General features: G+C 71.9%; 52 protein-coding genes (1 of these 52 cut by a window edge). 31 read left to right on the top strand and 21 right to left on the bottom strand.

Annotated features, from left to right (window positions below; genetic code table 11):
* Positions 1-638, top strand: the 3' end of a protein-coding gene (locus tag FDO65_RS16865; RefSeq protein ID WP_137450890.1) for an adenylosuccinate synthase. Its footprint begins 652 nt before the window's first position; 638 of the gene's 1,290 nt are visible here — the last part of the coding sequence; its start codon lies off the left edge, out of view; its stop codon occupies positions 636-638.
* 6 nt (positions 639-644) lie between these two features.
* On the opposite strand, the gene FDO65_RS23140 is transcribed toward FDO65_RS16865, so the two are convergent.
* From FDO65_RS23140 to FDO65_RS16845, 4 genes are all read right to left on the bottom strand, one after another.
* Positions 645-1,157 (bottom strand): GNAT family N-acetyltransferase, encoded by a 513-nt coding sequence (locus FDO65_RS23140; protein ID WP_166442255.1) that lies wholly within the window; start codon positions 1,155-1,157, stop codon positions 645-647.
* Complete coding sequence (locus FDO65_RS16855; protein ID WP_137450888.1) at positions 1,138-2,523, bottom strand: HNH endonuclease signature motif containing protein; 1,386 nt, start codon at positions 2,521-2,523, stop codon at positions 1,138-1,140. The genes FDO65_RS23140 and FDO65_RS16855 overlap by 20 nt, the downstream gene beginning before the upstream one ends.
* 133 nt (positions 2,524-2,656) lie before the next feature.
* Positions 2,657-3,736, bottom strand: coding sequence for a hypothetical protein (locus FDO65_RS16850; protein WP_137450887.1), 1,080 nt, complete (start codon positions 3,734-3,736; stop codon positions 2,657-2,659).
* Between the two features lie 199 nt (positions 3,737-3,935).
* Positions 3,936-4,712, bottom strand: a complete 777-nt coding sequence (locus tag FDO65_RS16845; protein WP_166442254.1) for a maleylpyruvate isomerase family mycothiol-dependent enzyme — start codon at positions 4,710-4,712, stop codon at positions 3,936-3,938.
* Between the two features lie 183 nt (positions 4,713-4,895).
* Between FDO65_RS16845 and purD the strand changes: the two genes are divergently transcribed.
* The 5 genes from purD to FDO65_RS16820 all read left to right on the top strand — a co-directional run bounded on the left by purD (position 4,896) and on the right by FDO65_RS16820 (position 9,898).
* Positions 4,896-6,161, top strand: coding sequence for a phosphoribosylamine--glycine ligase (gene purD / locus FDO65_RS16840; RefSeq protein WP_137450885.1), 1,266 nt, complete (start codon positions 4,896-4,898; stop codon positions 6,159-6,161).
* Between the two features lie 4 nt (positions 6,162-6,165).
* A complete protein-coding gene (locus FDO65_RS16835; RefSeq protein ID WP_137450884.1) occupies positions 6,166-7,347 on the top strand; it encodes an aminotransferase class I/II-fold pyridoxal phosphate-dependent enzyme in 1,182 nt (393 codons plus the stop codon).
* 215 nt (positions 7,348-7,562) lie between these two features.
* Positions 7,563-7,751, top strand: a complete 189-nt coding sequence (locus tag FDO65_RS16830) for a hypothetical protein (RefSeq protein ID WP_137450883.1) — start codon at positions 7,563-7,565, stop codon at positions 7,749-7,751.
* 20 nt (positions 7,752-7,771) lie between these two features.
* Positions 7,772-8,767, top strand: a complete 996-nt coding sequence (locus tag FDO65_RS16825) for a DNA polymerase domain-containing protein (RefSeq protein ID WP_137450882.1) — start codon at positions 7,772-7,774, stop codon at positions 8,765-8,767.
* Between the two features lie 42 nt (positions 8,768-8,809).
* Positions 8,810-9,898, top strand: a complete 1,089-nt coding sequence (locus tag FDO65_RS16820; RefSeq protein ID WP_137450881.1) for an NAD-dependent epimerase/dehydratase family protein — start codon at positions 8,810-8,812, stop codon at positions 9,896-9,898.
* 116 nt (positions 9,899-10,014) lie between these two features.
* On the opposite strand, the gene FDO65_RS16815 is transcribed toward FDO65_RS16820, so the two are convergent.
* Together FDO65_RS16815 and FDO65_RS16810 are read right to left on the bottom strand one after the other, a co-directional pair.
* A complete protein-coding gene (locus FDO65_RS16815; protein ID WP_137450880.1) occupies positions 10,015-10,767 on the bottom strand; it encodes a fasciclin domain-containing protein in 753 nt (250 codons plus the stop codon).
* A 242-nt stretch (positions 10,768-11,009) separates the two neighbouring features.
* Positions 11,010-12,623 (bottom strand): molybdopterin-dependent oxidoreductase, encoded by a 1,614-nt coding sequence (locus FDO65_RS16810; RefSeq protein ID WP_137450879.1) that lies wholly within the window; start codon positions 12,621-12,623, stop codon positions 11,010-11,012.
* A 303-nt stretch (positions 12,624-12,926) separates the two neighbouring features.
* On the opposite strand from FDO65_RS16810, the gene sigK reads away from it, so the two are divergent.
* The 3 genes from sigK to FDO65_RS16795 all read left to right on the top strand — a co-directional run bounded on the left by sigK (position 12,927) and on the right by FDO65_RS16795 (position 15,756).
* Complete coding sequence (gene sigK, locus FDO65_RS16805; protein ID WP_137450878.1) at positions 12,927-13,574, top strand: ECF RNA polymerase sigma factor SigK; 648 nt, start codon at positions 12,927-12,929, stop codon at positions 13,572-13,574.
* Positions 13,571-14,353, top strand: a complete 783-nt coding sequence (locus tag FDO65_RS16800) for an anti-sigma factor (RefSeq protein ID WP_137450877.1) — start codon at positions 13,571-13,573, stop codon at positions 14,351-14,353. Before sigK ends, FDO65_RS16800 begins: the two co-directional genes overlap by 4 nt.
* Before the next feature lie 107 nt (positions 14,354-14,460).
* Positions 14,461-15,756: a GAF domain-containing protein gene (locus FDO65_RS16795; protein ID WP_205850115.1), complete on the top strand. Its 1,296-nt coding sequence runs from the start codon at positions 14,461-14,463 to the stop codon at positions 15,754-15,756.
* Here the strand turns inward: FDO65_RS16795 and FDO65_RS16790 are convergent.
* The 4 genes from FDO65_RS16790 to treS form a co-directional block, all read right to left on the bottom strand.
* Positions 15,747-16,034 carry a DUF7336 domain-containing protein gene (locus FDO65_RS16790; protein ID WP_137450876.1) on the bottom strand — a complete coding sequence of 96 codons (288 nt, stop codon included), beginning with the start codon at positions 16,032-16,034 and terminating at the stop codon, positions 15,747-15,749. The genes FDO65_RS16795 and FDO65_RS16790 overlap by 10 nt on opposite strands.
* Positions 16,035-16,190: 156 nt before the next feature.
* Positions 16,191-16,394: a cold-shock protein gene (locus FDO65_RS16785; protein WP_137450875.1), complete on the bottom strand. Its 204-nt coding sequence runs from the start codon at positions 16,392-16,394 to the stop codon at positions 16,191-16,193.
* A 234-nt stretch (positions 16,395-16,628) separates the two neighbouring features.
* On the bottom strand, positions 16,629-16,790 hold the full coding sequence (locus tag FDO65_RS22260) for a hypothetical protein (protein ID WP_166442253.1): 162 nt from the start codon (positions 16,788-16,790) through the stop codon (positions 16,629-16,631).
* 125 nt (positions 16,791-16,915) lie between these two features.
* Positions 16,916-19,315, bottom strand: coding sequence for a maltose alpha-D-glucosyltransferase (gene treS / locus FDO65_RS16780; protein ID WP_240757677.1), 2,400 nt, complete (start codon positions 19,313-19,315; stop codon positions 16,916-16,918).
* A 261-nt stretch (positions 19,316-19,576) separates the two neighbouring features.
* Here treS and adh point away from each other — a divergent pair, with 261 nt between their 5' ends.
* Together adh and FDO65_RS16770 are read left to right on the top strand one after the other, a co-directional pair.
* Complete coding sequence (gene adh, locus FDO65_RS16775; protein ID WP_137450874.1) at positions 19,577-21,100, top strand: aldehyde dehydrogenase; 1,524 nt, start codon at positions 19,577-19,579, stop codon at positions 21,098-21,100.
* A gap of 128 nt (positions 21,101-21,228) precedes the next feature.
* Positions 21,229-21,702: a DUF779 domain-containing protein gene (locus FDO65_RS16770; protein WP_137450873.1), complete on the top strand. Its 474-nt coding sequence runs from the start codon at positions 21,229-21,231 to the stop codon at positions 21,700-21,702.
* A 7-nt stretch (positions 21,703-21,709) separates the two neighbouring features.
* Here the strand turns inward: FDO65_RS16770 and FDO65_RS16765 are convergent, their stop codons facing one another.
* Entirely contained in the window at positions 21,710-22,504 is a 795-nt protein-coding gene (locus tag FDO65_RS16765) for an alpha/beta fold hydrolase (protein ID WP_137450872.1), read from the bottom strand.
* A 141-nt stretch (positions 22,505-22,645) separates the two neighbouring features.
* On the opposite strand from FDO65_RS16765, the gene FDO65_RS16760 reads away from it, so the two are divergent.
* The 6 genes from FDO65_RS16760 to FDO65_RS16735 all read left to right on the top strand — a co-directional run bounded on the left by FDO65_RS16760 (position 22,646) and on the right by FDO65_RS16735 (position 27,560).
* Positions 22,646-23,176: a SigE family RNA polymerase sigma factor gene (locus FDO65_RS16760; protein WP_137450871.1), complete on the top strand. Its 531-nt coding sequence runs from the start codon at positions 22,646-22,648 to the stop codon at positions 23,174-23,176.
* Complete coding sequence (locus FDO65_RS22255; RefSeq protein WP_166442252.1) at positions 23,173-24,384, top strand: hypothetical protein; 1,212 nt, start codon at positions 23,173-23,175, stop codon at positions 24,382-24,384. The genes FDO65_RS16760 and FDO65_RS22255 overlap by 4 nt, the downstream gene beginning before the upstream one ends.
* Before the next feature lie 71 nt (positions 24,385-24,455).
* Positions 24,456-25,967 carry an adenylosuccinate lyase gene (gene purB, locus FDO65_RS16750; RefSeq protein WP_137450870.1) on the top strand — a complete coding sequence of 504 codons (1,512 nt, stop codon included), beginning with the start codon at positions 24,456-24,458 and terminating at the stop codon, positions 25,965-25,967.
* A 17-nt stretch (positions 25,968-25,984) separates the two neighbouring features.
* Positions 25,985-26,359, top strand: a complete 375-nt coding sequence (locus FDO65_RS16745) for an ArsR/SmtB family transcription factor (protein ID WP_137450869.1) — start codon at positions 25,985-25,987, stop codon at positions 26,357-26,359.
* Between the two features lie 155 nt (positions 26,360-26,514).
* Positions 26,515-26,886 carry a hypothetical protein gene (locus tag FDO65_RS16740; RefSeq protein WP_137450868.1) on the top strand — a complete coding sequence of 124 codons (372 nt, stop codon included), beginning with the start codon at positions 26,515-26,517 and terminating at the stop codon, positions 26,884-26,886.
* A gap of 35 nt (positions 26,887-26,921) precedes the next feature.
* Complete coding sequence (locus tag FDO65_RS16735; protein ID WP_240757676.1) at positions 26,922-27,560, top strand: DUF6328 family protein; 639 nt, start codon at positions 26,922-26,924, stop codon at positions 27,558-27,560.
* Between the two features lie 15 nt (positions 27,561-27,575).
* Here the strand turns inward: FDO65_RS16735 and FDO65_RS16730 are convergent, their stop codons facing one another.
* Positions 27,576-28,661, bottom strand: coding sequence for an extracellular catalytic domain type 1 short-chain-length polyhydroxyalkanoate depolymerase (locus FDO65_RS16730; protein ID WP_137450867.1), 1,086 nt, complete (start codon positions 28,659-28,661; stop codon positions 27,576-27,578).
* 207 nt (positions 28,662-28,868) lie between these two features.
* Between FDO65_RS16730 and FDO65_RS16725 the strand changes: the two genes are divergently transcribed.
* The gene (locus FDO65_RS16725; protein WP_137450866.1) at positions 28,869-29,762 is read left to right on the top strand and encodes an SAP domain-containing protein; all 894 of its coding nucleotides are present in this window, start codon (positions 28,869-28,871) and stop codon (positions 29,760-29,762) included.
* Positions 29,763-29,853: 91 nt separating this feature from the next.
* Here the strand turns inward: FDO65_RS16725 and FDO65_RS16720 are convergent, their stop codons facing one another.
* A complete protein-coding gene (locus tag FDO65_RS16720) occupies positions 29,854-31,575 on the bottom strand; it encodes a serine/threonine-protein kinase (protein WP_137450865.1) in 1,722 nt (573 codons plus the stop codon).
* A 339-nt stretch (positions 31,576-31,914) separates the two neighbouring features.
* On the opposite strand from FDO65_RS16720, the gene FDO65_RS16715 reads away from it, so the two are divergent.
* The 3 genes from FDO65_RS16715 to FDO65_RS16705 all read left to right on the top strand — a co-directional run bounded on the left by FDO65_RS16715 (position 31,915) and on the right by FDO65_RS16705 (position 35,759).
* On the top strand, positions 31,915-34,008 hold the full coding sequence (locus FDO65_RS16715; RefSeq protein WP_137450864.1) for a M3 family metallopeptidase: 2,094 nt from the start codon (positions 31,915-31,917) through the stop codon (positions 34,006-34,008).
* Entirely contained in the window at positions 34,005-34,904 is a 900-nt protein-coding gene (locus tag FDO65_RS16710; RefSeq protein WP_137450863.1) for a phosphoribosylaminoimidazolesuccinocarboxamide synthase, read from the top strand. Before FDO65_RS16715 ends, FDO65_RS16710 begins: the two co-directional genes overlap by 4 nt.
* A 63-nt stretch (positions 34,905-34,967) precedes the next feature.
* Positions 34,968-35,759 carry a GAF and ANTAR domain-containing protein gene (locus tag FDO65_RS16705; protein WP_137450862.1) on the top strand — a complete coding sequence of 264 codons (792 nt, stop codon included), beginning with the start codon at positions 34,968-34,970 and terminating at the stop codon, positions 35,757-35,759.
* Between the two features lie 22 nt (positions 35,760-35,781).
* Here FDO65_RS16705 and FDO65_RS16700 read toward each other — a convergent pair whose 3' ends face one another.
* Positions 35,782-36,363, bottom strand: a complete 582-nt coding sequence (locus tag FDO65_RS16700) for a DUF1349 domain-containing protein (RefSeq protein WP_137450861.1) — start codon at positions 36,361-36,363, stop codon at positions 35,782-35,784.
* A gap of 224 nt (positions 36,364-36,587) precedes the next feature.
* Here FDO65_RS16700 and FDO65_RS16695 point away from each other — a divergent pair, with 224 nt between their 5' ends.
* Positions 36,588-37,445 (top strand): glycerophosphodiester phosphodiesterase, encoded by an 858-nt coding sequence (locus FDO65_RS16695; RefSeq protein ID WP_166442251.1) that lies wholly within the window; start codon positions 36,588-36,590, stop codon positions 37,443-37,445.
* Positions 37,446-37,453: 8 nt separating this feature from the next.
* On the opposite strand, the gene FDO65_RS16690 is transcribed toward FDO65_RS16695, so the two are convergent.
* From FDO65_RS16690 to FDO65_RS16665, 6 genes are all read right to left on the bottom strand, one after another.
* The gene (locus FDO65_RS16690; RefSeq protein ID WP_137450859.1) at positions 37,454-38,086 is read right to left on the bottom strand and encodes a TetR/AcrR family transcriptional regulator; all 633 of its coding nucleotides are present in this window, start codon (positions 38,084-38,086) and stop codon (positions 37,454-37,456) included.
* Complete coding sequence (locus FDO65_RS16685; RefSeq protein WP_137450858.1) at positions 38,083-38,406, bottom strand: DMT family transporter; 324 nt, start codon at positions 38,404-38,406, stop codon at positions 38,083-38,085. The genes FDO65_RS16690 and FDO65_RS16685 overlap by 4 nt, the downstream gene beginning before the upstream one ends.
* Positions 38,407-38,522: 116 nt before the next feature.
* Positions 38,523-38,975: a methylmalonyl-CoA epimerase gene (gene mce, locus FDO65_RS16680; RefSeq protein WP_137450857.1), complete on the bottom strand. Its 453-nt coding sequence runs from the start codon at positions 38,973-38,975 to the stop codon at positions 38,523-38,525.
* 90 nt (positions 38,976-39,065) lie between these two features.
* The gene (locus tag FDO65_RS16675; protein ID WP_137450856.1) at positions 39,066-40,469 is read right to left on the bottom strand and encodes a YlbE family protein; all 1,404 of its coding nucleotides are present in this window, start codon (positions 40,467-40,469) and stop codon (positions 39,066-39,068) included.
* The gene (locus FDO65_RS16670) at positions 40,466-41,875 is read right to left on the bottom strand and encodes an FdrA family protein (RefSeq protein ID WP_137450855.1); all 1,410 of its coding nucleotides are present in this window, start codon (positions 41,873-41,875) and stop codon (positions 40,466-40,468) included. Before FDO65_RS16670 ends, FDO65_RS16675 begins: the two co-directional genes overlap by 4 nt.
* Positions 41,872-42,534, bottom strand: a complete 663-nt coding sequence (locus FDO65_RS16665) for an oxamate carbamoyltransferase subunit AllH family protein (RefSeq protein WP_166442250.1) — start codon at positions 42,532-42,534, stop codon at positions 41,872-41,874. The genes FDO65_RS16670 and FDO65_RS16665 overlap by 4 nt, the downstream gene beginning before the upstream one ends.
* 86 nt (positions 42,535-42,620) lie before the next feature.
* On the opposite strand from FDO65_RS16665, the gene FDO65_RS16660 reads away from it, so the two are divergent.
* From FDO65_RS16660 to FDO65_RS16620, 9 genes are all read left to right on the top strand, one after another.
* A complete protein-coding gene (locus FDO65_RS16660; protein WP_137450853.1) occupies positions 42,621-43,898 on the top strand; it encodes a PucR family transcriptional regulator in 1,278 nt (425 codons plus the stop codon).
* A gap of 161 nt (positions 43,899-44,059) precedes the next feature.
* Positions 44,060-45,427 carry a uracil-xanthine permease family protein gene (locus FDO65_RS16655; protein ID WP_137450967.1) on the top strand — a complete coding sequence of 456 codons (1,368 nt, stop codon included), beginning with the start codon at positions 44,060-44,062 and terminating at the stop codon, positions 45,425-45,427.
* Positions 45,424-46,263, top strand: a complete 840-nt coding sequence (locus tag FDO65_RS16650; protein WP_137450852.1) for an FAD binding domain-containing protein — start codon at positions 45,424-45,426, stop codon at positions 46,261-46,263. Before FDO65_RS16655 ends, FDO65_RS16650 begins: the two co-directional genes overlap by 4 nt.
* Complete coding sequence (locus FDO65_RS16645) at positions 46,260-46,757, top strand: (2Fe-2S)-binding protein (protein ID WP_137450851.1); 498 nt, start codon at positions 46,260-46,262, stop codon at positions 46,755-46,757. Before FDO65_RS16650 ends, FDO65_RS16645 begins: the two co-directional genes overlap by 4 nt.
* The gene (cutA, locus tag FDO65_RS16640) at positions 46,754-49,144 is read left to right on the top strand and encodes an aerobic carbon-monoxide dehydrogenase large subunit (RefSeq protein WP_137450850.1); all 2,391 of its coding nucleotides are present in this window, start codon (positions 46,754-46,756) and stop codon (positions 49,142-49,144) included. Before FDO65_RS16645 ends, cutA begins: the two co-directional genes overlap by 4 nt.
* On the top strand, positions 49,141-49,812 hold the full coding sequence (locus FDO65_RS16635; RefSeq protein ID WP_137450849.1) for an SRPBCC family protein: 672 nt from the start codon (positions 49,141-49,143) through the stop codon (positions 49,810-49,812). The genes cutA and FDO65_RS16635 overlap by 4 nt, the downstream gene beginning before the upstream one ends.
* A 14-nt stretch (positions 49,813-49,826) precedes the next feature.
* Positions 49,827-51,215: an amidase gene (locus tag FDO65_RS16630; RefSeq protein ID WP_137450966.1), complete on the top strand. Its 1,389-nt coding sequence runs from the start codon at positions 49,827-49,829 to the stop codon at positions 51,213-51,215.
* Positions 51,216-51,225: 10 nt separating this feature from the next.
* The gene (locus tag FDO65_RS16625; RefSeq protein WP_137450848.1) at positions 51,226-51,540 is read left to right on the top strand and encodes a CHY zinc finger protein; all 315 of its coding nucleotides are present in this window, start codon (positions 51,226-51,228) and stop codon (positions 51,538-51,540) included.
* A gap of 211 nt (positions 51,541-51,751) precedes the next feature.
* Complete coding sequence (locus tag FDO65_RS16620; RefSeq protein ID WP_137450847.1) at positions 51,752-54,541, top strand: alpha/beta hydrolase; 2,790 nt, start codon at positions 51,752-51,754, stop codon at positions 54,539-54,541.
* 205 nt (positions 54,542-54,746) lie between these two features.
* Here the strand turns inward: FDO65_RS16620 and FDO65_RS16615 are convergent, their stop codons facing one another.
* Complete coding sequence (locus tag FDO65_RS16615; RefSeq protein ID WP_137450846.1) at positions 54,747-56,471, bottom strand: BCCT family transporter; 1,725 nt, start codon at positions 56,469-56,471, stop codon at positions 54,747-54,749.
* Positions 56,472-56,534: the final 63 nt, after the last annotated feature.

The following is a 56,534-nucleotide window of genomic DNA, read 5'->3' as shown; positions in this document are numbered from 1 at the left end:
TCCTGTTGGAGGGCTCGCAGGGCACGCTGCTGGATGTCGACCACGGCACCTACCCGTACGTGACGTCGTCGAACCCGACGGCGGGCGGGGCGGCGGTCGGTGCGGGCATCGGCCCGACGACCATCACCGCGGTCCTGGGCATCCTCAAGGCGTACACGACGCGGGTCGGGTCGGGTCCGTTCCCGACGGAGCTCTTCGACGAGTGGGGCGAGTACCTGCGCAAGACCGGTGGCGAGGTCGGTGTGACGACCGGTCGGCTGCGGCGCTGCGGCTGGTTCGACGCCGTGATCGGTCGCTACGCGACCCGGGTCAACGGCATCACGGACTACTTCCTCACCAAGCTGGACGTGCTGTCGTCGCTGGAGCAGGTGCCGATCTGCGTCGCGTACGACGTCGACGGCGAGCGCTGCGACGAGATGCCGCCCACCCAGACCGGTTTCCACCACGCCAAGCCGGTCTACGAGATGATGCCCGGCTGGTTCGAGGACATCAGCGGCTGCCGCACCTTCGAGGAGCTGCCGGCCAACGCCCAGGCGTACGTCCGTCGCGTCGAGGAACTGGTCGGCGCCCGGGTGTCGTCGATCGGGGTCGGACCGGGCCGGGATCAGACGATCGTCCTGCACGACGTACTGGGCTGAGCGCGGTCACGGTTCGGCCAGGGCCCTGCTCACCTCCAGCATGCCCTCGTCGTCGAGGTGGTCGGCGACGGTGAAGCCGGCTCGGCGGAGGGTGGCCAGGCTGGGGGTGTTGGTCGGTTCGACGTATCCGAGCACCCGATTGACGCCGAGCTCCGCGCACCGCATTCGCAAGCCGAGCAGCAGCGCCGTGCCGAGGCCACGTCGGCGGAACTGCGGCGCGATGTAGTACGAAAAGAACCCGGTAGGGCCGTCCACCTGCAGGTCGAGAAGGCCCACGGACTCGTCGTCGGTGACGGCGATCCACCCATGCCGCTGGGCGGACAGCAGCGGGAACCATGCCGTCGGGTCACGGAAGAAGCCGAGTGAGTTTGACCGTCGGGATCGTCGTCGAGCCAGCCCCAGATGAGATTGGTGTGCTCGGGGGTCACCGCGACCAAGGCGATCGAGGTGCGGGGCATGCTCAACGTGTAGCACGGGCGCGGGTTGGAAACCCGCCGCCTCAGAACGGTGGCGGGTCATCGCCGTCTGCCTCTCTCTCGAGAAGTGCTGTTGCCGAGCTGGGTTCGGGTGGCTCCCAATGTCGGGTGTGTGGTCGGGTGTAGGTGCGGCCGAGGGGGGTAGTCCAGTGGTGGTCGCCGTCTTCGGTGCGCAGGAGCTGGTAGCCGCCGGTGTCTTTGGCGCGGTGGTGGCGGCGGCACAGGACGGCCAGGTTCTCGGCCGAGGTGTCGCCGCCGATCTGTCGGCCGGGGTGGAAGGGTTCGCGGTGGTCGACATCGCAGCGGTGGGCGGGTTGCCGACAGCCCGGCATCACACAACTCTGGTCGCGGGTGAGGACGAAATCGGTGAGCGCTGTGGGTGGCGCATAGGTGGTGCGCCCGTAGTCGAGCAGGGTTCCGGTGACGGGGTCGCAGACCAGGCGCCGCCAGGTGGCGTCGGCGGCGATGACCCTCGCTTGGGCGGGGGTGATGGGTCCGTGCCCGACCAACTCGGCGACCTCCCCACGCCCGGACTCCGGGTCGAGCAGGGCGGTGGCGGGGAGGGTGACCAGCAGGTGGGGGCGTCGCCGCTGCGCCGTGGGTAGCAGTTGGTCGGTGGGGAGCAGGCCGCGGTCGAGGATGTGGGTGCACACGTCGACCAGGGCATCGACCCGCCGTTCCCCGATCGACCGGTCATCCCCGGTTGCGGCGTCGGTCTTGGCGGCGTCGGCGGCGGCGGTCAGGCAGTCCCAGATCACCGCGACGTCCTGCGCGGTCCCGTACAGCGACAGGCACGCCATCCCATCCGATTCACTACGGCGGGACACGTACCGGCGGCGGCGGGCGGCTTCGTGGCGGCGCTGCGCGCCGTCGGGGTCTCGGCGGATCACCGAGCGGGTCACGAGGTTGCGCAAGCCCGGGATGGTCGACGCCCCCGCGCCCGGGAGGACATCGGCTTCGACCTGGGCGGTGGTCTCGGCGGTCAGGTCGGCGGTGCCCCGGCAGATCACCGACGCCTTGCCCGGGGAGATCCGGCCCTGCTCCAACGCGTCCAGGGTGGCCGGGCAGCGGGCCGTCAACTCCGTCGCCTCCAGCAGGTAACGACCCGCCGTCGATTCGGCGACCCCGAGCGCGAGGGCCAGTTCGGTGGCCAGGAACTCCTGTACCCCGCCCGGATCCTCAGACGCCGCCGCCGACAACTCAACCAGATCATGGATCTGCTGCGCCGACTCGTACGCGACCCACCGTTGCCGGGCGATCACCGCGTCCAACAGCACGTTGGCCCAGTCCCGCGCCGAACACCCCACCGGACGCTCCGGCCGCGACCCCAACAAGGGAGCCAACCCCGACGGCGGAGCGGACGCGACATCGAAACGCCACTGCGCCAGCGGGGAGTCTGCGACGAACATGCCTCATCGTAACCGCTAGTACGAACGTGTGTCTAGTTCGTACATGTGTTCTCCCAGATGCATCAGCCTTGACGAGACGGCGAAAACGTAGTGCTGGTTGCCCACCTGCTGCCCAGGTCGACAACCGGGGGGCTCATGGCATCGCGGCGATGTCCGCGTCGGTCATCGAATGGACCTTCCATCCAACTGTCGTGACGACCGTGAGGACCGCGACGCCGCCGACGACGGGGGACGAGGCGAGCAATGGCGTGTCCTGCGATGCACTGACGCACAGAGGGATTAACGCAACCAGGAGTGAGGCGCCGAGCAGTACCGAGGTGAAGACCAGTCGCGCCCGCCGGCTCGTCAGGGTCACCGATAGTGCGAGTCCCAGAGCGAGCGACGCAGCAGTGGTCGCCACGGCGAACTGTTGGAGGCCCGCTACCCAGGTCGTGACGCCCCCGGCCAAGAGTGCGGCGACGCAAAAACTGGCATGGTTCTGTACAGACCGCCGGTGAGCGACAACGGCCAAGGCAAGGAACACCATCCCTGCGCCACCCGCGATGGTGAATATCCCCGCGAAGTGATGATCATTCGTGCCCCATATCGTCGAGGATGGGGTGGATCCGTTTGCTTCCAGTGCGGCGAGGGTGGTGGACACCGCGCCGGCAATGGCGAAAGGTGTACCAATCAGTGTGAGCACGACTCGGGGTGAGGCGCGGAACAGAATCAAATATCCGCCGACGAGTGTCATGCCTGCTGTCATGATCGCCACGCTCAATCCGGACCAGGTGGCGTCAATTGATTCGAGACGGTCGATAAGTGCTCGAATGGCGTCGAATGCTACGGTTGTGGTCGCCACAATGGCTAGGCCGACCGAGATGGTCGCGGCGCGGGTCCAGAACCCGTGGGTGGGGTCGTTCAAGATGATGTACGCGGCGCAGATGACCACCGGGACGGCCCACAAAAGGTCGCTGGTTTCGTTGACCCGCAGGCCGACGGTGATGGCTGCTGCGGCCCACAGTAGCCGGGCGCCGTAGTCGAAAACCCACCGGGGGAATGTGGATGCCGGCGTGCCCGCCGCAATGTCTGCCCAGTGGCGCGGCTCTCGAACCGCGAGCCACGCCAGCGCAGCGACTGCTGCCAGGGTGCCGCCCAGTTGATTGAATACATGGTTGACCAGCAGGCTGGCGACTGCTGGCCATTTCAATAAATTGCGAGCCCAGGCCCTCATCGGGTCAAACCCTCCCCGTCATGCAGCGCGTTTCGCCGTCGGCAGGCCGAACTGTAGCAGCGATTTACCGCGGGTCAAGTATTCAATTACCAGCAATACGGTAATCCGTATTTCTGGTTATCAAGAAAGCTGGCTAGCTAGCCGACCAGTGAAGGCCTGGGTGAGCTCGGCAGGTAGCTGGCGAACGCACGCAGCACCTTCACACCCAGCTGATCCGCACCGTCTCCCGCCAAAGGCCCAGGGCGTCCTCACTGCCGGTCTCGGCGATGTCGTCGCCACGGTTCCAGAGGCCGAGGTAGACCCCGGCGGCGGTGCCGGAGATGACGGCGGTGGCGTCGGGCGCGGCTTCGCGGACGACGACGGGCGGTTCCTCAGAGACGGTGACGGTCCAGGCCAGGTCGAGGTCCGTCGGGGCGATGACGAACCGGAACGTCTCGTCGCTGCGCAGCCGGCTCCGCCGGCGCGGTACGAAACCGGTCACCAGTTCATCGATACCGTCGGCGGCCACGGCGGTGTCGATGTCGGCCTCGTGGGTCGAGGCCAGCCGGCCGAGGCGGGCGGTGAGGGCGTCGACCCGGTGGATGGTGGTCTCGTGGAGTTGTCGGCGGGCCCAGAACAGTCGCGGCGTAAGGGGATCGGCCAGGAAGGTGAAGGCCGGTAGGTCGTCGGGGGCCTGTTCGAGCGCGGTGGCCAACCGGTCGACCCCGGTGGCGAACCAGTCCTGCAGGGCCGCGCTGCCCCGCCGACCCGGACCGGCAAAGAGGGGAGCCAGCTCGTCGTCGGACAGGTTCTCGGTGCGACCGTCGCGCACCACGGCCGTCGCCCAGCGGTGCACGCCGGAGACGTGCGCGACCAGGTCGACCAGTCGCCACTCCGGCGCGGTCACCACCCGGTCCCGGGGGTCGGTGTCGCCGATGGTCTCGACCATCAGATCGCGTTCCCGCCGCAGGAATTGCAACGCCGTCGCAACGGTCATGGGGGCAGGGGCGGCGCGGGACATACGGGCAGCATCACATGATCACCGCATCCGTGACGGGTCAGATCGCCGTGCGAGCGGGATGTCCGGAACCTCCCGGGCGTCCGGGTGCCGGTCAGGACCGCCGGCGCCGTGGTCCGCGACGTTTCCGACGGACCCGCCGCTGCCGATAACCTCAGGTCCGTGCACATTCTGGTGATCGGCTCCGGGGCCCGCGAACACGCGCTGCTGCGAGCGCTCGGCCGTGACCCGGGGGTGTCCGCGCTGTCCGTGGCGCCCGGCAACGGCGGTACCGCGGCCCTGGCCACCACCTACCCGGTGGACGTGGCCGATCCGATCGCCGTCGCCGACCTGGCTGAACAGATCAAGGCCGATCTGGTGGTGGTCGGTCCCGAACTGCCTCTGGTCAACGGCGCGGTCGACGAACTGGTCCGTCGGGGCATCCCGGCGTTCGGGCCGACCCGCGCCGCCGCGCGCATCGAGGGCTCCAAGGCGTTCGCGAAGGACGTCATGGCGGCCGCCGGTGTCCCGACCGCGGCGAGTGTGGCCGTGACCGCCGAGGACGGCATCGCCGGCGCTCTGGACGCCTGCGGGTCGCCGTACGTCGTCAAGGACGACGGGTTGGCCGCCGGCAAGGGCGTCCTGGTCACCACCGATCGGGCCGCCGCCGAGGACCATGCGCGGGCCGTGCTCGCCGGTGGGCACCCGGTCCTGGTCGAGGAATACCTCGCCGGACCCGAGGTGTCGCTCTTCGCCATCTGCGACGGCGAGATCGCCGTCCCGCTGCTGCCCGCTCAGGATTTCAAGCGTCTGGGCGATGGTGACGCCGGCCCCAACACGGGCGGGATGGGGGCCTACGCGCCGCTGCCCTGGGCTCCGCCCGGTCTGGTGGAGACGGTGCAGCGCACTGTCCTGGACCCGGTGCTGGCCGAGATGGCCTCGCGCGGAACGCCGTTCGCCGGTCTGCTGTACGCCGGCCTGGTACTGACCAAGGACGGGCCGAAGATCATCGAGTTCAACTGCCGGTTCGGTGATCCCGAGGCGCAGGTGGTCCTGGAACTGCTCGACTCCCGGCTCGGCCGGCTGCTCGACGCCGCCGCCCACGGCAAGCTGGGCTCGGTCGGTCCGCTCTCCTGGGGGCCGTGGTCGGCGGTCACCGTCGTCGTCGCGGCCGAGAACTACCCGGGTAGCCCGACCACCGGCGATGTCATCACCGGCGCGGACCTCGACGGTGTGCTGCACGCCGGCACCGTCCGTCGCGAGGACGGCTCGGTGGTGTCCAACGGCGGTCGGGTGCTGTCGGTGACGGCCACCGGGAACACGTTGGCCCAGGCCCGGGAGAACGCCTACGGCAAGGTCGCGCAGATCAGTCTGCGGGGCGCGCAGTTCCGCACCGACATCGCGGCGGCCGCGGTCGACGGCCGGGTGAGCGTCCCCGGGACGGCGTGACGTCATGACGATCGGCGGCCCGCCGGCGCGCCCGTTCGGTCCCGCGCGACGGGCCGCGGCGCCGCCGTTCTACGTCATGAAGGTGTGGGCCGCCGCGCAGCGCCGGCTGGACGCCGGTCTCCCGGTCCACAACCTGGCTGCCGGTCAGCCGTCCACACCCGCCCCGGCCCCGGTCCTGGCCGCGGCGCACCGGATGCTGGACGAGGAGATCCTCGGCTACACCGAGACGACGGGGATCGCTCCGCTCCGCCGGGCGATCGCCGGCCACTACCGGCGGCGCTACGACCTGTCGGTCGACCCGGACTCCGTGGTCGTCACCACCGGCTCGTCCGGGGCGTTCCTGCTGGCCTTCCTCACGGCGTTCGACGTCGGCAGCCGGATCGGGGTTCCCCGCCCGGGTTACCCGGCGTACCGCAACCTGCTGCACAGCCTCGGCTGCGAGGTCGTCGATCTGCCCTGCGGTCCGCAGACCCGGTTCCAGCCGACGGTGGACATGGTCGCCGAATCCGGCCTGGACGGGCTGGTCGTCGCCAGCCCGGCCAACCCCACCGGCACCATGCTCGACGAGCATGAGCTGGCCGCTCTGGCCAGCCACTGCGCCCGGACGGGCGTCCGGCTGATCTCCGACGAGATCTACCACGGCATCACCTATGGCGGGCGGACCTCGTGCGCCTGGAGCACCGACCGGTCCGGCGTCGTCGTCAACTCGTTCTCGAAGTACTTCTCGATGACGGGGTGGCGGATCGGCTGGCTGCTGGCCCCCGACGACCTGCGGGAATCCATCGACGACCTCGGCGGCAACCTCGCCATCTGCCCGCCGGCCCCGGCCCAGTACGCGGCGCTGGCCGCGTTCGACGGCACGGCCGAATGCGACGGCCACGTCGTCCGCTACGCCGAGAACCGCCGTCGCCTGCTCCGCGGGTTGGCCGATCTCGGGATCGACCGCACTGCCCCGGCCGACGGCGCCTTCTACGTCTACGCCGACATCGGCCACCTGCTCGACGAAACGACCCCCGACAGCCTGGCCTTCACCGACCGCCTGCTGGCCGAGGCCGGGGTGGCGGCGGCGCCCGGTATCGACTTCGACCCCGTCGACGGTCACCGCTTCGTCCGGTTCTCCTTCGCCGGGGCGACCGCCACCGTGGATGGGGCCCTCGCGGCCCTGCGCACCTTCCTCGGCCGTTGAAACGGCGGCCGACGGGGAACGGGAAGAGTGCCGGTCGTCGGTTCGGTTCCGTTGGCTGATCCACCTGCATCATCAGGGTGGGGAATCAGGGGTTTTGCCGGAGGCGCCGACCGTGCCCGGGGGAGCACAGTGGACATCGACGGTGGGGGCACGTGCCGCCGCCGACGAGGAATGCGACCGACCCCGGCCGAACTCACCACGAGAGGACTCAGATCATGGACAAGGCACTCAAGATCGTCGGCGCGGCGGTCGTCATCTTCTTCGCGGTCAGCCTGGTGCTGTGGCTGATCGGCAAGGTCTTCGCCGGCCTGTTCTGGATCGCCCTGATCGCGTTGGGCATCTGGGCCGTCACCGCGATCGCCAACAACAAGAAGCGCGGCCAGGTCGGCGGTTACCGGCGCTGAACCGCCGCTGAGTCCGGACGGTGAGCGCCCGGCGCGCGCCCGACGAGACCCGCGGCGGGGTCGAGCTCTCTTCGCTCGACCAACCGCTGTCCGGTGATACCGGGGTCACCAAGCGAGAGCTGATCGACTACCTGGACGTGATGGCCGACCGGCTGATCGGTGAGCTCACCGGTCGGCCGTTGTCGGTCGTCCGGGTCCGCCCGGGGCAGCCCGCGTTCATGCAGAAGAACCTGCCCGAGTACGCCCCGGACTGGATCCCCACCATCACCGTCTGGTCGGAGGCCTCCCACCGGCAGGTGCGGTATCCGGTCGTCGACGACCGGCGGACGCTGCTGTGGCTGGGCAACCAGCGGTCCGTCGAGTTCCACGTGCCGCTCCACCGGGGGCACGACCCGCAGGCCGCGCCTCCGGATGCCCTGGTGCTGGACCTCGATCCGCCGGCCGGGGCGGAGTTCGCCGACGTCGTGGTCGTCGCCCGCGCCGCGCGGCAGGCGCTGGCCGACGTCGGACTGGACGCGGCGGTGAAGACCAGCGGGTCCAAGGGGCTCCACCTCGTCGTCCCGCTCCAGACGGCCGGGACGGACGCCCTGAGCAGCGACGACGCCGCGGCCGCTACCCGGGCCCTGGCCGTGCGGGCCGCTGCGCTGGCTCCCGGGCTGTCCACCACCGAGTACATCGTCGCCGACCGGGGCGGCCGGATCTTCGTCGACGCCACACGGTCCCGCGGCGCCACCGTGATCGCCGCCTACAGCCCACGGGTCCGCCCCGGAGTACCCGTCTCCTGCCCGCTGTCCTGGCTCGAGCTCGACGCGGTCGGCCGGGTGTCGGACCTGACCGTCGACGTCGTGCCGAAGCGCCTGGCCGCGGCCGATCCCTGGCGGGATGAGCGGCCGCCGCCGCAGCTCGTCCCGGCCGAGATCGTCGCCGAGGGGCACACCATCCCGGTGGCCCGGGTCGCCGCGATGCACGAGGGGAAGCGTCGCGCCCGGGCCCGACGGGGGACGACCGGCGGCTGAGCCAGTCCGGTCCGGACGGCCGGAGTGGGGAACTGTCCGGCCATGCGCATCGTCATCATGGGAGCCAGCGGTAACCTCGGCACCGCCCTGCTCGACCGCATCCGCCGCGACCGGACCGATGTCGACGTCGTGGCGGTGGCCCGGCGGATCCCGGCGGCGGAACCTCCGTACGACACGTCCCAGTGGGTGGCCGTCGATGTCACCGCCGAGAACACGGCCGGGCGGCTGGCCGGCGTCTTCCGCGGTGCGGACGCGGTCGTCAATCTGGTGTGGGGCTTCCAACCCGCCCGGGATCCCGAACGGTTGGCGGCGGTCGGGGTCGGGGGCCTGACGGCAGTACTGGCCGCGGCCCGGGAGGCGGCGGTGCCGCATCTGGTCCATGTGTCGTCCGTCGGCGCCTACCGGGCCGGACCGACCGGGCCGGCCGGCAAGGAGCGGGTGGACGAGTCGTGGCCCACGGACGGCATCGCCACGTCGGTCTACAGCCGGCAGAAGGCGGCGGCGGAACGGCTGCTGGACCGCGCGGAACTCGAACAGACCGGTCGGGATCCGGTGATCACCCGGCTGCGCCCCGGTCTGGTGCTGCAGCGGGCGGCCGGCAGCAGTCTGCTGCGCTACGGCGCCCCCGCGTTGCTGCCGTCATGGGCGCCGGCGCTGCTCCCCGTGCTGCCCGTCGGGCGGTCGCTGAACGTCCCCGTGGTGCACGCCGACGACGTGGCCGCCGCGCTGCTGGCGGCGGTCGACCGCCGGGCCGCCGGGCCGTTCAATCTCGCCAGCGACCCGCCGATCACCGGGGTGGACATCGCCGATCGCCTGCGGGCGTGGTCGGTGGACCTCCCGCCGTGGGCCATCGGCCGCGCCGCGCGCCTCGCCTTCGCGGCCCGGGTCTCCCGGATCGACGCCGGCTGGATCGACCTGGCCTACGCCGTCCCGCTGCTCGACACCACCCGCGCCCGTGAGCTTCTCGGGTGGGAGCCGGGCTACGGCTCGCTGGATGCACTGGACGAGACGGTGGCAGGCGTGCGGGCGGCCGACGCGACCGGCAGTCCGGTGTTGCGCCGCCGAACGGTCCTGAACCAGCTCACCGACCGGCTCGCGGACGGGCCCATCACCCGGCGCCGGGTGAGCTGAAAGCTGCCCGTTCCCGGACAGGCCGAAGGCCCGACCGGACGTCTCCGGTCGGGCCTTCGGGCTCGGTGGTGGGAAGCGGTGCTCCCCTTGGCGTGCCTGACGGCACGCCGGTGAGATCAGCTGGCCGGCGGGGTCAGCACACCGTCGATCAGGTAGACGGTCGCGTTGGCGGTCTTGACGCCACCGCAGATGACGTTCGCGTCGTTGACCTTCAGCGAGTCGCCGGAGCCGGTCACGGTCAGCGTCTTGCCCTCGACGGTGGTGTGCTCACCGACGACCTGGTCCGGGGACAGCTGCCCGGACACCACGTGGTAGGTCAGGATGCTGGTCAGCGTGGCGGAGTCGGTCTTCAGCGTCTCGAGCGTGGCGGCGGGCACCTTGGCGAAGGCCTCGTCGACCGGGGCGAAGACGGTGAACTCGCCGCCGTTGAGGGTGTTGACCAGGTTGACCTGCGGGTTGAGCTGTCCGGAGACGGCCGCGGTCAGGGTCTTCAGCAGCGGGTTGTTGGAGGCGGCGGTGGCGACCGGATCGGCGGCCATGCCCTCGACGGAGCCGGCGCCGGACGGAACCGCGGCGGCGTAGTCGGCGCAACCCGGGCCGACCAGGCTCGCACCCTCGGCCATCGCGCCGGAGCTCATGGAGCCGGAAGCCATCGCCGACGAGGACGACGGCGAGGAAGACGTCATGCTCGACATGGCACTGCCGGCGGCCGACGTCATGCTGCCGGCGGCGGAGGTCGCGCCGTTCGCGACGCTCCCGGCCGCGGAGGTGGCGCTGGAGACGGCGGAGCCGGCTCCGCCACCACAGGCGGCGAGGACGAGGCAGGTGCCGGCGGCGGCGATGAGTCCTGCGGTGCGCTTGAAGGCCATGGATTCTCTCCTTGTTCGGCGATCGTCACCGGGTGGTGCGACCAGGGGGACGGGAAAGGAAAAGCATTGCGACAAAAGCGATCTGGAGTCCTCGTTCGAGGTACCTGCCTGAAAGCTGCTGTCTTGATTGCTCTTCGGTGCACGTACCCAGGCGGATTGGTGCGTAGGCAGGAAATTTCGTAACGAATTGGTCAGGTGGGTCCGAACGAACGACGGGGTACGTCCAGCGGCCGTCGAGCGGGTCAGACGGTCACCGTGACGACGCGCGAATCCAGTCCGGTCGCTCCGTCGGGTACTGTGCCGACGACCTGCTCGGCCTGGGCGTCGCCGTTGCCATCGATGGCGCGGCACTCGATGGTGTGCTGGCCGCGGTCGGCCGGCCACTGCCACTCCCACTGCCGCCAGGTGTCGACACTCACGTCACCGGACAGCGTCGCGTCCTGCCACTCGCCCTTGTCCACCCGGACCTGCACCTTGGCGACGCCGCGGTGCTGGGCCCAGGCCACTCCCGCCACGGTCACCGTGCCGACGGGCAGGTTGGCGAACGAGGCGGGCACGTCGATGCGGGACGCCGTCTTGATCGGCGCCTGCGCCGCCCAGCCCCGGTCGGTCCAGTAGGCGCTGACGTCCGCGAACTTCGTGACCTCGAGATCGACCACCCACTTCGTCGCCGAGACGTAGCCGTACAGACCGGGAACGACCATCCGCACGGGGAACCCGTGCTCCACCGGCAGTGGTTCGCCGTTCATGGCGTAGGCGAGCAGGGCGTCCCGGCCGTCGGTCAGGGCGGCCAGGGGAGTGGTGACGGTGAAGCCGTCGACACTCGTCGACAGCACGCAGTCGGCGCCGTCCTGGGGGCCGGCTTCGGCCAGCAGGTCGGCCAGGCGCACACCCTGCCAGGTGGCGTTACCGGCCAGGTCGCCGCCGACCGGGTTCGAGACACAGGTCAAGGTGATCATCCGCTGCAGGGCGGGACGCCCGGTCAACGCGTCGAAGTCGAGGGTGATCTCGCGATCGACCAGGCCGTGGATACGCAGCTGCCATCCCTGCGTGGTCAGTTGCGGGACGACGAACGCGGTGTCCACGCGATAGAAGTTGGCGTTGTCGGTGACGAACGGGGTGAGTCCCGGGACGTCGAGCGCCACGTCCGACGCGATCTGCTGGACGTCCGTGGGCGTCGGGAGCGTGATGGACCCGCGGCTCGCCGCGGACTGGGCCGAGTTGGGCAGGAACCTGGCGGCCACACCGGCCACGGCGGCACCCGCTGCGCCGATGCCCGCCCACTGCAGAAAGCGGCGGCGGTCGGCGCGGCCACCGGACCCGCTGTGCACCTCACCGGTCAGCGCAGCCTCAGGGTCGCCGGCCCGGCGGAACAGGGTGATGAGCAGCGCGACGCCGGCCACCCCGCCGATGACCAGCGGCAGCAGATCGACCGGTCCGGAACCGGTGCGCGTCAGGATCGCGATGCCGGCCACCACCAGCAGGGCGGCCGCCACGACGACGGCGACGGTCAGCCGCCACCGCGCGACGATGCCGATGACGGCGGCGGCGATCGCGACCGTCACCCCCATGCCGACGGTCAGCGCGACCTTGTCGTTCTGCCCGAACGTCGAGATGGCGAACTGCTTGAGCCACTCCGGCGTGAGGCCGATGAACGACTGGCCGAGCGAGGTCAGCGGCGAGGCCGCCGCGCCGGTCAGCGACAGTCGGCCGCCGAGCACGGCCAGCAGCTCGGCCAACGCCAGCCCGAGCCCGATGGACACCAGGCCGCCGAGCGCGGCGACGCCCACACCGGGCCGCCAGGTGGACGGTTCGCGGGCGGGGGCACCGGGGGTCGTGAGGCTGTCGGTGTTCATGTGGGTCCTTCGATGCGGGCGGGTGTCCGGATGGGATCGAACGGGTGGTCGTGACCCGGAGTCGCCGGCGGCGGTCCCGATCGCTGTCACCGTCTCGAGGGGTGCGCGGGGTGGGAGCTCCACGGACGCCCGTCATTCGGAGGTCGACGACATCCGCTCGATGCCCACGGTTCGCCACGACCACACCGACACCGCCCATCCGGGTCGCGGTCGGCGACGAATGAGAGACAGCTGCTGGGATGAGGACCCCGGCGTGGGAACGACCGGACAGCCCCCGGGCCGGTGATCAAGGAGGAACAGCGGATGCCATCACCCGCTCACGAACCGGACAGGCCCGCGCTCGCCGCGGTGCCCGACCCCGGTCCCGCCGACTCCGGCGTCCGGCAGCGCGACGGCCGGTCCCAGGGCGGTGAGGCCGAGGTCCTGCTGCAACGGGTCGCCCGCGGCGACGAGGACGCCTTCGAACGGTTCTACGACCTGTTCGCGTCCCGCGTGTTCGGGCTGGTCCGGCGGGTCGTCCGCGACCCCGGCCAGGCCGAGGAGGTGGCCCAGGAGGTGTTCCTGGAGGTCTGGCGACGGGCCAGTCGGTTCGACGAGAGTCGGGGCTCGGCCACCGGCTGGGTCCTCACCCTGGCCCACGCCCGGGCCGTCGACCGGGTCCGGTCGGCGCAGGCGGCCACCGATCGCGAGGTACGGGTCGCCGCCGCCACCACCGAGCGCGACGTCGACACCGTCGTCGAGGAGGTCGAGCAGCGCTTCGAACGGCGGGCCGTCCAGCGATGCCTGGGCACGCTCACCGACCGCCAACGTGAATCCATCACGTTGGCCTACTACAGCGGATACACCTACCGGGAGGTGGCCGAATTGCTCTCCACGCCGCTGCCCACCGTCAAGACACGACTCCGCGACGGCCTCATCCGGCTGCGCGACTGCCTGGGGGTGGCGTCATGACCCACTTCGCTGATCCCGGCCGGACCGGGACCGATGGGACCGATCCGCACCTGGACACCGGGGCCATGGCCCTGCACGCGCTGTCCGACGAGGAGGCCGAACGCTTCCTCGACCACCTCGACGGGTGCTCGTCCTGCGCGCTGGAACTCCAGGGCTTCCGGGAGACCGTCGCGCTGCTGGGCTCGACCTTCGCCCAGGCACCGCCGGCGTCGCTGCGCACCTCCGTGCTGGCCGCGGCCCGGCGCACCCCGCAGCTCCCGCCGGTCGTCGCCGACCAGGCGCGGCACCGGGCGCCGGCCGGGCCGGCCCGGGCGAAGGCGGCCCGGGCCTGGTACCAGCGGCCCGCCGCCTGGCTGACCGCGGCGGCGGCCGCGGCCGTCCTGGCGGTCGGCACCTTCGGGGTCGTCCGCTCCGTCACCCCCACTCCGGACACCCAGGTGGCGCTGGCCGACTGCGTGTCGGCGGCGCCCGACACCCGGGTCCTGAACCCGGGGGCCGCCGCCGACGGGGTCGTGCGGTTCGCGCCCTCGTGTGGTGCCGCGGTCGTCGACGTCAGCGGGTTGCCCGCGTTGCCGTCCGGTCGCACCTACCAGTTGTGGGTGCTGGCCGGCGACCAGGCCCGCTCGGTGACCCTGCTCGACACGGCCGCGACCGGCCAGTCGCAGGAGTGGACCGCGACGACCCGCGCCGGTGACACGGCCATCGGCATCACCGCCGAGCCGACGGGAGGGTCGCCGCAGCCCACCTCGGCCCCGCTCTGGGCGGTCACGCTGACCTGACCCGGCCGGCGCCGACTCTCCCGCGGGAGGGTCGGCGTCGGATGGGCGGGTCAACCCGGCGTGGCATACCGCACAATGGGGTACATCCCCAGCCCTCGGAGGCGCCAGTGTCGGCCCCACCCGAACGTCGGCCGCCGTCCCGGGCGGACGGACCGCCAGCTCGGCGTCCGTCCGGCGCCGGGGTCCGGTCACCGTCCCGCCCGGTCGAGCACGCCCCCGGCCGGGCGCTGGTGGTCGACTCCTGGATGCGCTCCGCCGCGGCCGGCGTCGACGCCGAGGACGGCGTGGCCCCCGTCGCCGACGACATCGACGAGATCCCCGATCGTCGCAGCGACCACCCGTTGTCCCGCGTCTTCCCGTTGCTCTACGACGTGCTCGGGGCGGCGGCGGAGGACTGCGACGCGGTGATGGCCCTCGGCGACGCCGAGGGCAAGTTGCTCTGGGTCTGCGGCCGCCCGAGCGTGCTGCGCAAGGCCGAACAGATCCACTTCATGGAGGGCGCGGTCTGGGCCGAGCGGGAGGCCGGCACGAACGCGCCCGGCACCGCGTTGCGCCTGGACGCCGCCGTGCAGATCCGCGCGGGCGAGCATTACGCCCGTCGGGTGCAGAACTGGTCGTGCGCCGCCGCGCCCATCCACGACCCGGAGACGCAGACGCTGCTCGGCGTCGTGGACGTCACCGGTGGTCACGCGGTCGGCACCCCGCAGACGCTGGCCATGGTGCGGGCCGCGGCCCGGATGGCCGAGGCCGAACTCGGCCGGCTGGCCGCGGTCGGCCGGGGCCGGACGACGAGCGCCGGCCTGTGGGCGCCGTTGAACGTCGTCGGCCTGCGGGTCGACGCCCTGGGGCGCCCCGACTGCCAGGTCGACACCGGCAGCCGGTCGCTGCGGCTCAGCTCCCGGCACAGCGAGATCCTCATCGTGCTCGCCGAGCGACCGGACGGCGTCACCGGTGAACAGCTCGCCGTCGAGGCCTACGCGGAGGACGTCAGCCTGTCGACGGTGCGCGCCGAGATGACCCGGCTGCGGTCCCTGCTCGGGCCCGACGTGCTGCAGTCCCGGCCCTACCGCCTGCAGGTGCCCGTCGAGGCCGACTGGTTGGAGGTCACGGCGCGGCTCACCGTCGGCGACGTCCGGTCGGCCCTGCGGGCCTACCGGGGTCCTCTGCTGCCGCGTTCGGAGGCGCCCGCCGTCGTCGACCGCCGCGACCAGTTGCAGCAGCAGCTCCGGTCCGCGGTGCTGGCCAGTGGGGACGCCGACCTGATGGTGGCCTGGACGCGGGCCCGCTGGGGGGCCGACGACGTCGAGATGTGGCGGCGTCAGGCGCGGATCCTGCCGCCCGACTCCCCGCTGCGACCGCTGGCCGAGGGGGAGGCCCGGCGGCTCGATCGGCTCTACGGCTGACTCGCCCGCTGCGGGATCCACTGGCCGAAGCCCTCGTCCCAGGCGGGCAGGTCCACGGTGTAGGCGTCGACCAGGAAACAGTCGGGTTCGTCCCGGAAGCCCGGCTGGGTCCGGGCCAGCGCGATCCGTTCGTCCGCCCGGTCCCGGGTACTGAACACGCCGAGCAGCTTGACGTCGTCGCCGTCGGTCTCTTCCCAGCTCAGCTCACCGTCGCGGGCGTGGACCACCTGCCCGCCGGTGGCGTGGTGCCGGACGTGCCAGACGAGGTGGACCTGCATCGCCGGAGCGTGACACCGTCACCGGCGCCCGGCGGGGATGTCGGGCCCGCCGTCATTCGGACGGGTGACGGCGTGCAGAAACGAGTCAGGGGCCGCCCGACGAGTCGGACGGCCCCTGAGTTCACGTTCGGCAGTGCCGAGCGATCACGCTCCCGATCAGACGGGGGTGACGCCGGTGGCCTGCGGGCCCTTGGTGCCGGCGGTGACGGTGTAGCTGACCTGCTGGTTCTCCTCGAGGGAGCGGTAGCCGGTCGCCTGGATCTCGGAGTAGTGGACGAAGACGTCCGGTCCGCCGTCAGCCGGGGTGATGAAGCCGAAGCCCTTTTCCGCGTTGAACCACTTCACAGTGCCCTGAGCCATGTTGCATTTCCTTCCGGAGGGTGTAGCGCCGAGGATGTTGTCGGCACGTGCTGAGACCGTCTGAATCGACGTCATCACGAGCAACATCCGGAAGTCACGCAGTGGTGAAAACCGTCAAGCACAGGGTGAACGACGAAAAATCTGACCTCGCCACTCACTATCTCACACCGACCGCGTCGATGGGTGATCCACTACCCCGGTCGATGCTGAAACATTCGAACGCCGACCCGGCACTCAGGCGACGGGGTCGGTGCGTTCGTTCTCGGCCGCCTGGGCATCGCCGGTCGGGTTGTCGTCGCGTCCCGTCACCGGATCGCGCGGGGCTTCCGAGCCCCGGGTGACCGTCGCGGCATCCGGGGCGCGGCCGTCGGCCGGCGTGCTGTCTGGGCGTGTCATGGGGTCTCCCACCGATGGACGGGGGGATGCCCGCGGGGGCATCCACGACGAGCGCGAGTGCCGCGCTCGTCGTGGATCAGGGTTCCCGGGTCGGGCCATGCACATCCCCGGTTCCCGGACCGGGATCAGGTGGACGTGACGAACGCCGAGCCCTCGGTCGTCTCGGCCGTGGTCTCCGCGGCCGGGTGCACGATGAGGACCCGGCCGGTGTAGCCCGGCATTTCCACCTCGAAGCGCCCGATCGCCGTGTCGTCACCCGTTCCGGCCGGCGCGGCGAAGCCGGCCCCGACGGCCTCAGCCCCCGGGTCCGCCGCGCCGATCACCCCGAGGGTGAGGTCGTCGACCGCGTCCAGGACGGCCCCGCCCACCGGCAGGTAGCTGGACTGCACCACGGCCGTCGTCGGCTCGGGGGAGAAGTTCAGCACCGTGACGGCCAGCGGCCCGTTGACCGCCGCGCAGACCAGCACCAGCAGCCCGGGTGCCGAGACCTCGGGGACGTCCAGCAGCAGCGACGTGGCGATCTGGTGTCGCTTGCGCACGTCCAGGATGCGGGCCAGCTGGCGGGCGAACGACGTCTCGTCGGCCAGCTGGTCGGGCAGCGTCCCGTAGAGGCTGCGGGCCTTCGGGATGCCCGAGGCCGACCCCTGGGCGGTCGGGTTGACGCCCATCAGGTCGTGCGCGCCCCGCTCGATCCACCGGGTGTCACCCCCGGAGACGAGGTTCTCCACCTGCGACCGGTCGAGGGTGACCATGCCGCACAGGTCCCACCCGGACAGGGCGAAGACGCCGGGCTGCCAGGCGTTGTACATCGCCAGCAGCAGGTGCACCTGGCGGATGCGCCGGATCTGCTCCTCGTCGACCGCCACCGGATCGGCGATCCCCAGGGTCGCGCAGATGATCGTCGCCGTGGTGCACGCGATGCCGTTCTGCGTGAAGATCAGGTTGTAGTCGAACGCCGGCGCGGTCAGCTTGTCGCGCAGCGTCTGCCGGATGTGCTCGGCCAGGTCCGACCCGACGTACTCGACGCCGCCGAGGGAATAGACGTCGTCCTTGTGGCGGGTCGCGAAATGCACCAGCTCATAAGTCATCTCGTCGTGGTTCTGCATGGCGTGCACCAACGACGCCTGGTCGATGCCGACCCGCATCGCCTCCCGCAGGGTCAGGCGCAGGAACTCGGTGTCCGCGGTGACCAGTGCGTGCTGGTAGGCGGGCCGGGTGATGAAGTCGTACGACAGGTCGGGCCCGGCCGCCGACGTCTCCTTGATGTCGTCGATGGTCAGGTTCAGTTCCTGGAACGTGAACCCGCCGACCTTGCGGACCATGCTGCCGATGAGCTGGTTGGCCGCCGCGGACAGCGGGTGACCCTCCGACCAGGCCGGGGTCTCCTCGGCGCTCTTCTCCACGCCCAGGAAGCCGTTCGCGTCCAGCCGCAGGCCACCGGAACCCAGGTCGACCAGTGAGTGCAGGGCGTCGCCCATCACCAGCCGCATGCCGGAGAACGTCGGGTCGAGCCAGTTGATCGACGGTTGCCCGGACTTGAAGTAGTGCAGGTAGACCCAGCGGCGCAGTTTGCCCTCGGTGTCGTGCACCGGGCGGGTGACGCTCCAGTTGGTCTCCTTGACCCCGGGCTCATAGAAGATGACCCGCTGGAGCTGGCCGATGATGTACCCGGTGTCCTGCAGCGCCTTCTCGGTCGCGGCGTCGATGTTCACCGAATCCTGCCCCGGGGGGACGTCGGGCAGCAGGTGCCAGTCCTCCTCGGGGATGTCGACCATGTGGTAGATCCCCGGGTAGTCCTTGTAGTTCATCTCGGCGAGCCGGAAATCGGCGCCCTTGCCGGTGTGGCCGGGGACGATGTCGTCGATGATCGTGCCGTTGTGCGCGGAGGCCACGGCGCACATCAGCCGGAACTCCTTCTCCGTGCCGAACAACGGGTCGATGGCCATCGAGATGCGGTCGAAGTGCCCGTCGACGCTGGGGGTGTACTCCCAGCCCGAGATGCCGCCGGCCCGCTTGACCGGCCCGGTGTGCACGGCGTCGATGCCGATCTGCTCGAACGCCCCCCACAATTCCTCCTCGCCCAGCGCGGCCAGGAACGACTGCCCCGGCGCGGTGATCAGCGAGATCGGGTAGGCGGTGAACCACACCGAGGCCCGTTCGACGGCGGCCCGCGGGTTGGGGTAGGCGTACGGGTTCAGCCACATGCCGGCCTGGCCGGACAGCTGCCGGCCGAGGCTGCGGGCGTCGCCCAGCATCGACATGTTCTCGAGCCAGTCGACATAGGCCGGGTTGCGGGCGTCCGCCGCGAACGGCGGCGGCGACTCCGGCAGGGTGCGCAGCCGCGCCCGCGGCCCGAGGGCGCGGGGGCGGGCCGGATAGAACTTCTCGTCGAAGGAGATTTCCGGCAGCAGCTGCTCCGGGGCCTGCTCGGTCTCCTCCGCGGCGCTCGCGCCGGTCGCGTCGGCGACGTCCCCGGGGGTCGGGTCGTCGGTGGTCCGCGTCGGGCGGGGCTCGAATGACGTCACGGGTGACGGTCCCTTCAGGCGATGGGAGGTCGGTCGGTCGCCCGGGCGTCAGTCGTCGACGGCCCGGGTGGGTCGCTCCGGGTCCGTACCCGAACCCGGCAGTACCCGAACTGCGCCGGTTCGGGACGTGATGCCCATGGTGCTGCACCCACGCTGCGCCTCGTGCAGCGGGGTTGCAGCGTGACCCGGCCTACGGTCACCGACAACTGCCGCCGGGGCCAGCTGCGACCCGGTATTCACAACGTGGTGAGGAGTTCGTCCATGACGACGTACGCACAGCCGGGATCGTCCGACAGCCCGGTCAAGGTCGAGAGCCGCTACGGCAACTTCATCGGTGGCGACTGGGTCGCGCCGAGCAAGGGCGAGTACTTCGAGAACATCAGCCCGGTCACCGGCCAGGCGTTCACTGAGATCGCCCGGTCGTCCTCCGAGGACGTCGAGCTGGCGCTGGACGCCGCCCACGGCGCCAAGGGGGCGTGGGGCCGCACGTCGGTCGCCGAGCGGGCCGTCATCCTCAACAAGATCGCCGACCGACTCGAGGAACACCTCGAGCACATCGCGATCGCCGAGACATGGGACAACGGCAAGCCGGTCCGCGAGACGCTGGCCGCCGACCTGCCGCTGGCCGTCGACCACTTCCGCTACTTCGCCGGCGCCATCCGCGCCCAGGAGGGCTCGATCTCGGAGATCGACGCCGACACGGTCGCCTACCACCTGCACGAGCCGCTGGGCGTGGTCGGTCAGATCATCCCGTGGAACTTCCCGATCCTGATGGCCGTCTGGAAGCTGGCCCCGGCGCTGGCCGCCGGCAACTGCGTCGTCCTCAAGCCGGCCGAGCAGACCCCGTGGTCGATCCTCAAGGTGTTCGAGGTGATCGCCGACCTGCTGCCCCCGGGCGTGGTCAACATCGTGAACGGTTTCGGCGTGGAGACTGGCAAGCCGCTGGCGTCGTCCAGCCGGATCGCCAAGATCGCGTTCACCGGCGAGACCACCACCGGCCGGCTGATCATGCAGTACGCCTCGCAGAACTTGATCCCGGTCACCCTGGAGCTCGGCGGCAAGAGCCCCAACATCTTCTTCGGTGACGTGGCCGCCCAGCGCGACGACTTCTACGACAAGGCGCTGGAGGGTTTCACGCTGTTCGCCCTCAACCAGGGCGAGGTCTGCACCTGCCCGTCCCGGGCGCTCATCCAGCAGTCGATCTACCAGGAGTTCCTGGGCGACGCCGTGAAGCGGACCGAGGCGATCATCCAGGGCAACCCGCTGGACACCTCCACCCAGGTCGGCGCCCAGGCGTCCAACGACCAGCTCGAGAAGATCCTGTCGTACATCGACATCGGCAAGCAGGAGGGCGCCAAGGTGCTGACCGGTGGTGGCCGGGCCGATGTCGGCGGCGACCTCTCGGGCGGCTACTACGTGCAGCCGACGATCTTCGAGGGCAACAACTCGATGCGGATCTTCCAGGAGGAGATCTTCGGGCCGGTCGTGTCGGTGACGTCCTTTGCCGACGAGGCCGACGCGCTGAAGATCGCCAACGACACCCTCTACGGTCTGGGCGCCGGTGTCTGGACCCGTGACGGCGCGCAGGCCTACCGGGCCGGCCGCGAGATCCAGGCCGGTCGCGTCTGGACGAACTGCTACCACGCCTACCCGGCGCACGCCGCGTTCGGCGGGTACAAGCAGTCCGGGATCGGCCGCGAGAACCATCGCATGATGCTCGACCACTACCAGCAGACGAAGAACCTGCTGGTCAGCTACTCGCCGAAGGCTCTGGGCTTCTTCTAAACCCCTCGGCAGTAGACGCAGAACGCCGCCGCTCCTCCGGTTCGCCACGGCCGGGGGAGCGGCGGATCCACTTTCGTGGCGAACGGTGCCGGACAGCGAAGTCCGGTGGACAGGGGCACAGTCGGACCATGACCGAGTACGCGACACCGTCGACCGACCTCGAGACGCCGGCACCTGATGTCGTCGACCCGCACCGGGTGGACGTCACCCCGGCCGCGGCCGAGCTGCTGCGCTCCCTGATCGACCGCAACGGGCCGCTGATGTTCCACCAGTCGGGCGGCTGCTGCGACGGGTCCTCGCCGATGTGCTACCCGCAGGGCGACTTCATCACCGGCGCCGTGGACGTCCGGCTCGGCGATCTCGACGTCAACGACCCCGGGGCCGCGGACGCCCCGCCCATTCCCACGATCCCGGTGTGGATGTCGGAATCCCAGTTCGCCTATTGGAAGCACACCCACCTGACCATCGACGTGGTCAAGGGCCGGGGCAGCGGCTTCTCCCTCGAAGCGCCGTACGGGGTGCGGTTCATGATCCGTTCCCGGCTGCTGACCGACGCCGAGGTCGAGCACTTCGAGCGGGTCGGGTACTCCACCGGCGAATAGCCTGCGGTCAGCCCAGGAACTCCTGCACGCGCGGCGTCACCACGTCGGCGAACTCGTGGAAGAACGCGTGCCGCGACCCGGGGAGCACCGCCAGTTCCGAGCCGCGGATCAGCCCGTGCAGCAGTTCGGCGTTGGCCACCGGGGTCATCAGGTCGTCGGAGCCGTGCAGGATCAGCGTCGGTGCCTGCACTCTCGGTAGCTCCGCCCAGGCGTCGTGCCGGTTGCTGGCCCGTAGATGCCCGCGCCGGGACACCGGCGTCATCCTCTCGTCCCCGACCACCTGGTAGGGCCCGGGGTTTTCGGCCAGCCACCGCGGGGTGTACATCAGCTCGAGCAGCGCCCGCAGCGCCTCGGGGCCGGGGCCGCCCAGTGACCGGGTGACCGCCGGGTCCCGGTGGACGGCGTTCGGCCCGCCGGGGCTGGTGCAGCCGAGGACCAGCCGACCGACCCGGTCGGGGTGGTCGATGGCCAGGTGCTGCGCAACCCGGCCCCCCATCGACGTCCCGTAGACATCGGCCCGGTCGACTCCTAGCGCGTCGAGAACGGCGACCACGTCCGCGGCGAGGACGGGGGTCGAGTACAGACCGTCCGGCTTGTCGCTGTCCCCGACCCCGCGCCAGTCCAGGGTGATCGTGCGCCGCCCGGTGAACCGTTCCCGGATGCCGTCCCACCAGTGGTGGTTGTTGGCCTGACCGGCCAGCAGTACCAGCGGCGGACCCTCACCGCGCACCTGATAGGCGATCCGGGTCCCGTCCACGGCCGGGGTCGTCGGGCTGTCGATCCGCGCGGATTCGGGGGACATCAGAGGGGACCTCCACAGGCAATCGGGGGGCGCGTCGCACGGACGGCCGTCGGCGGAAGGTGCAGGTCGGCAGGCGGTTCGTCGTCTCGTGCAACCCGCAGCAGGGTACGGTCCGTCCGTTCCCTACGGCAGGAGGTTCGCGTGCGGCCGGAGGAGGAGGCGCAGTTCGCCGTGTATGTCACTGCGCGTCGCGACCGGGTTCGGCGGACCGCGTACCTGGTGTGCGGGGACTGGCACAAGGCCGACGACCTCACGCAGATCGCGTTCGTGAAGTTGTACGGCGCCTGGGAACGCATCCGCGACTACGCCGCGCTGGACGCCTACGTCCGGTCGTGCCTGATGCGCGCGGCCATCGACGAGTCACGGCGGCCGTGGCGGCGGGAGCAGTCCACCGACGAGGTCCCGGACGGTCCCGCGGCCGGCACCGCCGGCGACGTGGACGACCTGGCCGATCTGGTCGCCGACCGCGATCTGGTGCGCACGGCGCTGCGCCGGGTACCGCGGGGGCAGCGGGCGATGGTGGTGCTGCGCTTCTACGAGGGGTTGAGCGTGTCCGACGTGGCCCGGGCGATGGATTGTTCGGAGGGGAACGTGAAGTCCCAGACGGCGCGCGGGTTGGCGGCGCTCCGATCGGCGTTGACCGAGCTGACCCAGGGGGCGGGGCTCGGATGACCGACCACGACGGCGCCGGCCGGCCGGCGGACGACCCGGCCGCCCACGAGCTGCGATCGCCCTTCGATCCGGCGTTCGACCTGCCCCGGGCCGATGACGTGCCCGACGACCACCCGGTCCGGGTCCTGTTGTCCGAGGTTGCGGACGACCCGTCGGCACCGCCCAGCTCGGTCACCATCACCTCGGTGCTGGCGGCTGCGCAGCGCACGTCCGCCGCCGATTCCGACGCCGAGATCGAGCGGGTCACCGACATCGACCCCGCGACCGGCCGGCCCCGCTACGTCCCACCCGTGTACGCCCGGCCACTGGTCGTGCAGGACCCGGCGGCGTCGGCCGCCGACGCGCCGGCCGCTCCGGTGCCGACGCCGGTGTGGTCGAGCAGCGCGGCCGCGGTCCCGGCCTCCGTGCTGGCGGCCCGCCAGGTGCGGCGGCGTCGCCGGCTGGCGATCCTGGCCGCCGCGGCCTGCGTCGGGGTGGCCGCCGTGGCGATCCCGTTCGCCCTCTCGCGGGGCGGTTCCGGTTCCACCACCGCTTCCGCCCCGGCGGCGGCGACCTCCGTGACTTCTCCGGCGGCTGCCGCTTCCGCGGCCGGCGGGGCCGGTCAGCCCGGCCGCGAGTCCGCGACCACCACCCTGGGCGCCCCCGGCGAAGGGGGTGCCCTGTCGAACGGCGACCTCGGGGCGACCACCGCCGCCCCGCTGTCGTCGTTCGTGCCGGAGAATCTGCAGTCCGGCGCCGCGTCCGCGGGCCCGGAGAACGGTGAGTCGGGCGCGGCCGGGAGTGCGGCCGGCCTCGGCAGCTGTTCCTGGGCGCCGCTGCCGGCGCCGGTGGCCACGGCGCTGAGCGGTGCCCTGCCCGGCGGGTCGTACGGCGATCCGCAACCCCTGACCACGGGGTGCCGTCCGGACGGCGTCTACGGGGCGTCCGTCCCGAGCACCCAGAATCAACCCGCGCTGACCGTCACCGTCACCCGGACCGCCGACGGCGCCTGCCAGACGATGTCGCCGGCCTGCGTGCCGATGGGGCAGGGGCAGTACATCGGCTCCACCGCGTCCGGGCAGCTGACCGTCTACGCCTACGCCTCCGGCTGGGAGGCGATGATCGCACCCGACGGGGTGGACGCCGGCGATCCGACCCTCGGGGCGGCCACCGTCGAGGAGCTGCTCCAGGGGGCGCAGGCGGTGGCGGACGCCTCGGCGGCCGGCTAGTCCGGCCCGGCAGCCGGCGCGGGTCGGGCCGGGCGGTGCGGTGCGGGTGTCCCGGCTGGGACAATCGTCCGGTGAGCAGCTCCGCGACCAGCCCGGCCCACCCGTCCAGCCCCCCGGCCCTCGATGACGGGACGGCCACGCCGTCCTCCCGGCCGGCCAAGCCGCGGGTCGACAACGTCCTCGCCGGCCGGTACGCCTCGGCCGAGATGGTGCGCATCTGGTCACCGGAGAACAAGATCGTCGCGGAGCGCCGGCTGTGGCTGGCCGTGCTGCGCGCGCAGGCCGACCTGGGCGTCACGGTTCCGGACGGGGTGCTGGCCGACTACGAGGCCGTCGTCGAGCACGTCGACCTCGACTCGATCGCCGACCGGGAACGCGTCACCAAGCACGACGTGAAGGCCCGGATCGAGGAGTTCAACGCGCTGGCCGGGCACGAGCACGTGCACAAGGGGATGACCAGCCGCGACCTCACTGAGAACGTCGAGCAGGCCCAGGTGCTGCAGTCGCTCGAGCTGCTGCGGGACCGCACGGTGGCGGTGCTGGCCGCACTGGCCCGGCGGGCCGCCGAGTACTCCTCGCTGGTGATGGCCGGTCGGTCGCACAACGTCCCGGCGCAGGCCACCACGCTGGGCAAGCGGTTCGCCTCGGCCGCCGACGAGGTGCTGCTGGCGTACGAACGGGTGCAGGAGTTGCTGCGGCGGTATCCGTTGCGCGGCATCAAGGGGCCGGTCGGCACGGCACAGGACATGCTCGACCTGCTCGGTTCGCCGGAGGCGGTGGCCGAGCTGGAGCAGCGCGTCACCCGGGAGCTCTCGCCCAGCGGTCGGGTGCTGACCAGCGTCGGCCAGGTCTATCCCCGCTCGCTCGACCACGACGTGCTGTCCGCGCTGGTGCAGTTGGCCGCCGGCCCGGCCTCCCTGTCGACCACGATCCGCCTGATGGCCGGAGCGGAACTGGCGACCGAGGGCTTCCAGCCGGGCCAGGTCGGTTCCTCGGCGATGCCGCACAAGATGAACGCCCGGTCGTGCGAACGGGTCTGCGGGTTGGCGGTCATCCTCCGCGGCTACGCGACGATGGCCGCGGACCTGGCCGGTGCGCAGTGGAACGAGGGTGACGTCTTCTGCTCGGTGGTGCGCCGGGTCGCGCTGCCGGACGCGTTCTACGCGATCGACGGCCTGTACGAGACGTTCCTGACGATCCTCGACGACTTCGGGGCCTACCCGGCGGTCATCGACCGCGAGCTGGAGCGGTACCTGCCGTTCCTGGCCACGACGAAGGTGCTGATGACCGCGGTCCGGGCCGGGGTCGGCCGGGAGACCGCGCACGAGGCGATCAAGGAACACGCGGTCGCCGTGGCCCTGGCGATGCGCGAGCAGGGCCAGACGGACAACGATCTCGTCGATCGGTTGGCCGCGGACGGCCGGCTACCCCTGGACCGGCCGGCCCTGCTGGCGGCCCTCGGTGATCCGCTGTCGTTCACCGGTACGGCGGTCGATCAGGTGGGCGCGGTGGTGGCCCGCATCGATGCCATCGCCGCCGAACACCCGCAGGCGGCGGCGTACCGGCCGGCCGCGATCCTCTAGGGCCGGGGCGGGACACGGTGGACGGAGCGACGGACGGGGCGGACCCGGGGCGGACGACGCCCGGTCAGCACCGGTCGACCGAGGAGTGGGCCGAGTTGTTCGGCGCGCTGGCCGACAGCAACCGGCTGCGGCTGCTGGTGGCGGTGCACTACCGCCCCGGCAGCAATGTCACCGAGTTAGCCGAGACGGTGGGGATGAGTGCGAACGCGACCTCGCACGCCCTGGCCGGTCTGCGGATGCGCGGCATCCTGCGCACCGAGCCGGCGGGTCGGGAACGCCGCTGGTGGGTGGTCAGCGACGACGTGCACGAGCTGCTGCATTTCGTCGGCGCCCCCCACGCGCACGACCGGCACCAGCACGCCCCCCACGAGCCGGACGACACCGCGAACTGAGGCGGCTCCGGCCACCCCGTGTCACCCTGGCGGAAGCTCACTACCGTCAGTAGGCTGGTTGTGACTCACCTCGGGGGCTTGGTGGGTGACGACGCGCATTCAAGGCAGAGTGCGTTCGGCCTTGGGAGGCTGTCATGGTTCACGGGGATGATGACGTGACGGCGACGGGCGTCGACCCGTCGTCGGTGACCTGGACGTCGTTCCGCGCGGTGCGCGAGACGGCCACGTCGTTCCACATGGACTGGCCCGTCCACCAGCCGGACGACCCGGGAGCGGCGGGGGCGACGGTGTTCATCCTCGACGAGAACGATCGCCGCGTCTCGGATGTCGCCGCTCCCGACCTGACGGACGAGGCGGCCGACGCAGCCCTCGACCGCATCGGCTGGTCCCGACGGGGCCCCTGGCAACCGGACGTCTTCGGTCGCCCGACGGCCCGGGTGCTGGCCACGGCGGCGCGGGAGCCGATCCCGCTGCCCCGGCAGCGCACGCCGACCCTGGTCGACGAGGCCACCCTGCACCACGCCTGAGCCTGGATGGTCGGCGATTCGGGTACAACCGGTCCATGACCACTCCCCGTGATCCCGGGCGCGCAGCGGCAGTTCCCGGCGGTCCGCTCGGTGCCGACGGGGATGACGGGGACACGGACGCGCGGCTCGCCCGCGCGTCGGCCGATGGCGACACCGCGGACGAGCAGTGGAGTGCGTGGACACGTCATGAGACGCCGTTGCAACGGCTGGACCGCCACTGGACCGAGCTGCTGCAGGAACTGCGGGTGGTGCAGACCGGCATCCAACTCCTGACCGGCATCCTGCTGACCCTGCCGTTCCAGCCGCGGTTCGTGCAGCTGTCGACGTTCCAGCAGTCGGTCTATCTGGTCACCCTGGTGTGCGCGGTGTTGTCCGGTGGCCTGCTCATCGCGCCGGTGGCCCTGCACCGGGTGTTGTTCCGGCGGCGGGCCCGGCGGGTCACCGTGCAGGTCGCGCACCGCCTGGCCCTGGTGGGTCTGGGTCTGCTGGCCGTCGCCCTGGTCGGGATCGTCCTGCTGATCTTCGATGTCGTGCTCGGACGGGCCGCCGCCGTGGTCGCGGCGGTGGTCATCGCCCTGGTGCTGCTCGGCCTGTGGTTGCTCCTGCCGCTGCGTCTGCTGGAGAAGGCCGAGCGCGGCGGCTTCGAACCCCGGGGGCTGGCCGACCCGGAATGAGACCGGGCCGCCGGTTCACCCCGGAAGGCGGTGGGTGGCCAGGAAGTCCCACATGGCGGTGGTCGCCCGTGGGCCTCGGGGATCGCTGAAGGACCCGCCGTTCGCGCCGCCGGACCAGGCGTGTCCGAGCCCGGCGATCTCCCAGACCTCCAGCACCCGTTGCCGGCCGGCGTACCACCGGCTGATGTGGTGGGGCCGGGGTGTCCGCGCGGAACCGCTGCCCACGACGCGCTTGTCGACGTCACGCCGGCGCAGGGCGGCCGCGCTGTCGGAGTGCGCCAGCCATTGCTGCGCCAGCCGGTCGGCGTTGCGCGGGCTGACGGTCCGGTCGGCCGATCCCTGGACGACCATCAGCGGGGCCCAGCGGGGCCATCCGGGGTCGGGTGCCGGCAGCGGGGTCAGGGCCTGCATCCCGGCGAGGGCCTGTCGTGCCCCGTTGGCCGATCCGGGGACCGGGCCGGAATGCGCGGCGACCGCCGCGAAGACGTCCGGGTACTGCGAGCCGAGGGTGACCGACATCGCTGCCCCGGCGGACAGTCCCGCCGCGTAGATGCGGGACCGGTCGACCGTCGGCGAACGGTGACCGGCCACCTGGCCGACGATGCCGGCGATGATCGCCGGCTCGCCCTGGCCGCGCTGCTGGTGGTCGCTCTCGAACCATCGCCAGCACCGTTGGGCGTTCCGGGTCACCGTCTGCTCGGGGAGCACCAGCAGGAACCCGCGGCGGTCGGCGAGTTCGTCCCAGCGGGTGGCCGCGGTGAAGTCCCGGGCGGTCTGGGCGCAGCCGTGCAGGGCGACCAGCAGTGGAACGGGGCCGCGGCCCCGCAGCCCCGACGGGATGTAGAGATCGAAAGTCCTGCTCCCGAAGGGACTGTCGAAGCGCCCATGCTCCCAGCGCCCGGTCCCGCGCGGTGCCGGACGGGGTGGCGCCGAGCGGGATCCACGCCGACCGGCCGGAGCCGGCAGGGGCAGACCGGGGACGATGCTCGGGGCGGTGGGCAGGCGGGGCCGCCGCCGGCGGGGCGTCGGTGGTGACCACGCCCGCAAGAGCGCCGCGGCGGGTGACGCCGCCGCATGGCGGGTGGAACGTCGGGCGGGCACCGGCTCGACGGTAGTCGCCCGGGTCGACCAGAGCTCGTCCGGCCACGGCCGCCGACCCCCGACCGTATTTCCTTCAGTGATCTGTGTAGTGGTACGCATTCAGGCCGCCGATCACGCGGATGGGGCGATACCGTGAACCCGCAGATCAGTGAACCGTCCGCGGGAAATGCCAGGTCGACGGGCGGCCGACAATCCGGGAGGACCGCGATGACCAATCCGCAGGAACAGTTCACCGCCGCCATTCGCACCGCGCAGACCACGGCCTCGGAGGCCGTCCAGGCCTGGGCCTCCATGGCCCAGCGCGCGGTCGGGACCATGACGTCGACGCCGGGTGCGTCCGCGTCGCCGGTCGAGTTCATCGACCAGACCTTCGATCTCATCGAGCGGATGCTCGAAGGGCAACGGACGATGGCCAAGTCGATGGTCGGTTCCGGACACAAGTGGGTCGAGCAGGCGCAGGCCGCGGGAAGCGCCCTGCAGGAACGGTGGTCCGAGTCGGCCGAGCAGACGGCCGAGGCGGCCCGGCAGCGGGCGTCGGCCGCAGCGGCCTCGTTGAACGCCGCCCGGGAGCAGGCCGAGGCGACGACTACGGCGGCCTGGGAGAAGGCCGGCGCCGTCGTCGAGGACGCGGTCTCCGCCGCCCGTCAGCGCTCCGAGGAGTTCGTGGAGGCGGCCCGCGGTGCCACCGAGGCGATGACGAAGCCGGCCGTCGAGGCGATGAGCACTCTGACCCGCCGGGCCACGGCCACCGCGCAGGACGCGGCCGACACGGTGGCGGCCGAGACTGAGAAGGCCACTGAGAAGACCACAGAGAAGGCCACGGCAGCCGCCGAGTCCGCCAAGCCGGCCGCCAAGCCCGCGGCTCGCAAGCCCGCGGCGTCGAAGGCGGCGACGGAGGAGAAGCCGGCGACGCGGACCCGCGCGGCGAAGGAGACTGCGGATCCGGCTCCCGCGCCGACGGCCAAGCCGGCCGAGAGCCGTCCGTCCGCGCCGGACTACTCGACGATGACCAAGGCCGAGCTGCAGGCCGAGCTGACCGCGCGGGGGTTGCCGAAGTCAGGGAACGTGGCCGAGCTGCGTGAGCGGCTGCAGGGCGCCTGACCGCTGCCGGACCGAGGTACCCGGAACCGAATCGCTTTTCGACTGATCGCGGTGGGCGTTGGCTCACCGCGATCGGTGTGTCCGGGGTCGGTCAGGCGGACGCCGACGGGACCCGATCCGCGACGGCGGTTGTCGTCGCCGTCGTGGTGACGTTCGCCGGCGTCGCCCCGGCGCCGGTCCCCGATGCGTTGCCGCCGCCATTTCCGTTGCCGTTGGTCCCGCCGTTCCCATTCCCGTTCCCATTCCCGTTACCGCCGTTGCCGTTGCCGCCACCGGGCTCCGCGCCGGCGGTCGACGCAGCGGTCGGGGTGGTGGGCGCCGTCGGCGTGGTGGGTGTCGTCGGGGTCGTCGGCGTGGTCGCGGTAGTGGGTGTCGTCGGGGTCGTGGGCGTGGTGGGGGTCGTCGCGGTGGTGGGGGTCGTCGGCGTCGTGGGTTCCGTCGTCGGCGTGGTCGGGGTGGTCTCAGTCGTGGACGTCGTCGGTGTCGTCGCCGTGGTGCGGGTGGTCGGCGCGGTGCTCGTGGCCGGGGCCGAGGTCGGCGGGGGCGTGCTGGCCCCGGTCGTCACGGTCGTCGTCGTGTTCGTCGGGGCCACCGGCGACGGATTGTCGTTTCCCGCGTTGCGGACGAGGGCGACCACCGCGACGACACCGACGGCGATCAGGGCCACCACCAGGAACGAGATGGCGAACACGGTGCCCGCGCTGCGGCGGCGGGGCGGCGCGGACGCCACCGGGACCCCGGCCGTGGCGCCGGTCTTCGCCGGAGCTGCGGCGGCCGCCGGCACGACCGGGATGCCTTGCGGCAGCGTGGCGGTCGGTCCGGCCGGTGGGAGCGGCAGACCGACGGCCGCTCCCGGCCGGCGCAGGGTGTCGGCGACCTGCTGAGCCGTGGGCCGGTACTGCGGGTCGGCGGCGGTCATCGCCCGCAGCAGTCGCGGCCAGGGCGCCGGCAGGTCGTCGGGGACGACCGGGTCGCGCATCAACCGGGCCATCGCGGACTCGATGGCCTTGCCCGGGAACTCCCGGCGACCGGTCAGACATTCGAGCAGCACGAGGCCGAGGGCGTAGACGTCGGTCGGTGGCCCGACCTCGCCGCCGCGGGCCTGTTCCGGGCTGAGGTACGCGGCGGTCCCGATGACGTCGGCGGCCGCGGTCAGCCGCTCAGCCGCCAGTTCCCGCGCGATGCCGAAGTCGCTGAGCTTGGCGGTGCCGTTCTCGGTGAGCAGGATGTTGGCCGGCTTGATGTCCCGGTGCACCAGGCCGTGGGAGTGGACGGTGTCCAGGGCGTCGGCGATGGCGGCGCCGATCTGGCTGACCGTGGCGGACGGCAGGCCGCCGGGAGCGATGCGGTCGGCCAGCGTGCCCCCGCTGACCAGTTCCATGACCAGGTAGGTGGGGCCCTGGTAGGAGGTGTCGGCGGCCGGATCCGCCGCGCCGGTCATCGTGCTCTCGTCCGTGCCGACCCGGGCGTCGTAGACGGTGACCAGGTTCGGGTGGTGCAGCATCGCCAGCACCTGCATCTCGGTGCGCTGCCGGGCGACGGTGGTGGCGTCGCCGCCGCCGACCCAGAACACCTTGACGGCCACCGGCCGGGCGAGCAGTTCGTCGCGTCCGCGGAAGACCTCGGCGGTGGCGCCGCGGCCGAGCAGGGATTCCAGGACGTACCGGCCGCTGAGCACCGTGCCGGTCGGGACGCCGCGGGTCGGCGGGACCGGGAAACCGGCGGTCGCCCCCAGGGCTTCGGTGCGGCCGTCGGCGTCGTCCGGACCCGACGAGCCCGGCCCGCGACCGACGGGCCGTTCGTCGTCAGTCATGTCGCTCCCGGTCGTGTGCTCGTCCGCGCTCGGACGGGCTCCGCCGGGCAGGGTCAGCGTAGTCGGTGGGCCCGACGGTGACGGGGCGTCACCGGAGTGCGCGAGGGGGACTTGCCATCGGCGCGAAGGTCAGGTTAGGCTAACCTTGTTCGACAGGGAGACCCCTTCGGAGCGCATCGGTGAAGTCCCGCGGCGGGGACGGAGCTGAGCTCCCGATCGGTCCGTGGAGGGTATCGGGTCCGCGAGTACCACCTGTCGTCCGGCCGGGGGCGCACCGTTGGCGGCGGCGCCCCCGGCCGCTTTTCTTCCCGGTCCAGCGGGCTGTGTCACCCTCGCAGGATGAACCCGCTGCTGCACGCGTCCACCCTGCCGTTGGGACTGCCGGACTTCGCGGCGATCTCACCCGAGCATCTCGCGCCCGCGCTCGATGCCGGCATGGCCGAGCACCGTGCGGAGGTGGCGGCCATCGCCGCCGATCCCGCCCCACCGACGTTCGTCAACACCCTCGTCCCGCTCGAGCGCTCCGGCGCCCTGCTCGACCGGGCCATGACGGTGCTCGGCGCGCTCGTCGCGAACCGGTCCACCGACGAACTCCGGGCCATCGACGCGGCCTACTCCCCATTGCTCTGCGCCCACCACGACGCCGTGACCCTGGATCCCGCGGTGTTCGCCCGCATCGAGGCGATCCACCAGAGCCTTCCCACCACAACCGGTCTCACCCCGGAGGACCGCCGCCTGGTGGAACGCCACCACCGGGACCGGGTGCTCGCCGGTGCCCGGCTGGACGAGGCCGGACGGGCCCGGCTGACCGAGCTGAACCAGCGCATCGCCGCCCTGCAGACCCGGTTCGAGCAGTTGCTGCTGCGATCGGCCGAAAGTCGGGCCCTGCTGGTCGACCGCGCCGACGAGCTCGACGGTCTGTCAGCCGATGCGATCGCCGCGGCCGCCGACGCCGCGGAACGGGCCGGACACCCCGGCCGGTACCAGCTGGCCCTGGTCCTGCCCACCGGTCAGCCGGCGTTGGCCCGCCTCACCCGGCGGGCCACCCGTCAGGCGCTGCTGGCGGCGTCCACCGGTCGCGGCGGCCCGCACGACCCCGACACCGATACCGGGCCGGTGCTGCGGGAGTTGACCGCCGTCCGGGCCGAGCGAGCCGGTCTGCTCGGCTTCGCCGGGCACGCCGACAGCGTGGTGGCCGACCAGACCGCCGGGTCCGTCGAGGCCATCGACGACTTCCTCTCCCGGCTGGTCGGGCCGGCGCGGGTGGTCGCGGACGCCGAACGCGCCGAACTGGTCGCCCTGGCCGCGGCGGACGGCATCGACGACTTCGCCGCACACGACTGGGCGTTCTACGCCCAGCGGGCCCGGGGGCGTCGGCACCAGGTGGACGCCGCCGCGCTGCGGGAGTACTTCAAACTCGACACCGTGCTGCAGGAAGGGGTGTTCGCGGCCGCCGAGCGGCTCTACGGCATCCGCATGGTCGAGCGGCCCGACCTGGTCGGCCACACGGCGCAGGCGCGCGTCTGGGAGGTCCGGCAGCAGGCCGCCCCGGGCGCCGACGATGAGCAGACCATCGGCCTGTTCGTCGGCGACTTCTTCGCGCGGGAGGGCAAACGGGGCGGGGCCTGGATGAACAGCCTGGTGCTGCAGTCCGACCTGCTGGGCGACAAGCCCGTCGTCACCAACAATCTCAACATCGCCCCGCCCGCCCCCGGTCAGCCGGTGCTGTTGACGCTGGACGAGGTCCGCACCGCGTTCCACGAGTTCGGGCACGCTCTGCACGGGCTGTTCTCACGGGTGCGCTACCCACGGCTGTCCGGTACCGCCGTGCCGCGGGACATCGTGGAGTACCCCAGCCAGGTCAACGAGCTGTGGATGTACTGGCCCGAGCTGCTCCCGCGGTTCGCCCGTTCCGTGGTGACCGGCGAACCGTTGCCGCCGGCCCAGGTGGCGGCCGTGCTCGCGGCCTCGCGGGACGGCAGCGGCTACCGGATGGTCGAAATGCTCGGGGCGACGCTGCTCGATCTGGCCTGGCACCGGCTCGCCCCGGGCGAACAGGTCGACGACGTCGACGCTTTCGAGGCGGCTGCGCTCGAGCGGGCCGGGATCGCCGACCCGCACATCCCGCCGCGGTACCGCAGCCGCTACTTCCAGCACATCTTCGCCGGAGCGGGGTACGCCGCCGGGTACTACTCGTACCTGTGGGCCGAGCTGGTCGATGCCGACACCAGCGAGTGGTTCGTCGAGAACGGCGGCCTGGACAGGGATCTGGGGGACAGGTTCCGGGCCGGGATCCTCGCGGTCGGTGGTTCCCGCGACATCCTCGACGGGTTCCGCGAGCTGCGCGGCCGGGACCCGGAGATCGGCCCGCTGCTCCGCCGGCACGGACTCGACTCCGGTGACCGGACGGAGTCGGCTACCCTGCGCCCGTGACCCGCCTGGACGATTACCGGCACCTGGCCTCCGGCAAGGTGCGTGAGCTCTACGAGGTCGACGACGAGCTGCTGCTCATGATCGCCTCGGACCGCATCAGCGCCTACGACCACGTGCTGTCCACGCCCATCCCGGACAAGGGTCGGGTGTTGACGGCGATGAGCATGTTCTGGTTCGACCTGCTGGCCCGAGCCGACGGCACGGGCCCGGCGTTCGCCAACCACGTGGTCGCGGTACAGGACCGGCGGATCCCCGCCGAGGTGGCCGGTCGCGCGTTGCTGGTCCGCCGGCTGGACATGCTGCCGGTCGAGTGCGTCGCCCGCGGCTACCTGACGGGGTCGGGGCTGGCCGACTACCGCCGCACGGGGGCCGTCTGCGGCATCGCCCTGCCGGACGGGCTGGTCGAGGCGTCGCGGCTGCCGGAACCGATCTTCACCCCGGCGACCAAGGCCGAGATCGGCGAGCACGACGAGAACGTGTCCTTCGAGGCGGTCGTCGCGACCATCGGCGCCCAGCGGGCGGCGCAGGTGCGGGACGCCACTCTGACGGTCTACCGGCGAGCGGCCGAGCACGCCGCCACCCGGGGGGTCCTGCTGGCCGACACCAAGCTCGAGTTCGGAATGCTCGGCGGGGAGCTGGTCCTCGGCGACGAGGTGCTGACCCCGGATTCGTCGCGGTTCTGGCCGGCCGACGGCTACGCCCCGGGTGCCGTCCAGCCCTCCTTCGACAAGCAGTTCGTCCGGGACTGGTTGACCTCGGCCGAGTCCGGCTGGGATCGCGCCGCGGACGGCCCGCCGCCACCGCTGCCGGGCGACGTGGTCACGGCGACCCGGGACCGGTACGTGGAGGCCTATGAACGCATCTCGGGACTGTCGTTCGCCGACTGGATCGGCTGAGCGGTCGGCGACCGGGTGGGTGGGGCCCAGTTGGGAACGGGGGCCTCGGGGAACAGGGCCGGTATGACTGGCGCGCATCCTGCCGAAGACGACGACCGGCGCGGGCGGGACAGCCAGGGCCAACCCAACCCACCGGGGCTGGCGCAGCAGCTCAGTGACCTCGCCCGGTCCCTGCAGGCCGAGCCCGACCTGGACCAGACGTTGCAGGCGGTGGTGGGGGCGGCGGCCGACAACATCGCCGGGGCCGACTACGCCGGCATCACCCGGATCGACCGCAACGGCCGCGTCGGTACCCCGGCCGCGACCGACGAGCTCGTCCCCCGCATCGACCAGGCCCAGTACGAGACCAACGAGGGTCCGTGTCTGGACGCCATCCGGTACGACGCCACCATCCGCTGCGACGACCTGCAGGCCGACGAACGCTGGCCCCGGTTCGCCGCGCGCGCCCTGGAACTCGGCGTGAAGTCGATGCTGTCCTTCCAGCTCTTCGTGCGGGACCGCGAGCTCGGGGCGCTCAACCTGTACTCCCGCGAGCCGCACGTCTTCGACGACAGCACCGAACAGATCGGCCTGCTGCTGGCCAGCCACGCCGCGGTGGCGATGGTCGGCGCCGAGAGCCAGCACAACCTGCTCGCCGCCGTGCAGCATCGGGAGGTGATCGGACGGGCCACCGGCATCCTGATGGAACGCCACAAGATGACCGGTGACCAGGCCTTCGCGCTGCTGATGCGGACGTCGTCGGTGACCAATCGCAAGGTCCGGGACATCGCGGAGGAGCTGACCATGACCGGCGAGCTCTCGACCCGGCGCCCGCGCCCGTCGGCCGGCGCCGGTGGATCGGGCGGGGGCGCCTAGACCGCCGAGCGTTCCTGGTCGGTCAGGGGTGCAGCCCGTCGTCCGGGGTGGTGCGGGTCCAACGGTGCAGGGGCACCTGCAGACCGGCACGGGTGGGCGCGCAGACCAGCGGCCCGGCCTCGGCGACCAGGTCGGTGGCGAACGGGATGACCCGGACCAGTTGCAGTTCCTGGCCGCTGGGGGCGGCCCGGACGGTGATGGCGGTGCCCTCCCGGCTGGCTCGCACCGTGATCCGTCGGCCGGTCCAGTCGGGGACGGGGGCCAGCGACCAGTCGGACATGCCGTCGGTGACGACCGCGCCGACCTGCGCCCGGCCATCGGCGAACTCCACGCCGGCCTTGATCCATCGCTCGTCCGACACCCGGACGAACAGCCCGGCCTGGTCGAACTGCTGCGAGAACGCGGCGGTGAACTCGACCTCGACGGCGGTGCCGTCGGGGAAGGGGGCCAGCAGGGCGTGTTCGTTGTCGTGGACGAACCCGTAGGAGGTGATGCGCCAGGCGTCGCTGCCTTCGACGGCCGTCACGAGCAGGTCGCCGTCGCGTTCGACGACGTCCGCCGGAGCGTTGGTCCACCGGCCGTCACCCCAGGGGATGTCCACCATCGGTTCCACCTTCCTCGCTGTCGCTGGCCGGCGGACCCGCCGGGGAGCGGAGACTATCGGGTGGCTTCCGGCCGCTTCCCAGTCCGGTCACATCCCTATGCCGGGTGTCGGCCAGATCGGTCGAGGACGATGCGCAGGTGCTTTACCTCTCTCGCTGCTCCCCGCCACGCCGGTCGCCCGGCCGGTGGCGCCGGGGACGGGCCGTCGCCACGGTGACCGTGGTGATGACGACGGCGCTCGCCGCGTGCACGTCCGGCGCACCTGCCGGGCCGTCCTCGCCGACCGGTGGTGCGTCGTCGTCAGCACCGGCCGCAGCGCTCTCCTCGGAGCCGGCTTCGGCCGGCACCGGGGGCGGGATCGCCCCGACGCCGGCCACCGCGCTCGGCCGGTGGCTCTCCGCGCCCGTGGTGGAGATCGCCCACCACGGCGGCTCGGCCAGCTGGCCGGCCGCGTCGCCGACGGCCTATCAGCAGTCGCGGGACTGGAACCCGGATCTGGCCCTGGAGTTCTCCGCCCGCCGCACGGCGGACGGGGTGTGGGTCGGGTCCGAGGACGCCAGCACGGGGCCGGTCTACGGGACCGATCTGACCATCGCCACGTCGACCTGGGAGCAGCTCTCGACGCTGCGGTCGATCCGGGGTCATCAGCCGATGAGCCGACTGGACACCGATCTGCTGGACCAGGTGTCGCCGGATCGCATCCTGTTCGTCGACGACAAGGACGACGCCCATGTCGACGAGCTCCTGGATCTGCTGGACCAGCACGGCGGCGCCGGCCGCGCGGTGATCAAGTCCTACTGGCAGACGGTGAAGACCCCGACCGCCGCCCACGCCCGGGGGTACACGACCTGGGGGTACTACTACGCCGACCAGATGGACCAGTTCGAGGCGACGCAGGGCCGGTTCGACCTCCTCGGCATCGACCAGGACGCACCGACGGCCGTGTACCAGCGGATGCTGGCAACCGGAAAGCGGGTGATCGCCCACGTCGTGGCCACCCCGGCGCAGGCCGACCGGGCCCTGGCCGCCGGGGCGACCGGCCTGATGGTGTCGGGCGTCCGCGACGTGGTTCCCCGGGCCTGACCGGACGCTCAGCGCAACCGATCGAGGGCGGCCCGGACCGCCGTCACCACCCGGCCGGCCGGGTCGGGGTCGCCTTCGGCCACCGCGCCCAGGGCGGCGCCGTCGACGACGGTGACCAGCAGATCGGCGGCCCGGGTGTCCGGGCGCGGCAGCATCCCGCTGACAACGGCGACGAGATCGGCGCGCAGAGCTGCCATCTCGGCCGTGACGGCGGGACTGTCGGCCGCGGCCAGCAGGTGTCGGTACCGGCTGACGACGGCGGACCGACCAGGTTGGATGCGCGCGTCCCCGTCGACCGGTGCGGCGCCCGACCCCCCGCCGGGCGGGAGCATCGCCCTGCTGATCGCGTCGGCCAGCCCAGCATGACCGCCCGGGCCGGGGCGGGCGCCGGAGTACCCGCGGGCGACGTGTGTGGCGTGCTCCCGCCACCGGGCGCAGACCCGGTGCACGGCCTCGCCGACCAGCACCGACAGGTCGGGGAAGTAGTAGGACACCGCCGCCAGCGGCAGGCCCGCCTCGGTGGCGATGGCCCGGGCGGTGCAGGCGGCCGGGCCGTGTTCGGCGGCCAACCGGGTCGCCGCGGCGCACAACACCTCCCGGCGGTCCTGCCCCCGTTGCTGGCGGGGCGCTCGGACGGTCAATGCCCCGACCCGGCCAGCTGGAGCCCGACGACGCCGGCGACGATGAGCACGATGGAGGCGATGGTCAGCGGCCGGACCGGGTCGCCGAACGACGTCATCCCGATGATCGCGGTCAGCACCGCACCGATCCCGACCCATACCGCGTAGGCGGGGCCGACCGGCAGGGTCCGCAGCGCCCACATGAGCCCGGCCATCGACGCGATGAGCAGCAGGACGAACGACACCGACGGCCCCAGCCGGGTCAGGCCGGCCGACGCCTTGAGGGACAGGGCCCAGCCGGCTTCCAGCAGCCCCGACAGCACCAGTACGAGCCACGCCATGGTGGCCACCTCCTGAATCCGTTGCGGATTCCAGGTTAGCAACAAACTGGTACGACCGTACCGGTTACCGGGCCGTGGTGGCCTGACTCACCGTCCGGGCGAAGCGCGAACCGGATTCAGTGCTGTGCCGGTTGGACGAGTTCGACGAGTACGCCGCCGGCGTCCTTCGGGTGCACGAAATTGATGGCCGAGCCGGCGGTTCCGCGCCGGGGTGCGTCGAAGAGCAGGCGCAGCCCCCGCTCCCGCAAGGCCGCGCTCACCGCGTGGATGTCGGCGACCCGGTAGGCCAGCTGTTGCAGACCCGGACCGCTGCGATCCAGGAACTTCGCGATGGTCGACTCCGGGGTGAGCGGGGCGAGCAGTTGCAGCTGGGCGCCGCCGTCCCACCCGATCATCGCCTCGACCACGCCCTGTTCGGCGTTCTCCTCCCGGTGGCGCAACTGCCCGCCGAGGGTGGTCGTGTAGAACGCGATCGCCGTGTCCAGATCGGGCACGGCGACACCGACGTGGTCCACACCGAGGATCCCGGCGACGGCGACGGCGACGGCGAGGGGCTCGGAGGTGGTCATCTCTGTCCTCCTGGGGGTACGGGGCGGCAGTGGTGCCGGCCGCAGCCCAGTGTGCGGCACCCCGTCGGGCGGCGACCCGACGGTCCCCGGTCAGCCCCGCGCGACCGCGGCGCGGTCCCGCGCGAGCTCGGCCAGGCGGCGCAGGGCGGCCGGGAAGATCTCCGCCGGCGGGGTGACGAGCCCGGCCCCGACCTGACCGACCCCGGCGACCCGGCCGGCCATGCCCGTGTTGATCTGCGGGAGGATGCCGGTGCGGCAGACCCTGCTCACGTCGATACCCGTCGGCGTGCCCTGGAAGTCGAGGACCGGGACGGTCCACCGTGGGTTCTCGGCCAGGGTGATCTCGTGCATCCGCCGCGTGGTCGCCAGAGCATCCGGCACCGACCCGCCCACCAATCTGACGATGGCCGGCGCGGTCGCCATCGCGAATCCGCCGATGCCGGCCGTCTCGGTGATGGCCGAGTCGCCGATGTCCGGGTTGGCGTCGTCGGCGGTGTAGCTGCCCAGGAACAGGCCGTCGGCCAGCTGAGCCGGACCGGTGAACCACTCGTCGCCGGTGCCGGCCACCTGGATGCCGAAGTCGGTGCCGTTGCGGGCCATCGCCACGACCATCGTGGACCCGGGGATGCCGCGCGCCGCGTCGAGCGCGAGCTTGCACGCGGGCATGGCCAGGTTGAGGAAGAAGTGGTCGTTCGCGCCGACGAACCGCAGCGCCTCGGCGACGTCGGCGGCGTCGGTCCCGCTGGTCACCATGGCCGGACCGAGGTCCCGCAGCAGCATGAGAGTGCCGGCCCGGTTGCGATTGTGGGCCTCGTCGCCCATCTGCAGCATCTGCGTGAGGATGCCGGTGACGTCCACGGGCCCGGCCCGGCGGACCGCCTGCTGCAGCAGCGGGCCGAGGACGCCGTTCATCCACCGCAGCCGCTGCAGCACCTCGGGGGAGTAGGCGCCGTAGCGCAGCACCTTGCCCAGGCCCTCGTTGAGCGAGCAGTAGGTGCGGCGGCCGCTGGCTGCGTCCTGCAGGACGAACATCCAGATGCTGGGGGTGACCACCCCGGCCATCGGCCCGACGGCCGACCGGTGGTGGCACGGTTCGAGCGACACCGACCCGCTCTCGAACAGCGCGGGCGCGTCCTCCGGGTCGTCGACCAGGCCCTCGAGGGCCGCCCCGGCCATCAGCCCGCCGCGCAACGGACCCGAGGCCCGGTCCCAGGTGATGGGCGGACCGGCATGCAGGAACTGCCCGGTCTGCAGGCCCAACGCCGCGGAGGCCGGCAGGACGTCGACCAGGGTGGCGGTGACCTCGAGCATCGCGGCCACCGCGCGCTCGTTGGCCGCCGCCCGCAGCGGGTCGGCGGCGACGGCGGCGAGGTCGGCCGCAGTGCCCTCCATCGGCGGTCGCCAGTCGACCTGGGTGACCCCGACCGCCTGCCGGGCCACGGCATCGGCGAGTAGCTCGGTACCGACGGTCACGACGCTGTCGGTGGTGCTCATGCGCGTTCTCCCAACAGTTCAATGGCCCGTCGGGTCGCGCCCGCGTCGGACAGGTGGACCTCGGCGCCGGCCTCGACCAGGGCCCGGACCTGCCGGTCGCGATGCTGCGGGTCGGTGGCGGTGCCGACCACGGCCACGACGACCGGCCGGTCGCTCGCCGCAACGGCGGGGGCGAGGAGCGACGCCGGATCGTCCTCGGCGCCGTGGCCGAGGACGACATCGAGCAGGATGACGGCGGTCTCGGGATCGGCGGCGGCCCGCCGCAGATGCTCCAGGCGCAGGGTGGGATCGATCATCGGGTGGGCCCGTCCGGCCGTATAGGCATCGTCGCCGAAGTCGACGAACGTGTGGCCGTGGTCGGCACCCAGGGTCTCGGCGGCAATCAGCGCGGCCTCGCTCTTGAGGGTCCCGCCCACGAACAGGCCGTGCAGTCGCGCGCCGCGGCCGGGGTCACGGGCACCGGCCGGTCGCTCGGCGGGCCAGTCCGGCACCTCACGGTCGAGCCGGCGCAGCACGGCCTCGGCGGCTGCGGTGAGGTCGGGCCGGCCCGGACCGAGCAGCGCAAACTCGACCGGGGTCGCCAGACCCGCCGCCACATCGGCGATCTCGTCGGCCACGTCGGCGGCCGGCGGCTTGGAGATGAGCACGATGAGCTCCACCCCCGGGTCGGCGTCCAGCCGGCGCAGCGCCTCCCGGGTCGCCAGACCCCGGACGGTCGACGACAGGTCGCGGCCGCCCACGCCGAGTGCGGACGACACCCCCACCCCGGCGTGGTCGAGCAGGGCCAGCATCTGCTGGCACCCGGTGCCGGAGGCGGCGACGATGCCGACCGGGCCGGGGGACACGACGTTGGCGAAACCCAACCCGATCCCGTCGACCACCGCGGTCCCGCAGTCGGGTCCCATCACCAGCACGCCGCGCTCGGCTGCCGCCCGCTTGAGGGCGACCTCGTGGTCCAGCGGCACGTTGTCGCTGAAGATCATGACGTCGCTGCCGCTTTCGACCGCGTCCATCGCCTCGACCATGGCGTGCGGGCCGGGCACCGAGACGACGGTGAGCGCACCGGGGTCCCGCCGCAGGGCGGCGGCGGTGGTGCGCGGTGCGGCCACCTCGGTGGCGCCTTCGGAGCGGCGGCCGGCATCACGCAGGGCGTTGTCGACGCCGGTGATCGCGGCGTCGAGCCGCGCGGGGTCCCGGAGGTGGACGGCCACGACCATGTCGTTGGGGGTGGCCCGCTCGGGAACGGCGAACCCCATCTGCGTCAGCACGTCCACGTTCAACGGCGTGGCCATCGCGACCTGGGCCGCCAGGACCCCGTCGATGCCCTGGACCGACCGGCTGACCTGCAGCAGGGCGACCGAGTCGGCGTAGGCGCCGGGCCGCAGCTCGACATGGAAATGGCTCATGCCGCTCCCTCCACGGGTGAGATCTGGGACAGGGCCGCGAGTGCGCCCTGCCGGAGCCCGCGGCCGGACGAGTGCCCGACCGCGGTGAGTGCAACGCTCCGTCGGACCGCGTCCGGAGTGCCGAGGGCGGCCAGCCAGGCGACGAACTCAGGGATCGCTTCGCCGTGCAGGGCGCAGTCCAACAGCGTGGCCGACAGCAGTGTCGTGCGGTGCAGATGGGCCCGGACGGCCGCGTCCACCTCGGGGGTGGCGATGCCCGCCGCGCGGTGCACGGCGAGCCAGCCGCAGAGCACGTCGTCCTGGTACGGCGTCAGGCCGTCACCGCGGCCGATCATCGTGGCCACGTCCCCGGGCGGGGGTCCGGCGGTCCGCCGCGCCGCCCGCAGCGGCGGCACCCCGACGTCCAGGAGGCGACCGACCCGCAGGGAAACGCCGTCCAGGTGCAGGACGCCGCCGAGGACGGCCGCCGCTGCGACGCGCGGCAGACGGGGGAGCCGGGTGCGCAGCGCACACGGCACCGCGACGGCTTCGGTGCCGACCACGCCGACCACCCGGTCGGCCACCATGACGTAGAGGGCGTCCGCGCCGTGGTGCACGATCGGAACGGGCCCGTCCGGCGCCGACCGCAGCCGCGACTGCACTCGCGGGGGTGCGCTCACCGACATCACCTGATCGACGCTATCGGGGCGGGCTAGCTTTTCCGATGTGAGGTTCTGCTCATGATCGCCGCAGGGGATGACAACTGTTGACAGGATCGGATGCCGAGCGCCGGGCGACGACCGCGCTCGCCCGGCTCGATGCGCTGCACACCGGACTGACTCAGATCGTGCTCAATGGCGGCGATCTCGCCGGGATCGCCGATGAGGTCGCCCGGGTGCTCGGCGTCGGGGTGGTGTTCACGTCGGTGGACGGCCGGGAGTGGGAGTCGGCGCTGCCGTCGTCGGCGCGGACGGTGCTGCGGGCGGCCGACTACCTGGACGAGACGGGCCGCGTGCGGGTCGAACGTCTGGGCGAGGCCGGGACGGCGGTGGCCGGCGGGTGGCTCAGCAAGCACCGGGTCACGGCGGGCGGTACCGACCTGGCCCGGTTGGTGTGCTTCCGTCCGGAAGGCCGGTCGACGTCGGACGACGTGCACGCCCTCGAGCGGGCGGCCACGGTGGCCGCACTGCTGATCACCCGGCAGGAGGCCGTCATGGCGGTCGAGAACAAGTACCAGGGGGATTTCCTCCGGGACCTGCTGCTGCGCCATGCCGCCGATCCGCAGTACATCGCCGAGCACACCGAGACCTTCTGCTGGGACATCGATCGGCCCGTGGTCGTCGTGGTCGCCGAACTCGACCACGTCCCCGGTGACGAGCCCACCTCCAGCCAGCAACGACGCCAATGGCAGCAACGCTTCTCGGCCGCCTGGCGGCAGGTCACCCGCGGCCAGGACCCGCGGATCGCCTGCGTCGACTTCTCGTCCGAGGTGGTCACCCTGCTACCGGTCGAGCCCACCCAGTCCGGCGACGGGGGCCATGCGGTCGTCGGCCGGACCGTCACCGCGGTGGTGGGGGACCGGGGCGGCGGGCGCCGGCCGTTCTCCGCCGGGGTCAGCCGGGTCGCCGCGGGCATCGGCGACCTGCCGGCCGCCTATGGCCAGGCCCGGCGGGCGGTGGAGGTGGGCCGCCGGGTGAATGGCGGCGGGTCGACCACGTTCTTCGATCAGCTCGGGTTGCACCGGCTCTTCGCACTCATCCCGGACACGGCCCAGAGTGCCGCCGAACTGCAGGCGTTCATCCGCGATGCTCTCGGCCCGCTGGCCGAGTCCACGTCCGAGGCCGCCGACCTCCGGCGCTCGCTGCAGGTCCTGCTCGACACCAATTTCAACGTCGCGGAAGCCGCCCGGTTGCAGTTCTTCCACTACAACACGATGCGCTACCGGCTGACGAAGCTGGAGCGGCTGCTCGGTCCGTTGTCGACCGACCCGCAGCGCCGGATCGACGCCGCGGTGGCGCTCCGTTTCCTGGAGATTTCCCCCTGATAGCGGGCCGCGTCCGGCCGCTCGGAACGGCGGACATGTGCCATCGACAACGCTTTCGCTTCGGCAGCTGTTGCCATGGTGACCCCGCTCACGCCGTCATTAGGTTGATCCGAATTCGGGCCCCGCCGGCCCGAAAGGACGGAAGGTGCGCGATGTCGTCGATGTTCCGCTGGACCGCGGTGAGCCCGCGGCCCGGAGAGCCGGTAGCCCCCGACGAGCGTCTGGCCTGGGGCAAGACGATCGGCATCGGTGCCCAGCACGTCGTGGCGATGTTCGGCGCGACGTTCGTCTTCCCGGTGGTCATGGGTCTCGATCCCAACCTGGCGATCATGTTCTCCGGGATCTGCACGATCCTGTTCCTGCTCGTCACGGCCAACAAGGTCCCGAGCTACCTGGGGACCAGCGCGTCGTTCGTGGCCGGGGTGGCCACGATCCGTGCCCAGGGCGGCAACTCCGCCGACGTCACCGGCGCGATCCTCATCGCCGGCGTGATCCTGCTGGCCATCGGCGTGGCCATCCACTTCGTCGGGGCCGGCTTCATCCACAAGCTGCTGCCCGCACCGGTGACCGGTGCGGTCGTCCTGCTCATCGGGTTCAACCTGGCCCCGGTCGTCGCCACCGTCTACTGGCCGCAGGACCAGTGGGTGGCGCTGCTGACCGCGCTCTTCCTCATCGTCGCCGCAGTCCGGTTGCCAGGGTTCTGGGCCCGCATCGCCGTGCTCCTCGCGCTGGTCTTCGGCTACGTGCTGTCCTGGATCTTCGACATGGCGATCGGACCCATCACCTCGGTACTCCCCGGTTCGACCGACCCGGTCGCCCACGACCGGGTGTCCTGGGCCGGGGTCGAGGCGGCCAACTGGATCGGCCTGCCCAGCGGGGTGCTGTCCGACGGGGTCGGCGTCGTCCACGGGCCGAGTTTCTCCCTCAGCTTCGCCCTGCTGGTCATCCCCGGCGTCATCGCGCTGGTGGCCGAGAACACCGGCCACGTCAAGGCTGTCGCGGAGATGACCGGAAAGAACCTCGACCCGTACATGGGCCGGGCGATCGCGGCCGACGGTGGTGCCACCGCGCTGTCCAGCCTGTTCGGTGGCTCGCCGACCACCACCTACGCCGAGAACATCGGCGTCATGAGCTCCACCAAGGTGTACTCGACGGCCGCGTACTACGTCGCAGCGCTCGTGGCCATCCTGCTGGGCCTGTGCCCGAAGTTCGGGGCGATCGTCAACGCGACCCCCGGCGGCGTTCTCGGCGGCGTGACCGTCGTGCTCTACGGCATGATCGGACTGGTCGGCGCCAAGGTGTGGGTCGACAACCGGGTCGACTTCGGGTCGTCGGTCAACCTGGTGGGCCTGGCCCCGGGGATCATCGCCGGTATCGGCGGCGTGTCCCTGAAGCTGACCGACAACTTCGAACTGGGGGGCATCGCCTTGGGCTCCATCCTCGTCATCGTCGGCTACCACCTGGTCAACACCGGGCGCAGCCGCAGCCACTCCGACCACGGGTCCCCGGACACCGCACCGGCACGATGAAGCCCGCCCCCTTCGGCTACCGCCGCCCGTCCACCGTCGCCGAGGCGGTGCGGGAGCTGGCCGCCGATTCCGGCGCCAAGGTGCTGGCCGGTGGGCAGAGCCTGATCCCCCTGCTGTCCATGCGGCTCGCCGCCCCGTCCCTGCTGGTCGACATCAATGAGATCCCCGGTCTGGATGCCATCGAGGTCGACGAGCGGGGGGTGCGGATCGGGGCGCTGGCCCGGCACGCCGCGGTGCTGGCCGATCCGGACGTCCGCCGGGTGCAACCGCTGGTGAGCCTGGCCCTGGCGAACGTCGCCCACGCCACCATCCGCAACCGCGGCACGACCGTCGGCTCGCTGGTGCACGCCGACGCCGCGGCCGAGATGCCGGTCGTCCTGCTGCTGACCGGGGGATCGGTGGAGGTCCAGGGCCCGTCCGGCCGGCGCACCATCGCCGCCCCCGACCTCTACGTCGGACCGCTCGAATCCTCCCTCGCGCACGACGAGATCGCCGTCGCCGCCTTCTTCCCGGCCCTGGCGCCGGGGGCCGGGGTCGCGTTCAGCGAGATCGCCCGCCGGCACGGCGACTACGCCCTGGTCGGCGCGGCTGCGCTGGTCACCGGCCGCGGGCAGGATGAGACGGTCCGGGTGGGTTACCTGTCGGCCGGTGATCTGCCGACCGTCGTCGACCTGACCGGGGTCGATGAGACCGAACTCGGCGACGCCGCCCTGGCCCACCTCGACCCGGGCGACGACATCCATGCCACTGCCGCGTACCGCGCCCAACTGGTGCGGGTGCTGACCCGCCGGGTGGTCCGGGCCGCGCGGGCCCACGCCGAAGGAGCAGAGCGATGAGCGAGGAGTTGCACCCCGTCCGGTTGACCGTGAACGGGGTGACCCATCGGGTGGAGGTCCCGGCCCGGCGGCTTCTGTCCGACGCCCTGCGGCACGACGTCGGCCTGACCGGCACCCACGTCGGCTGCGAGCACGGGGTCTGCGGGGCGTGCACCGTCCTGGTCGACGGTGACCCGGTGCGCTCCTGCCTGATGCTGGCCGTCTCGGCCGCCGACCACGAGATCACCACGGTGGAGGGGCTGGCCGCACCGGACGGGACCCTGAGCCCGGTGCAGCAGGCGTTCGCCGAGTGCCACGGCCTGCAGTGCGGATTCTGCACCCCGGGATTCCTGACGACCATCACCGCCGGGCTGCGGGAGAACCCGTGCCCGTCGCACGAGCAGGCCCGAGAGATGATCGCCGGCAACCTGTGTCGCTGTACCGGCTACCAGAACATCGTGAAGGCGGTCGAGCGGGCGGCGCAGATCGGTGCGTCCGACAAGGCGGCGTCATGACGACGAAGTTGATGGGCCAGCGGGTCCAGCGCGTCGAGGACCAGCGGTTCCTCCGCGGCCAGGGCCGGTACGTCGACGACGTCGCCGTCGAGAACGGCACCCTGCACGCCGCCGTGCTCCGGTCGCCCCACGCGCATGCCCGCATCATCGACATCGACGTCTCGGCGCTGCTCGACATGGACGGTGTGCACGCCGTCTTCACCTACGACGACCTGGCCGACTTCACCCCGGAGATGGCCGAGCCGCTGCCGCTGCTGATCCCGCACCCGGCGCTCACCCACGGGCGCACCCAGTACGCGCTGGCCAAGGACGAGGTCAACTACGTCGGCGAGGCCATCGCCTTCGTCGTCGCCGACGACCGGTACGTGGCCGAGGATGCCGTCGGCCAGATCGTCGTCGACTACGAGGTGCTCACCCCGGTGGTCGGCATCCCGACCGCGCGGGCGGCCCGGAACCTGGTGCATGACGACATCCCCGGCAACGTCGCCGCCCACTTCGAACAGAACGTCGGTGATGCCCAGGCCGCGATCGCCGGAGCCCCCCATCGCCTGTCGCTCGATCTGTCGATCGAACGCAGTGCCTGCATGCCGATGGAGGGCCGCGGTGTGGTCGCCCGGTGGGATCGCGACCTGAACCGTCTGCAGCTGTGGGCCTCGACCCAGACGGCGACCGGGGTGCGGGCGGCCGTCGCGGTCAAGATGGGCCTGGATCTCGGGCAGGTCGACGTCATCACCCCCGACGTCGGGGGTGGCTTCGGTGTCAAGATCAACCACCCGTGGCCCGAGGACCTGCTCGTGCCGATGGCCGCGAAGCTGCTCGGCCGGATGGTGAAGTTCACCGAGGACCGCCGCGAGCACTTCATCTCTTCGGCGCACGAGCGCGGCCAGGACCAGCACATCGAGGTCGGTTTCGACGACGAGGGCCGCATCCTCGGCCTGGACGTCGAGTTCTGGCACGACCACGGGGCCTACACGCCGTACGGGCTCATCGTGCCGATCATCACCTCGACCCAGTTGCTCGGCCCCTACAAGCCGCAGAACTACCGGGTCGTCTTCGAGTCGCTGTACACCAACACCGTCATCGTCACCCCGTACCGCGGGGCGGGCCGGCCGCAGGGCGTCTTCGCCATGGAACGCACCATGGACGCCATCGCCCAGTACCTCGGCAAGGACCGCACGCAGGTCCGGGCGGTCAACTTCATCCGGCCGGACGAGTTCCCCTTCGACCACGGTCTGATCTTCCAGGACGGCCGCCCGCTGATCTACGACTCGGGCGACTACCCGCAGTCGCTCGAGAAGATCAAGGCGCTCATCGGCTGGGACGACTTCCCCGCGCTGCAGGCCGAGATGGCCGCCCAGGGGCGGCGTTTCGGGATCGGACTGGCCTGCTACGTCGAGGGCACCGGGGTCGGACCCTACGAGGGCGGGCACGTGCACATCGAGACGACGGGCAAGGTCAAGGTCGCGACCGGGCTGACCACCCAGGGCCAGGGCCACGCGACCGTCTTCGCCCAGCTGGTCGCCGACGAGCTGGGGGTGAAGTTCGAGGACGTCGAGGTCGTCACCGGCGACACCCGGCGGATGCCGTACGCGGTCGGCACCTACGCCTCCCGGGCCGCGGTGATGAGCGGGTCAGCCATCCACCTGGCCGCCAAGCGGGCCAAGGAGAAAGCGCTCAAGATCGCGGCCGACGCGCTGGAGGCCGATCCCGACGACCTGCAGATCGTCGACGGGGTCGTCTCGGTGAAGGGTTCGCCGGGCACCTCCATCGACCTCGGCACCGTGGCCGTGCTGTCCAACCCGCTGCGCTACGCGTTCGACGAGAAATCGAAGCTGGCCACGCAGTTCTCGGTCGGCCACCCGGACCGTCCGCCGGTCCCGCGCGGCGAGGAGCCGGGACTGGAGGGCAAGGACTTCTATTCGCCCGATCGGGCCACGTTCGCCTCCGGCATGCACGCCGCGATCGTGGAGACCAGCGAGGACACCGCCGAGATCACCATCCACAAGTACGCCGTCGTCCACGACTGCGGGCACCTCATCAACCCGATGATCGTCGAGGGGCAGATCCACGGCGGCGTGGCCCAGGGCATCGGCGGCGCCCTCTACGAGCGGATGGCCTACGACGACGCCGGCCAGCTGCTCAACGCCTCGTTCATGGACTTCCTCATCCCGTACGTCTCGGAGATCCCCGACGGCATCGCCGTCGACCACCTCGAGACGCCGTCCCCGCTGAACCCGCTGGGCATCAAGGGGGCCGGCGAGGCCGGCGTCATCCCCGGTTCCGCGGTGCTCGCCGCGGCCATCGAGGACGCCGAGAAGCTGCCCGTCACGGCGATGCCCATCTCCCCGTCCGACCTGTTCACCCTGCGCCTGGAGCACACACAGTGAAGATCTACGGCTCGAACGTCGTCTCGTACGCGATCCCGGTCGTCTGGGACGCCCTGCTCGACCCGAAGGTGCTGGCCGCGACCATCCCGGGGTGCGAGCGGCTGACCGCGACCGGCGACAACGCCTACGACATGACGGTGACCGCCGGGGTGGCGGCCATCAAGGGCACCTACCGGGGCGCGTGTTCGCTCTACGACCTCAAGGAACGTTCCGCCCTGACGATGAAGCTGTCCGGTTCGGGGGCGCCGGGCACGGTGGACGCCACCGTGGTGGTGTCGTTCAACGAGGCGACCCCCGGGTCGACCCGCATCGACTACGAGGCCGACGCCGTGGTCGGCGGCATGGTCGGTGGGGTCGGGCAGCGGATGCTGACGTCGGTGTCCAAGCGGATGGCGGCGGAGTTCTTCGGCAACGTGGCCAAGGCGATCGAGAACGGCGTCCCCACGGCGGCTTCCGAGTCCGCTGCGCCGGCGGCCAACCAGCCGGGTCAGTCCTCGGCGGAGCCGGTGGCCGCCCCCGCGGCCGGGCAGGTGTTCACCACGCCCGGCAAGGCGCCGTCCGCCGCCGGGGCGGGCGGTCCAAAGGACCTGCTCATCGGTTTGCTGGCCGGAGCCGGGGTGGCGCTGGCCGGGGTGGCCGTCGGAGCGGTGCTCGGCCGTCGCCGGTGAGCTCGTCCGACGCTCTGACGGTCGACTCGTCGGCCCGCAAGCAGTTGGCCGCACTCCGGCGGTCAGAGATCTCCGCCCGGGAATTGCTCGACCTGCACCTGGACCGGATCGCCGACCGCAACCCCGAGCTGAACGCCGTCGTCTCGCTCGATCCGGAACGGGCCCGGGCCGCGGCCGCGGCCGCCGACGAGGCCCAGGCCGCCGGCGGGCCACTGGGTCCGCTGCACGGGCTGCCGTTCGCGTTCAAGGACACCCACGCCGTCGCCGGATGGCCCACCACCTACGGCTCGCCGCTGTTCGCCGACCACGTCCCCGAGCAGGACGAGTTGATCGTGGAACGGGTCCGGCGGGCCGGGGTGGTGGTCATCGGTCGCACGAACGTGCCGGAGTTCGCCGCCGGATCGCACACCTTCAACCGGGTCTTCGGGCTCACCCGCAACCCGATCGATCCGCGCCGGTCGGCCGGCGGTTCCTCCGGGGGTGCGGCGTGTGCGCTGGCCGCCGGGATGGTGCCGTTGGCGGACGGTTCGGACATGGCCGGGTCGTTGCGCAATCCGGCGTCGTTCTGCGGGGTGGTCGGTCTGCGTCCCTCCCTGGGGCGGGTGCCGGAGTGGCCGCTCTACAACCAGTGGGAGACGACATCGGTGGGTGGGCCGATGGCCCGCAACGTCGGCGACCTGGCCCTGCTGCTGTCGGTGATGGCCGGACCCGACCCGCGGGCGCCGCAGGCGCTGGGGGATCCCGGCTCGACGTTCGCCTCGGCGCAACCGGTCTCGCTGGCCGGGCGGCGGGTCGCGGTCTCGGTGGACCTGGGTGGCGCGTTCGCGGTCGACCACGAGGTGGCGGCCGCGGTGCAGTCGTCGGCCGCTGCCCTCACCGGCGCCGGGGCGACGGTCACGGCCGAACATCCGGCGCTGGACGAGGCCGACGAGGTGTTCCGCACGTTGCGGGCCTGGCATTTCCAGGCGAAGTTCGGCGCCCTGCTGGCGGCGAACCCGGACGCGTTCAAACCGTCACTGGAAGCGAACATCCGCGCCGGTGAACACTTGTCGGGCGCGGACGTGGCCCGGGCCTACCGGTTGCGGACCCAGCTGTCCGAGCGGATGCGGCTGTTCTTCCGCGAGCACGATCTGCTGGTCCTGCCGGCCGCCCAGGTGCCGCCGTTCCCGGCCGACCAGGAGTACCCGAGCCACATCAACGGCGAGCCGGTGGGCGACTACCTGGCCTGGATGCGCGCGGCCTACTACGTGACCGCCACCGGGTGCCCGGCGGTCAGCCTGCCGTTCGCCCGCACCGCCGACGGCCTGCCCATCGGCATCCAGATCGTCGCCGCCCACGGGCGGGACGCGTTCCTGCTGGGGGCCGCCGCGGCAGTGGAGGAGCTGGTGCGCGGGGAGTTCTAGCCTGGGATCCATGACGGTGGAGCTGGCGGGGCGGCTGGTCGACGCGCAGAGCAGGTGCACGCACTACCGCACCGAGGTCGACGTCGTGGCGATCCGGTTCGCCTGCTGCGAGCCCTATTACGGCTGCCACCTCTGCCACGCCGAATGCGCCGACCACCCGGCGGTGGTGTGGCCGGCGACCGAGCGGCAGGTCCAGGCGGTGGCCTGCGGGGTGTGCCGGCGGACCCTGGCCATCGAGGAGTACGTCGTCGCCGACGGCTGTCCGCACTGCGGTGCCGCGTTCAATCCGCGGTGCCGGCTGCACCACCACCTGTACTTCGGGTGATGGCCGCAGTCGCGCCGACCGCAGTGGTGAGAACGTGATCGTGGCCTCCGCGCCCACGTTGATGGTGACGCGACGTAGTTGATGGCTACTCTGCGTCCTGACTACTCGGCCGGCCGGACCGCGGCCGGGACGACGGGGGGCGGGGCGGATGAACGGGTCGGGCACACGGGCGGGCAGCGTCGGGAGGCGGATCGGCCGACGCGGTGCTGCGGTGGCGGCCGCGCTGGTGCTTGCCCTGTCCCTGCCGATCGGAGCCGCACCCGTCGTCGGCGCATCCGCCGCGACACCGGTCCGTGCCGCACCCGTGCTCCCGGCGGTGGACCCCGTCGGAGTGCACGTCGTCGACTACGACCTCGGCGACGAAGTGGTGCCGCTGGCCGGCATTCCGGACGCCCTGGGTGAGCTGCGCGGCCGGGTCTACCTGCCGGCCGCAGCGTCGACCCCCAGCCCGGTGGTGGTCTTCCTGCACGGTCAGCACCGCGTGTGCGTCGAGGACGGGGACAGCTGGCCCTGCCGTCAGGGCGCCATCCCGAGCTACCTGGGGTACGCCGACGCGGCGGAGGCCCTGGCCCGCCAGGGCATCGCCGTGGTGTCGATCTCCGCCCTGGCCATCAACAACGCCGACGGAGGATCCACCGACTACGGCGCGCGGGCCCGCGGCCAGCTCGTCCTGGACACCCTGGACCGACTCGCCGCCGCCACGTCACCGCTGGGCTCGCCCGGATTCCCGGCCGAGCTGCGCGGCACTCTTGACCTGAGCCGGGTCGGCCTGATGGGCCACTCCCGAGGCGGCGAAGGCGTGGTGCGGGCCACCCAGCTCAACACCCAGCGGGCACACCCGTACCCGATCAAGGCGGTCATGCCGCTGGCCGCCGCCCCGTTCCTCGGCCTGACCCTGCCCGGCGTGACCACCGCCGTGGTGCTCGGCTACTGCGATTCCGACAACGCCCAGCAGTACATCGACGCCTCCCGGGACTTGAACGATTCGGTCCTGCGGTCGACGGTGCTGGTCATGGGGGCCAACCACAACTTCTTCAACGCGATCTGGTCGCCGGGCGGATTCCCGGTGGGTGGGGTCGATGACATCGAACACCTCTTCGACGACGACCCGGTCAACGCCCGGGTCTGCGGGCCGACCGCCCCCGCGCGGCTGACCCAGACCCAGCAGCGGGCGGTGGCCTCGGCCTATCTGCTCGCGCTGTTCCGCACCACCCTGCTCGGCGACGACACGCTGCGCCCGATGCTGGACGGGACGGCGTCCGGCCCGCTGCCGGACCCGTTCGCCGGGACCGACCCGGCCGCGACCGCGGCCCTGGCCGCCGCCGACGTCCGGGTCACCGCCCAGGCCCCCGCCGGCACCCGGCTCGACCTGACCCGCTTCGCCGAGGGCTGGACCCGGTCGGACAGCGGCGAGAGCACGACGGTCCCGACAACCGGCGCCGTGCGCGCCGAGGGGGACGCGCAGGCCGAGATCTGCGCGGGGACCGCTCGTCAGGCCGAGGACCGGACGACCTTCCCGGACCTCCTGCCCGGGGCGCTCCCGGCCTGCTCCGCCCTGGACGGCGACCAGCTCCCGCACTTCGCCCCGATCTCTCTGGCCCAGGCGGTCCCCCGCACTCCGATGGCCCACCTGAGCTGGACCTCGCCGGACGCGGCACTGACCGTCACGGTGCGACCCGAAGCCGCCGACCTGACCGGCCGCGGCTTCCTCGATCTGGCCCTGGCCCCGGACGACTCCGTCGCCGGCTCCACCGACATCGCCCTCGATGTCGTGGACAGCGACGGTGGGGTGGCCACGGTGGACCCCACCCGGCTCGCCCCCGCCCTGGACGTGCTGCCCGGGGCATCCCCGCAGCTGCGCAAGATCGTCCTCCGCGGGGTCCGCGTCCCGCTCGACTCCCTGGTCGGCATCGACCTCGGCCGGGTGGCCGAACTGCGGATCCGGCCCCTGACGGCGGCGGGTGGCATCCTGCTCGGCGACGTCTCCGCCGGTGACGCCGGTGTCGGGGCGCCGGCCGTCCCGGACCTTCCCTCGCTGGACCTGCGGCCGACCAAGGTGGACCTCACCGGGGACCGGCAGACCGTCAAGATGGCCCTGGTCCTGGACCGCGCCGTCGACCAGACCGTCGGCGTCTGGACCCAGTTGGCCCTCTCCAACGACCAGGGACCCGGGGAGGACCGGGTCCGCTGGGCCGAGATACCCGCCGGTGAGAGGTGTGTCGCGGTGGGAATGCCGGTGCGCGCCGGAACCACGGGCGTCGGGCTGCGCCTCACGCAGACCCTGGTGACGGGGGCGGTGCCGGACCGGGTGACGGTCGATGCCGCCTTCCGACCGGCCGGGTCGACCGATCCCGTCCGATTCGGCGAGCAGGGCGACGTGTGTGCCGAGGCGCTGGCCGAACCGGTGCCGCTGACCGTGACGGCCACCCAGGACGAGGCCACGGACACGATCCTGCGGGCGGACGGCTTCCGACCCGGGGAGACGGTGACGATCACCGGGTTGCCCTCGTCCACCCCGACACCGGTCGCCGACTCCGGCGGCGTCCTGAGCCTGGCCGTCGATGTAGGCGGGGCACCCGCCGGGTCCTACCCGGTCACCGCAGTGGGCGCCGGGTCGGGCCGAATCGCCCAGGGCACCGTGATGGTCGACGCCCCCGACCCGGAGACCACCACCTCGGTACCGACCACCACCCCGCCGACCATCACCACGCCGGCGACCAGCACGACGACGACCAGCACGGACCCGACGAACGGATCGACCACCACCGGTCCGTCCACTGCCGACCCGTGCACCACGAGCACGACGACGACCGTGCTGGCCATGGCGGCAGGCCCACGCGATGCGGACGGTGAAAACGGTGGTCGCGGCACGCCCCGGGGCTGGCTGGCCGCCACCGGCGCCGACCTGGGCGTCCCGACCGCCGTCGGGCTCCTGGCCCTGGCCGCCGGCGCGGCCCTGCTGGTCCGGTGGCGCCGGCGACCTGACCAGACCGGTCGGTGACCGGGACGCGGCCACGGCCGGTCAGCCGCTGAGGAAGCTCGTGCTGGTGGCCACGGTGCTCCGGAAGCACACGGCGACGACGATGGCGCCGACGATCATGGTCCCGCCCGGCAGGGTCTGGGTCGCGCTCGGCACCGACACCGGGCAGATCCGCCCGGGTCCTCGCCCAAGCCGTTCTTCTCCAGCGCTCCTGATCCTCGCCCGTTCAGTGCAGGGGGGCCGTGGTGCGGACGGCGGCGGGTTCCGGCCGGACGTCCTCGGGGGCGTACAGGTCGCGGCTGTCGTCGACGAACGGGCCGGGGACGGCCGGCAGTTCCGGCGCGTGCGGATGCAACGCGTGGTAGTGCGGGTCGCTGCGCAGTTCCTTGGTGAGGGAGATCCCGAGCAGGGTCACGATCACGGTGAACGGCAGCGCCGACAGCAGCGCGGCCTGCTGCAGTGCCTGCAGACCATTGGCCAGCAGCAGCACGATGGCGCACATCCCGGTCAGCACACCCCACGTGAGCAGCACCGAACGCCGCGGGTAGAGCGTCCCCTTGCAGGACAGCATGCCCAGCACATAGGTGTTGGCGTCCGCGCCGGAGATGAAGAACAGGGCCACGAGCAGGAGCGCGGCGATGGACGTGATCTGGGTCAGCGGCAGGTTTTCGAGCAGCGAGAAGAACGCGTTGTTGATGTTCTCCTGGGTGGCCGCGACGATCGGCGCGCCGTCCATGTCGAACTTGATGGCGGAGCCGCCGAAGATCGTGAACCAGCCGGCGAAGACCAGGGTCGGGACGCCCAGCACACCGAGGATGAACTGCCGGACGGTGCGGCCCTTGGAGATCTTGGCCAGGAAGACCCCGACGAAGGCTCCCCAGCTCAGCCACCAGGCCATCATGAAGTAGGTCCACCACTGCATCCAGGTCAGGTCGTCACTGGACAGCGGGGTGAGCAGGCTGGTGGAGAAGAAGTCTCCGAAGTACTGGCCGGTCGCCCGGACGAACAGGTTGGAGACGAAGTCGGTGGGACCGAAGACGAGGACGTAGACGGCAAGACCCACACCGAGAACGGTGGTCACCTGGCTGATGTACTTGACGCCACGGTGCACCCCGGACATCGCGGACAGGGTGAACAGCACAGTCACGACGGCGATGACCGCGATCTGCACTCCCGTGCCGCTGGGGGTGCCGAAGACCCGGCTCATCCCTTCATCGATCTGCGAGGCGCCGAGCCCCAGTGAGGTGGTGGTGCCGAACAGGGTGGCCAGGATGGCGAAGATGTCGATGGCCATGCCGAACCAGCCGTCGACCGCCTTGCCCAGGACGGGGCGGAGCATGGGGGAGATGAGCCCGGACCGGCCCTTGCGATGCCGGGACCAGGCGATGGCCAGCCCGAAGACGGCGAAGATGGCCCAGGCGTGGGGGCCCCAGTCGAAGTAGCTGTACTGCATGGCCCGGACGGCGGCGTCCATGGTCTCCGGTTCGGCCAGCCCGTGGGGTGGGGTGGCGAAATGCGAGATGGGTTCGGCGACGCCGTAACTGATCAGACCCACGCCCATGACGGCGGACAGGATCATGGCCAGCCACGCCCAGGTGGAGAACTCCGGACGGTCCTCGGGTTTGCCCAGGCGGATGGCGCCGTAGCGGGTGCAGACCAGGGAGACCAGGAAGATCAGGCAGGCCAGCGGGACGATGAGGTAGGTCCAGCCGATCGAGGACGTGACCCAGGTGCTGGCCGCGGACATGACGGTGTTGAGGTTCTCCGGCCAGATCGACGCCCAGAGGACGAAGACGGCCAGCAGCGCCACGGACACGGCGAACACGGCGCCGACGCCGTGCCGGCCGGGTGCGTCGATGAACGGGGCGTTCACCGCATGCCGCTCGTTCGCGGGTCCGTCGGTCGATCGGGAGGCGGTGGGGTCCGCCGGGGGTGGGGAGGTGTTGGCCATCGTTGATGTCCACCTTGGAGTGGGTGAGCGTGGGCTCACTGAATGGGTGTGGGCGGGCGGCGT

The sequence above is a fragment of the Nakamurella flava genome, from assembly GCF_005298075.1.
Classification (GTDB): Bacteria; Actinomycetota; Actinomycetes; order Mycobacteriales; family Nakamurellaceae; genus Nakamurella; species Nakamurella flava.
Note: the sequence above shows the minus strand (reverse complement) of the source record. Positions and strands in the feature narration are given on the sequence as shown.

Bases quoted from the DNA above. Each gene is read 5' to 3' on its own strand.
- FDO65_RS23140 (WP_166442255.1), bottom strand. From the start codon at position 1,157: ATGACCCGCCACCGTTCTGAGGCGGCGGGTTTCCAACCCGCGCCCGTG.
- FDO65_RS16855 (WP_137450888.1), bottom strand. From the start codon at position 2,523: ATGTTCGTCGCAGACTCCCCGCTGGCGCAGTGGCGTTTCGATGTCGCG.
- FDO65_RS16850 (WP_137450887.1), bottom strand. From the start codon at position 3,736: ATGAGGGCCTGGGCTCGCAATTTATTGAAATGGCCAGCAGTCGCCAGC.
- FDO65_RS16845 (WP_166442254.1), bottom strand. From the start codon at position 4,712: ATGACCGTTGCGACGGCGTTGCAATTCCTGCGGCGGGAACGCGATCTG.
- FDO65_RS16835 (WP_137450884.1), top strand. From the start codon at position 6,166: ATGACGATCGGCGGCCCGCCGGCGCGCCCGTTCGGTCCCGCGCGACGG.
- FDO65_RS16830 (WP_137450883.1), top strand. From the start codon at position 7,563: ATGGACAAGGCACTCAAGATCGTCGGCGCGGCGGTCGTCATCTTCTTC.
- FDO65_RS16820 (WP_137450881.1), top strand. From the start codon at position 8,810: ATGCGCATCGTCATCATGGGAGCCAGCGGTAACCTCGGCACCGCCCTG.
- FDO65_RS16815 (WP_137450880.1), bottom strand. From the start codon at position 10,767: ATGGCCTTCAAGCGCACCGCAGGACTCATCGCCGCCGCCGGCACCTGC.
- FDO65_RS16810 (WP_137450879.1), bottom strand. From the start codon at position 12,623: ATGAACACCGACAGCCTCACGACCCCCGGTGCCCCCGCCCGCGAACCG.
- sigK (WP_137450878.1), top strand. From the start codon at position 12,927: ATGCCATCACCCGCTCACGAACCGGACAGGCCCGCGCTCGCCGCGGTG.
- FDO65_RS16800 (WP_137450877.1), top strand. From the start codon at position 13,571: ATGACCCACTTCGCTGATCCCGGCCGGACCGGGACCGATGGGACCGAT.
- FDO65_RS16790 (WP_137450876.1), bottom strand. From the start codon at position 16,034: ATGCAGGTCCACCTCGTCTGGCACGTCCGGCACCACGCCACCGGCGGG.
- FDO65_RS16785 (WP_137450875.1), bottom strand. From the start codon at position 16,394: ATGGCTCAGGGCACTGTGAAGTGGTTCAACGCGGAAAAGGGCTTCGGC.
- FDO65_RS22260 (WP_166442253.1), bottom strand. From the start codon at position 16,790: ATGACACGCCCAGACAGCACGCCGGCCGACGGCCGCGCCCCGGATGCC.
- adh (WP_137450874.1), top strand. From the start codon at position 19,577: ATGACGACGTACGCACAGCCGGGATCGTCCGACAGCCCGGTCAAGGTC.
- FDO65_RS16770 (WP_137450873.1), top strand. From the start codon at position 21,229: ATGACCGAGTACGCGACACCGTCGACCGACCTCGAGACGCCGGCACCT.
- FDO65_RS16765 (WP_137450872.1), bottom strand. From the start codon at position 22,504: ATGTCCCCCGAATCCGCGCGGATCGACAGCCCGACGACCCCGGCCGTG.
- FDO65_RS22255 (WP_166442252.1), top strand. From the start codon at position 23,173: ATGACCGACCACGACGGCGCCGGCCGGCCGGCGGACGACCCGGCCGCC.
- FDO65_RS16735 (WP_240757676.1), top strand. From the start codon at position 26,922: ATGACCACTCCCCGTGATCCCGGGCGCGCAGCGGCAGTTCCCGGCGGT.
- FDO65_RS16725 (WP_137450866.1), top strand. From the start codon at position 28,869: ATGACCAATCCGCAGGAACAGTTCACCGCCGCCATTCGCACCGCGCAG.
- FDO65_RS16720 (WP_137450865.1), bottom strand. From the start codon at position 31,575: ATGACTGACGACGAACGGCCCGTCGGTCGCGGGCCGGGCTCGTCGGGT.
- FDO65_RS16715 (WP_137450864.1), top strand. From the start codon at position 31,915: ATGAACCCGCTGCTGCACGCGTCCACCCTGCCGTTGGGACTGCCGGAC.
- FDO65_RS16705 (WP_137450862.1), top strand. From the start codon at position 34,968: ATGACTGGCGCGCATCCTGCCGAAGACGACGACCGGCGCGGGCGGGAC.
- FDO65_RS16700 (WP_137450861.1), bottom strand. From the start codon at position 36,363: ATGGTGGACATCCCCTGGGGTGACGGCCGGTGGACCAACGCTCCGGCG.
- FDO65_RS16695 (WP_166442251.1), top strand. From the start codon at position 36,588: ATGACGACGGCGCTCGCCGCGTGCACGTCCGGCGCACCTGCCGGGCCG.
- FDO65_RS16685 (WP_137450858.1), bottom strand. From the start codon at position 38,406: ATGGCGTGGCTCGTACTGGTGCTGTCGGGGCTGCTGGAAGCCGGCTGG.
- mce (WP_137450857.1), bottom strand. From the start codon at position 38,975: ATGACCACCTCCGAGCCCCTCGCCGTCGCCGTCGCCGTCGCCGGGATC.
- FDO65_RS16675 (WP_137450856.1), bottom strand. From the start codon at position 40,469: ATGAGCACCACCGACAGCGTCGTGACCGTCGGTACCGAGCTACTCGCC.
- FDO65_RS16670 (WP_137450855.1), bottom strand. From the start codon at position 41,875: ATGAGCCATTTCCATGTCGAGCTGCGGCCCGGCGCCTACGCCGACTCG.
- FDO65_RS16655 (WP_137450967.1), top strand. From the start codon at position 44,060: ATGTTCCGCTGGACCGCGGTGAGCCCGCGGCCCGGAGAGCCGGTAGCC.
- FDO65_RS16650 (WP_137450852.1), top strand. From the start codon at position 45,424: ATGAAGCCCGCCCCCTTCGGCTACCGCCGCCCGTCCACCGTCGCCGAG.
- FDO65_RS16645 (WP_137450851.1), top strand. From the start codon at position 46,260: ATGAGCGAGGAGTTGCACCCCGTCCGGTTGACCGTGAACGGGGTGACC.
- cutA (WP_137450850.1), top strand. From the start codon at position 46,754: ATGACGACGAAGTTGATGGGCCAGCGGGTCCAGCGCGTCGAGGACCAG.
- FDO65_RS16625 (WP_137450848.1), top strand. From the start codon at position 51,226: ATGACGGTGGAGCTGGCGGGGCGGCTGGTCGACGCGCAGAGCAGGTGC.
- FDO65_RS16615 (WP_137450846.1), bottom strand. From the start codon at position 56,471: ATGGCCAACACCTCCCCACCCCCGGCGGACCCCACCGCCTCCCGATCG.